Genomic DNA, 57,671 nt, shown 5'->3' on the forward strand with positions numbered 1-57,671 from the left:
ATCTCTTAGTTCAATTAATTGAGGATTAGAAGGTAACTTAAGTATTCTCACACTTAAGTTACCTTCTTCTATAGTCTTAGCTACATTTAATGCTTCACTTACAGCTTCACTGTCTTTGGATAAAGAGAGTTGTATATTAGTAATATTAGAGTTTATTACATTAGCCATAGTTTTAAATTCATCTTTAGACCTTATAACTAAAGCTTTTGGTGCTTTGGCCTTATGATCTAAGAAGGAGAAAAATGCAACCAAATGACGCTCTATAGCCTTCAAAGGTTTAAGTTGATAGCGCATAGCAAAAAGCATAACCAAGCTACCTATGATAACTATCAAAACGCCAACTATCACAAGTAGCCATATAGAAAACATAAGAGTGCCTTGATACTCAGCTGGATCTGTGGTGATACATATCTTGTAATAGTTTGTAAGACTACAAAGCCCTAAAAATTCTTTACCTTGCCATTTAAAGTTGAAAGGATCGGAGCCAACTTTATAAAACCCTGCTTCTAATTCTTTGATTAGCTCCTTTGCTTTAGCATTTTCAAGGCCAATAAGACTTTTATCATTAGCATAGATCATATTAGCAGTATCAGGATTATAGATAAAAATCCTACTAAAATCTGAGATATTATAGTCATCTAGGCTTTTAGCCACAGAAGAAATAGGCATATCATGACCAACTATAGCTATAACTTTTCCATTCCTAACTACAGCTTTAGCAAAAGATATATTAAGAGCTCCATCATAGTCACGATAAAGATCTGTTTTTACAACATCTTTTGGATCTTTAAGTGCTCTTTTGTAGTACTGTCTTTCTTTTGGGTTGTACTCTTTTTCTTGCAAGATAGTTGTTTGCTTTCCATTTATAGCTACACCTATGCTTAAATCGCTCATTCTTAAAATCCAAGCATTATCAACTGCAGAAAAACGCACAACATTATCAAGATAAGTTTTTAGATCTTCATCATTAGCTATATCGCTAGCTGTAACATCTTCGCTTAACCTAGATAAGAACTCAGTTGTGACATTAGTCTGCTTATCAAAATACAAAGCAGCAGGACCTATCATCTCTTCCTTGCCACTATTTAAAAAGCTAAGTATGTTAGAGCGAAAGTTCACAACAGCAACCACCATATATATAATAACACCCACTATCAGTATGATAGAAGCCAGTAGCGAGACTTTAGCAGATAGACTTTTCATTATGAAACCCCTTTTATTTAATTAAATATTGAGTTTAGATATATTATCACTTATATCGCCCTTCCATATAGAAGAGATACAAGCTATCAAATCCATATCTTTTAGCAAGGCTATATTTGTTTGATTAATACCACCTATGACACAAACTGGCACTTTTAAAATCTCTTTTGCCTTAAAAGGTACTTCAAGTGAACAAGGTTTAGCTAGTGGCTTAGTGGGCGAGCTAAACATAGCCCCAAATGCCACATAATCTGCCCCTAAAGATTCCATCTTTTTAGCTAGCTCTAAACTATCATAGCAACTAACCCCTATGATGCCTTTATAAGCCTTTCTTAAAGCTTCAAACTCATCTGCTTTATAGTCATCTTTTCCAATATGTAAGCCATGAACTATATCTTTGCCTAAGCTTAAAGCAAGATCTACTCTATCATTAAGTATAAAAGTAGCCCCATACTTTTTACAAAGCTTGCTAAGCTCTATAACTAAGGCTTCTAAGTCAGAATCTAAACTTTCTTTATCCCTAAGCTGAAAGACATTTATGCCAGCTTTAAGTGCTACTTCAAGCATAAAAGGCAGCCTTTCTTTAGGAGTAAGCAAGGCATCACTTATGGCATAAAGCCCTTTTAGTGTTTTAGTCGTTTTAGATTCCATCTTTTAACTACAAACTATTAAGCACGTCTTTTGCGCTTTCATACTTTAGATTAAAAGCCTCACTGACGCCTTTATAAGTGCATTTCCCAGCTACAGTATTAACTCCTTCAAGTATGGCGTTATCACTAAGGGCTGCTTGTTTTGGCCCAAGATTTGCTATCTTTAGGCCATAGCTAAGTGTTGAGTTATTTAAGGCTACTGTTGCAGTTTTAGCTACAGCCCCTGGCATATTAGCCACGCAGTAATGTAAGATCCCATCTATCTCAAATATAGGGTCATCATGCGTTGTTGCCTTTGAAGTTTCAAAACAGCCCCCTTGATCTATAGCAACATCTACTATGATAGAGCCTTTTTTCATAAGCTTTAAATCTTCTCTTTTTAGAATCTTAGGTGCCTTAGCTCCAGGTATAAGCACTGCACCTATAACTACATCTGTATCTTTTATGGCGTGAAGGATATTTGCACGGGTGCTATAAAGTGTAGTTATCTTCATGTCAAAAAGTCTATCAACCTCAGCTAATCTTTCAGTGTTTATATCAAGTAAAGTTACTTCAGCACCTATACCAACAGCAATCTGTGCAGCGCCCAAACCAACTACTCCACCTCCAACTATAACTACTTTTCCTTTTGGAGTTCCAGGTACTCCACTTAACAAGGTTCCATTACCACCATAAGTTTTTTGTATAAACTTAGCTGCTTCTAGTACTGAAAGCCTGCCAGCTATAGCACTCATAGGTGCTAGGCACGGAAGTGCATTACCCACTTTTATAGTTTCATAAGCTATGGAAAATATCTTTTTTTGTAAAAGCATTTCAGTTAAAGGTTTATCAGCAGCTAAGTGTAAGTAGGTATATAAAGTCTGTCCTTCTTTAAAGTAGCCATATTCAGAATCTATAGGCTCTTTTACTTTTACTATCATGCTAGCTTTTTCAAAAAGTGTCTTTTTATCTACTATCTTAGCTCCAGCTTCTTCATAGTCTTTATCGCTAAAACCTATGGCACTTCCTGCGTCTTTTTCTATTAAGACTTCATGGCCAGCTTCTACATAAGCGTGCGCACTTGCTGGAGTAAGCCCTACTCTATACTCTCTTACTTTTATCTCTTTTGGACATCCAACTACTATCTTTTGCATACTTTTCCCTTCTGACGGTTTACTTTCATTTTACTTTCAAAATAAGTCTTTTATCGCAAAGATAAATCTGAGCGATATTATAGCTAGGATTGCATTTCTAACTTTTTAAACTAATATCAAAATGCATCCTTGCCTTGTATAAAGTTTACAACAAAGTTTTCTAAGTTACATCAAGGCATTTAGCTAAAATGTTTCCTTTTAGACCTATAAAAAAGCTAGCAAGTCTCCTATAAACTTATATATAGAATCTAAAACTAAGCTTCTTTGACCTCTTTAAAAGTGCAGCAGTGGGGAAGATTCTAAAATGCTTGACTTGCTATGCAAGTTGCGCCAAGCCTAAAAAATTAGCATCTTATAATCTTAAAAAGCTTTGAAGAAAATGTAACTTTTTGTAAACTTTTAAGGCCTTAGGAGGATTAGATAAGTAAAGATTAGAAACATTTTTATAAATCACAAAAGATAACTACCCTAAATAAAATTCTAAAGTGCATTTAAATGTAGGATAATTTCACTAAAAGCTATTAATATTTAAAGGCTTTTATTTGCTAGATATTTTTCTAGGTTACTTTTACATATATCTACCATGCAAAAACTTCCCATGCTTATGTTTTAGGGCTAAAGATAGGTTAGCTTTGCCTTTAACCTATCTTTTTAATCTTAAAGCTTTTTAAAACAAGTCTTTTATACCAAAGATAAATATAACTAGTATGATGATAGGGATTATAAACTTTACATAGTGATACCATATACTAACTACCCAGCCATATCTACCTTTTAAGCCACTTGCAAGTTCTTCTTTCGCAGTTTTTTTCATAACCCAACCTACAAAGATTGCACTTCCAAAAGCAGTGATGACAAAAAAGATATTCCCACTTATATAATCAAATGCATCAAAGATATTAAAACCTAAGATTCTAACACTAGCCCATGGCCCATAAGCCATGATGCAAGGGATGTTCCCAAGCACAAAAAGCACACTTAAAACTATAGTTGAAGATCGCTTTCTAGTCATCTTAAACTTCTCACACACAACAGTTACTAAGACTTCATAAAGAGTTATAGAAGTAGTAAGGGCAGCAACTATTAAAAGAAGGAAGAAAAATATCGCTATAACGCTTCCAAAATGCATATGTGAAAAAACTATAGGTAGTACTTCAAAAACTAACTTAGGACCAGAATCTGGGGCTAAACCAAAGCTAAAAAGCGAAGGAAAGATCATAAATCCTGCAAGCAAGGCAACTACAGTGTTTATGATGCCTGTTATAAGAGAAGTTTTTAGTAAGTTTTCACTCTTACTTAGATAGGATGAAAGAGTTATCATAACGCCAAAACCTAAAGATAGCGCAAAAAATACCTGTCCTAAAACAGCTATAAATAAAGCCGGTGTTATCTTGCTAAAGTCTGGTTTAAGATAAAACTTTATACCCTCCCCTGCCCCTGGCAAAGTTACATTTCTTATAACTATGGCAATTAGACAGATAAAAAGCAAAGGCATCAAAAACTTCATAGCCCTTTCAACCCCATCACTTAGCCCCTTAGCTAGTATAAACCAATTTATCAAGATAAATACAATAGTATAAAGGCTTATCATCCAAGGGGAGTGCTCTATATTTATATTATAAAAACTGTTAGTTAGCTCTTTTGTTATAGGGGCTGAGAGATTAAGCGCTCCTGTAAAAATGTTTACTATATAAGTTATAACCCAACCACCTAAGACCATGTAGTAACCTATGATTCCAAAGCAACCTATAAGACCTAATACACCTACTATCTTCCACCACTTAGAACCATAGCCATCATAAGCATCAAGTGAGTTTTTATGTGCGCGCCTTCCTATGACGTTTTCTACTAAAATCATAGGTATGCCAACTATAAGCATGGCTATGATAAAAGTTACAACATAGGCCCCTCCGCCATTTTGACCCACTAGATAGGGAAACCTCCAAGTAGCCCCAAAGCCAATAGTCGCTCCAGCTGTTGTTAAGATATAGGTTAAGCTACTAGACCAAACGTGTCTTTTTTGCATAATCACCCCTTTGAAAAGTTTTGCAGTATGGATTTAGTATATATATTTTTATAAGAAAGTTAAATGCTTTTTAAAAAGTTTACCTTTTGAAGCAGATAATGTTACTATTAAGTAACGTTAGGAAACCTTTTCTTTTAAGTTATCCTACAACATGGGTAGTATTACTTTTTTTTATAACCTTTGCAATCTGACATTGCAAAGGGTGTGTAAAACACCCTATGGCAAGTCTAGTGCCAGTTAAGCACTTAAGTTTTTATTACAGAATCTACTTTTAAAAAACCTTTATCCTTTAGCAAGAGGGGAGAGGGGGCGCTATATTGGACAAGGCGGTCCCCTTTTATCCCCTTAGTTTTTATTTTATAAAATATTGCCCCCTAGTCCCCTGCACGCTTGTTTTTGCTAAAACAAAAACGAAAGGCAAAAAGACTTAAATGCTTCATACTTTTTTAAATTGTGTGTTATTTGGCGAAGCGCTACTCGAGCCCGTTTCGTGGTGCAAAAAAATGGAAACAAGTAAGCAGAAATGCGAACGCCATTTTTTTGCTAGAAACGGAATTAGCGAGGCTCTCCCCTTGATTGCCGAAAAAGTACCTTTTTCGGGGCTAAGGGGAGCGGGGAGGGGTTAAACCCCTTTTTGGTTAGAAAAAAACACACAAATAATAAATAATATGAAAAAGAAAATGTTGAAATAAGGAGCTAGTCAACCTCGTAAGAAGAGTAATACTGACCATACTATATAATCATATTTACTAGGCTAAGTGAAATAATAAAGATTATAAGTAACTAAGTTTGTAATATACCTCTTAAAAGATATAGCAAGCCTTTTATTGTTTTAAAGAGATTCTAGAAATATATAAGAGTTTTCAATATTACCACGCTTTTAAGACTACGTTTTTCACTTTTTATATGTGATGATATAAACTAGAAGTTGTAATTAGCCCATTTAGTAGTTTAAGTATGAAAGATGGAATCTGTAAAGATTCCATAAACTTAAAAGTTTTTTAGCTTTCTAGATACTTAGTGTCTATCCTGCTATGTTTAAAGTCTGCATTATCCATCATCTTAATGTGAAAAGGAATGATAGTTTTTATACCTGTGATACTAAACTCTTTTAAACACCTTCTCATCCTTGCTATAGCACTTTGTCTATCTTTACCCCAAACTATAAGCTTTCCTATCATGGAATCATAAAACATAGGTACATCATAGCCTGCATAAACGTGAGTATCTAGTCTTACATTCATCCCACCTGGTGCTATAAAACCTTCAATTTTCCCAGGACTTGGGTAAAACTTCTCAGGGTCTTCAGCTGTTATCCTACACTCTATGCTATGGCCTTTAAGATTGATACTTTCTTGACTTGGAAGCTCTTCTCCTTCAGCTATACGTATCATCCACTCTACTAGATCAAGCCCACTTACCATCTCACTAACTGTATGTTCAACTTGAAGACGTGTGTTCATCTCCATAAAGTAAAAATCTTTATTATTAGAATCTAATAAAAACTCAAAAGTCCCCGCACCTACATAGTTTATGTACTTAGCGGCATTTACTGCAGTTTTTAGTAGCTTTTCTCTAACTTCTTCACTTAAAACTACAGCTGGAGTTTCTTCGATTAGCTTTTGTTGACGCCTTTGTAAAGAGCAGTCTCTTTCACCTACATGTATAACGTTACCATGCTTATCAGCCATGATTTGCACTTCTATGTGCTTAGGACGGTTTATAAACTTTTCCATATAAATTGAGCCATCGCCAAAGGCACTTAGTGCTTCAGATTCAGCAGCCAAGTAGAGGTTTTTAAGCAAGCTTTTATCTTCAACCACACGCATACCACGTCCACCACCACCAGCTGCTGCTTTGATGATAACTGGATAGCCTATCTTATCGGCTACTATTTGAGCTTCTTCGTAGTTTTTAAGCTTACCTTCACTTCCTTCTATAACAGGAACGCCTGCTTTTTTCATGCACTCTTTAGCTTTAGATTTATCGCTCATTAACTCCATAACTTCTTTGCTAGGACCTATAAACTCAACTCCATGATGAGAGCAAATCTCTACAAACTTTTGATTCTCACTTAAAAAACCATAACCTGGGAATATAGCATCAGCGTCAAATAAATCAACAGCACTCATAATCGCAGATATATTTAGATAACTCTCACTTGACTTTGCCCCACCAACACACACTTTAGCATCGGCTACATCAAGATAATGCAAGTTACTATCAGCACTTGAGTGTATGGCTATGGCTTGCTTACCCATCTCTTGTATGGTACGTATAGCACGTAAAGCTATCTCACCTCTATTAGCGATTAGGATTCTTTGGAGGTGTTTTTTTTCTACTTTAGGACGATTCTCATTATGTGCTTTTGTTTCATTCTTATCATTTATAGTTTTTTTACTCATACTTTCTCCACCATAACTAGCTTTGAGCCATACTCAACTGGCTGGGCATCATTAACTTCTATGCTTACTACCTTGCAGTCAAAGTCCGCCTCTATCTCATTCATAATCTTCATAGCTTCAACTATACCTATAACTGTCCCTTTTTTAATGATATCTCCTACACTTATGTAAGGATCAGCTCCAGGGCTTGGAGACTTGTAAAATGTACCAACCATAGGCGAAGTTATATAGTCCGCACTTACTGCTTTAACTTGTGGCATCTGAGAGACTTCAAGAGATGTTGGTGTAGTTAGTTTAGGTGCTTCAGTTTGTAATACAACTTCATTAGATACAGCACTGCTAGAAACTCTTGGAGCTTTATCTTTAGTGCCTTTTTGTAGTGTCAAAGAAAAGCCCTCATCTTTAATCTTTAGCGAGCTTGCTTCAGAGCTACTGAAAAGCTCCATGATTTCTTTTATGTCTTCTACATTCATAGTGGTTGTCCTTTTATGTTTTAGGATGATTATGTTTTGTGTTATGATAATAGCATATTTATAAAAGGGCGTGACAAGTGGGATTAAAAAGTGATGGCTGGATAAAACAAATGTGTAAAGACTTAGACATGATAACTCCTTTTGTAGAACAAACTTCAAAAGGAGTTATAAGCTATGGACTAAGCAGCTATGGCTATGATGTAAGAGTAGGAAGTGACTTTAAGGTCTTTACTAATCTAAACCATGCACTTATAGACCCTAAAGATTTCTCTCAAACCTCAGTTATTGACATAAAAGCAGAAAATGGCTACTGCATCATACCTCCTAACTCTTTTGCGCTAGCTAGCACTATAGAAGTTTTTAAAGTTCCTAGAGATGTGCTTTGTATATGTCTAGGAAAAAGCACTTATGCAAGATGTGGAATCATAGTTAATGTAACTCCTTTTGAACCAGAGTTTGTAGGTAATATAACCATAGAGATAAGTAATACAACACCTTGTCCAGCTAAGATTTATGCTAACGAAGGTATAGCTCAAGTACTCTTTTTTCAAGGGGATGAAGTATGCCTTCAAAGCTATAAAGATAAACTTGGCAAGTATCAAAATCAAAGTGGCATAACACTACCAAAGATCATCAAAAAAAGTTAGTATAAAAAATCTTATGGATTTGTTGTAAGTTTATATAGTAGTGAGTTATAAGTTTTTTTAATCTCTAATAACTTTAAGGCTAAACTAAATAGGAAAGCTTAAGCTAGGGGCTAAAGCCCCTACTATCTTATAAAAAACGTTATAAACTAGAATCTAGATTCTATGCTCTAGCTTTTTTAACCGCTTCTATCATATTTACAAGGCTTGGTTTTACCTCTTCCCATTTTCTAGTTTTTAGACCACAGTCTGGGTTTATCCAAAGTTGCTCTTTTGGCAAGACTTCAAGTAGGGCTAAGATTTGCTTATACATCTCATCCACACTTGGAATCCTAGGGCTATGTATATCATAAACTCCTGGACCTACTTCGTTTGCATAGCCACTAGATTTAAAGATTTTTAAAAGTTCATTACCACTTCTAGCTGTTTCTATACTTATAACATCAGCATCCATCGCCTCTATAGTTTTTATGATGTCATTAAACTCGCTATAGCACATATGAGTGTGGATTTGTGTTTCAAGTCTTGCAACTGAAGTTGATATCTTAAAGCACTCTAACGCCCAAGTTTCATACTCTTTTATATTCTCAGCTCTCAAAGGATAGCCTTCTTTAAAGGCTGCTTCATCAACTTGTATGATTTTAATGCCTGCTTTTTGTAAGTCATCTATCTCATCTGCTATACATAAAGAAAGCTGCTTACACACGCTTTTACGCGCTAAATCATCTCTCACAAAGCTCCAGTTTAGTATAGTCACAGGTCCAGTTAACATACCTTTTACTATCTTTTTGCTTAGGCTTTGAGCAAACTTTGCCCACTCAACCGTCATAGCTTTAGGACGACTTACATCGCCATAGATTATAGGAGGCTTAACGCATCTGCTTCCATAGCTTTGAACCCAGCCATTTTGTGAAAACACAAAGCCTTTCATCTGCTCACCAAAGTACTCTACCATGTCATTTCTTTCAGGCTCACCATGGACTAATACATCAAGTCCTATGTCTTCTTGAAACTTAACACAGTCTTTTATGTAGTCTTTTAAGCCTGTTTCATAAGTTATAGAATCAATTTGTCCTTTTTTGTAATCAAGTCTAAGTTTTCTAAGCTCAGGAGTTTGAGGGAAGCTTCCTATAGTAGTAGTTGCTAGATCAGGATAACCAAGCTCTTTTCTTTGAATCTTAATCCTTTCTTTAAAAGTGCCTTCTCTTTCTTTAACTTTTAAAGATGCTAGTCTTTCTTGCACTGCCTTATCATGGATCTTACTAGAGTTTCTTCTATCTAGGTTAAGCGCCCTATTTTGCTCTAAGGCTTTAAGTATCTTTTTATCGCTACTATCTCTAAAGGCTTCTTCTAATAGTTTTAGCTCATCAATTTTTTCTCTTGCAAAGCTTAGCCAGCTTAAGATCTCTTTATCCATCTTAACTTCTTGCTCCTTGCTAAAAGGCACGTGTAAAAGGCTGCAGCTTGTACTTAAAGTGATATTACCTTTAGGAACTATAGAAGAGATGTGTTTTAGCAACTTTAGTTTAGTATCTATGTCTGCTGCCCAAATATTTCTTCCATCTATAACGCCAGCATAAAGCCTTTTGCCACTTTTGGCAATCGCCTCTAAAGATTCTAAGTTTTTAGGCCCATAAAGAAAGTCTAAGCCTAGCCCTTCTATCTTAGTATCTACTAGGATAGAAGTTGCTTCAGTGCTATGTTCAAAGTAAGTAGTTACTATAGCTTTTACGCCAAGATCTGCTATCTCATCATAAACTTCTTTTATATGCACATAAAGATCACTTTTGCCTTTTACAAATATAGGCTCATTAAACTCTATAACTACTTTGGAATCTAGTTTTGCTAGCTCGCTTACAAGCTTAATATAGGCTTTTTTTACATTTTCATAAACACAAGTACAACCTTCTATCTTAGAAAGTCCTATAAAAGTAAAAAGCCCTATTAAACTAATCTTAGGCTTATAGCCTAAACTTAAAGCTTCTTTATACTCAGCTGCTATCTTGCTAATATCTACTTTATAAGAATCTTTGCTGCTTAGCTCAGGTACTACGTAGTGATAGTTAGTGTTAAACCACTTAGTCATCTCACAAGCTGTAGCATCTTTAGTACCTCTAGCCATGCCAAAGTAAAGATCTAGTCCATCTAGCCCTTTAAAGCGCTCTGGCACAGCACCTAGCATATAGGCAAGATCTAACATGTTGTCATATAAACTAAAGTCATTAACACTTACGTAATCTAAGTTTTTTTGATAGTTCCAGTGTTTTGCTCTTAGCTCTTTTGCAACACTTAATAATTCTTCTTTTGTACTCTTGCTAGCCCAGTAAGATTCTAGGGCTTTTTTTAGCTCTCTATTTTCGCCGATTCGTGGAAAACCTACTATTATCATTATATGTGCATCCTTAATTTTAGATTACATATTTTAACATTTACATATTGTGTTTGTCAATTATGGCAGGATTAAAGTTAAACTCTTTTTATGCAAGCTTTTAGTTTTATCATATAAAGCAAGCATCAAAAATATGTACTAAGTACTTTTTGCCGATCAAAGCCTACTAAAACTAGTATATTTTAAGCTCTTTTATAAAGTAACATTAAAGGGTAAAAGTGGGTGGGGTAAAATAAGAGAGATTATTAAAAACTTTAAAAGCTAGGCTTTATGTAGCTAAGCCTAGCTTTTAGACTTAGTTAACCTTCCATAGCTCTTTAACTTTTTCATGATCTTTTAAAGGCTTAGAATCTTTTAGGTGGCTTAAGGCTGTATCTAAGTCTATAATATGAGTTTGTTCTATCTCTAGTATGGATTTATCTAGCTCAGTTGGTTTAAAGTTAGATTTTGTAAATGACTTGATATTTTTAGAACGAAGCACAGTTTTTATCTTAAAAAGTAGGCGTGCAAGCGGTGGCAAGTAGTGGTAGATATAACCTCTTAGTCCACCTTCTACCCTTTTAAGCCTACAAACATCAAAACCTATCCTAATAAAAACTCTTAGCTTACTCCATAGTTTAGGAAAGCGATGGCCTAAGTGGTAAGCAAGAAAGTCAAAACTATCTATAGCTATACTTTGCCTAGTTCCTATCTTTTTAAACTCTTCTTTTATCCCTTTAAGTTTAAAGTACTCATGCAAGGTTTTAGATAACTTTAAGATTTCTAAAGGATCTTTAGTTTTTTCTACTTTTATAAACTTTTTATACATTACTATTCTTGCATAGTAGTAGACACTTTTTAAAAGCTTAAGCTCTAAGTCTCTATCTTTATAGTCTTTTTCATCTTCTACCATAGCTTTCATCCTTGCTTGATTGATGATGCTAACTAAAGCTATAAGTCCCATAGAGTAGTAGTATCTATAAAATCTCACATCAAAGTAGTTTTTATAAGCAGTAGTTAAAAACGCAAGGTGAGGTATCTTAGTCATAAGCTCTGAAGAAGTAGCAGCGTAAGTTACAGTAGAGTTTGGTCTAAGTCTATAGACATAGCAGCAGTACTCACTTAGTGCTACATGCCTAGCATCCATCATCATGCACATGCTAAAAAGCTGATCTTCATACTCTAGACCATCTATAAATCTAAGATTACTCTTATTTAACAAGTCTGTTCTTATAGGGCCAAGCACTAGCATGCTTACGATGTCATTTATATCTAAAAAAGTAGAAAGTACTTCTCTTCCATCCACATTAAAGTGTCTATGATCTCTAAAAAACTTATGTAGATAAAAATCAGAGTAAGCGCCATGCCCCTTATCTGGCTTTATACCCCCATAAAACTCATACCTACAAGAGTTCCATACAAACTCTGTTCTTACATCTCGCCTTAAAAGCTTTACGCTATGTTCTAACATATCTATGTGTATATAGTCATCTGGATCTACAAACTGCACAAACTGATTAGGTGGAAGTTTTGAAACTAGCTCTCTAGCTATCCTATCTTCATCTATAACTACATGTTGGGGTGAGATGATAGTTATCTTATCTTTTAAGCTTTGACTTAGAGATGTATCATAGTTTTCAGAATCAAATGTCAAAAGATTAGGATAAGTTTTATAAAAGTCCTTAAAGCCTCCTTCCATCTTAAGATGGTTTGCAAAGATAGAAAGAGGAGGCTTGCTAAAAAGCTCTAAAGTGCTTTTAGAAAACTTTGGCTTTCTTGCATTAGGTGCTAGATAGGAGTTAAGGCTAAGAGTTGCATTAGCCCTGGTGTTATAGCCTTTGTAATCAAAGTCTGGCTTTAAGTTCTTAGAATCTTTACTCATAGAATCTATATAGTTTCTTAAAAGGGAGTTTTTAACTAGCTCTATACCCATATTTCTAGCAGTGCTTTGACCACCATTAATCTTTTGTACTACAAAAACTCTTTTATCAACCTCAGCAAACTTTAAAGCTATATCTATACAACTATCATTACTGCCATCATCTACTACTATAACTTCAAGATTCTTATAACTTTGAGTTAGAAGGCTTATTAAGCATTCGCTTAAATAGTGCTCTACTCTAAAAACTGGGACTATTATAGAAATGAGTGGAGTAAAACTAGCATCCACTTTACTTACTTGTTTCAACAAACTACCTTTATGATAAAAATTTTCATTCTGCTTATATTAACCGTTTTTTTTTTTTTTTTGAATATCTTCATAGCCAAAAATTGACATTTTAAGGTTAGATGTATGCTGCTTTGGCTATAAACCTTTAACTCTACAATACTATAAATATAAAACCTAGATGATATTTTTCTAAAGCAAGAGATAAGAATGTATTTTAAACCCTAAATGCCATTAAGTTAGCATTTAAGAGATTAAAAGCTTAAAGATTTTTAAGCTTTTAAATTTATATAGACTAATGTCTAATTTTAAGATTATTTACCCATAAACTTTGGTTTAGGTTGCATGTGTATATAAGTTGCTACATCTAAGGCTTCTTGCTCAGTTAAAGTTGCATTACCTTTAGGCATGTTAAGTTTTATAAACTTAGCTAACTTATCAAGGTGCTGCATACCTGCTCCTGAGTTATAAGCATCTTTACCCCAAAGTGCTGGGTAGATAAAGTAGTTACCACTTTTCTTATCTGGGTTCCTTGTACCTTCTCCATTTATACCATGGCAAGCTGCGCATTTATCAGCAAAGATTAGTTTACCTTTTTTTGCATCGCCTGGCTTGCTAACATCTACTTTTGTCTGACTGTAATCAGTTAGCACAGTAGTTCCAACTGGTACTCCTTTACTTAAAAAGTACAAGTAAGCTACCATAGCCTTCATCTCTTTACTTTCTACAGGTAGTGGTTTACCGTTTTCACTTCTAACCATACAAGCATTAATTCTATCTTCTATATTTAAGATTCCAGGTCCTCTATAGTTGCTTTCTGGATAGTGAGCAAAAGCTCCTACTAAACTAAGTGTATTTTTAGAAGCTCCTCCTAGTCCATGACAGCTTGCACAAGAAAGTTTACTTTTTGCCATGCCTTTGCCTTCACCATGTGCTCCATCGCCTATAGTTCCATAAGTCTCATTAAATATCTTTTGGCCATACTTCAAGCCCTCTTTATAAGCTCCATCTGGAATCTTAGAAAAGTCTATATTGCCATCTTTATCCATATTAGGCGGTAGTCTCCACTCCATAGTATCACCATGGGCTTTTACCTTAGTCATAATCTTTCCATCATTTTCTTTTTTATCACCATTATGCATACCACTAGCAAAAGCAACAGTAGTACTAAGCATAAGTGCCGCAACACTTGAAGCCACTATAGTAGTTAATAATTTTTTCTTCATAATCTTCCTTTTAATATTTAATATGAAAATATTTTTCATAATAGCATTTTTTATTTTAAAAGATTAGAAACTTAGAGTTTTATAGAAAGGGATTAAAAAGAGGATGTTTAAGATTTAAGCTAAGTTATAAAGAAGGGCTTTACCTTCTTTATATATAGTTAAACGTGAAAAAACTTTTTATAAAAAGTCGTTTTTAAAGTTTACATAGTCTAGGGCACTTTGTTTTAAAGCAGCTACTTCTTCATCATTTAGCTCTCTTACAAACTTAGCAGGATTACCCATGATTAAAGAACGTGGAGGAAAATGCTTATTTTTTGTAACTAAAGCACCAGCCCCTACTATACTATCATCACCTATTACTGCCCCATCCATAACTATAGCGCCCATGCCTATAAGGCATCTATTACCTATAGTGCAACCATGTATGATGCAGCTATGGCCTATAGTTACTTCTTCGCCTATGGTAGTTGGAGATCCTCCCTCACCACTAGCACAGCGTCTACAAACATGAACACAGGTTAAATCTTGTATATTAGTCCTAGCGCCAACTTTTATAGAGTTTACATCTGCACGCAAAACACAGTTATACCAAACACTTACATCATCACCTAAAGTTACTTCACCTATAACCTTAGCACCTTCAGATATTAATACATCTTTACCAAGTGTAGGCGCAATCTTTTCATTTGAAGTGCTTAAAGCTCCTATAAATGGTATCAACATTAATTAGCCTTTATCTCTCTGTTGTTAGTTTTTTGTAAAGGCCTTGCATTATGCCCCATAACTTTACTTAGTGCTTCAATTTGAGACTTAGAAGCGCTAATTGGCTCTTTTAACACTATCCACTCTATGCCTTGTGTGCAAGGAGGAGTAGTAAGTGAACCACTAAACTGATAAGATTCTAGGCTTTTTGGTAAAAGCTCATTAATTTTTACATGATGAACATGGTGAGTAGAGTTTGCGTGAGTTGGCATAGTGTGGATTACTTGCTGCAAGGCTCCATTAATCCTGCCTTCTTTAAACAAAACTCCTATAACTGCATACTTACCCTTAGAATCTTTTCCAACAAAGTGAACTTCAAGTGGGGCTATTTTGCCATCTATAGCATTTTCCCCTGGAGTATGAAAGTGAAACTGCAAAAGCTCATACTTATCACCATCTATAATGGCATAGTTACCCTTAGGATAGTTAATTTGTACTGTATGGCCATTATTTTCTATAGTTGCATTCTCACTTTTATACTCTAAAGTAATGTTTTTAGCACCAGTTTGTGCCATAGAAGAGACGATATTAATTGGCGATTGCGTATTACCAACCTTGCAGGTTATAAAGTCATCCCCCCAGTGTTCAGGTCCATGCTTACCACTATAACTCCAACCATGGCTAGCTGCTAGCAATACACTTAAGCTTAAGCCTAGACCTAATACAAACTTTAATTTATTCATTAACTCTCCTCGTATTTTTTTAGCTTTAAGTATAGATTATATTACTTTTTATTCCTAGCTTTTTTAAAAATTTTAGACTTTATATAGTAAAAAAGTACTATAAGTACAACTATGGCTACTACAACTATAGGTATAACATAAGGCTTATTAATCATAAATCTTATAAGTTCTAAAAGCTTTCCACTTGCAAAAAAGCCTAGTACTCCAAGCACTACTCCCCAGATGATAGTTGCTATAAGATTTACTAGCACAAAACGGTAAAGGCTATATTTACTCATACCTATAGCTATAGGCACTATAGTTCTTATACCATGAAGATATTTACAAATAAATATCATCCAGATTCCAAACTTTTTTATCCAGATATTTGCTAAGGCAACCTTACGCCTATGCTTCCTAAGATACTTTGTAAGCTCTTTTTTCTGATATCTAAAAAATATCGCATAAAAGCTAGAGGCTATAACATTCCCACAAATAGCAACTAATATGCTAAGACTTAAGTCAAGCTTCCCAACTGCACTTAATGCCCCCGCGGCTAATATGCCTATATATCCCCCACCCATAGAGTATAAAAATAATAAAGCATAGCCCAAGTTTTCATAGCCACTAAATACAGAATCCATCCATCTACCTTTTGTTTTTAAGAATCTTTTACGTAATAATACGCAATACATTTTTTACTAAATACGTTTTTCTCCAATTAAAAGGAATTATATGAATCTAATCCCATTGCAGGCCATAGAGCTAGCTAAAAAACGGCTAGAAAACATTATATATCACAATCCTTTATCATACGCGCCAAAACTCTCTCAGATTTCTAAAGCACAAGTGTTTTTAAAAAAAGAAAACTTACAGCTAACAGGATCTTTTAAGATAAGAGGAGCTTTCAATAAACTAGCCTCTTTGCATGAAGAAAAAAAGTTAGATGGTGGTGTAATAGCTGCAAGTGCGGGTAATCACGCTCAAGGTGTAGCTTATAGTGCTAGCCACTTTAAGGTTAAGTCAGTTGTAGTTATGCCAGAAGCTACTCCTCTTTTAAAAGTGCAGTCTACTAGAAACCTAGGGGCTGAAGTGATGTTAAAAGGTACAAACTATGATGAAGCCTATGCCTATGCTTTAAAACTAGCAAAAGAGCAAAACTATACTTTTATCCATCCTTTTGCAGATAAAGAAGTAGCAGCCGGTCAAGGCACTATAGCCTTAGAGATGATGGGTGAGCAAGACTTAGACATCATCTTAGTGCCAGTTGGTGGTGGTGGGCTTATAAGTGGCATAGCTAGCGCTTATAGACTTTTAAAGCCTGATGTTAAAATCATAGGAGTAAGCGCCAAAGGTGCTAGGGCTATGTTTGAAAGCTTCCATGCTAAAAGAATTATAAAAACTGAAGCAGTTAAAACCATAGCTGATGGAATCGCAGTAAGAGATGTGAATGAAGGCATATTTGAGTGCATAAAACAAGGCGTTGATGATATGGTAGAAGTTGATGATGAAGAAATAGCAAGTGCCATCCTCTATCTTATAGAATCTCAAAAGCTAGTAGTAGAAGGTGCTGGGGCTGTAGGGATAGCTGCTTTGCTTCATAACAAGCTAGACTTACACCCTCACCAAAAAGTAGGTGTAGTAGTAAGTGGTGGTAACATAGATGTAACCATGCTTAATCTAATCATAGAAAAAGGGCTTATAAAAACTAATCGCAAAACTAAGTTTAGGATGACTTTAATAGATAAGCCAGGCTCTCTTATGAAACTAACTGACTTGCTAACTAAGATGGATGCAAACATAGTCCATGTAAGCTATGATAGGATAAGTACTAAACTTGAATACGGCGATGCTTATATATCTATAACTCTTGAGACTAAGGGTTTAGAGCATAAAGAACAGATTTGCAAAACCTTACTTGAACACGGATATAAATTTAGCGAAATAGTATGAAAAGACTTTATAGCCTAGCCTTACTTATACTTCCTTTCTTTCTAGTAGCTTGTGGCTATCAGCCTATAGCCTACTATGCTAAAAATGTACTTGGCAATAACGTCTTTGTAGAGTTAAGTCCAAATATGGAAAACCCTGAAGATTCAGTAAAGATAAAAGATGCTGTTAATGAAGCCATAGCTTCAAGACTTCATCTAAACCTAAGCAGTAAAGAAAATGCCGACACTATCTTAAAAGTAGATATTGGGTCTATAACTAATAGTATAGTAAGTAGTGACACCCAAGGCTTTGCGACCTTTTATAGAGTCTATGTAAACATCACTTTTTCTTTTAAAAATAGAAACAAAGATGTAACTTTTACTAATGGTGGATATTACGACTACGCAGCATCTTTAAACAATCCTATAGTAACAGATAACAACAGATCAAATGCCATCACACAAGCAGCTAAACAAAGTATAGATAAGTTTATATCCCAGCTTGGCTATCAAAACTTAAGATTGCAGTATGAAAATGCAGATGGAAGTAACTAAGAAAGGGAAGTAACTAAGGTCTTAATCTAGCTCTTAGTTTTTAAGCTTATCTTCACGTGCAAGCCATCTTTTTTTTAAAGCCTTTAGGCCTAAACCTCTATAGATAAACCTAGCCACATAGTAAAGCACTCTTTTAATCTTTCTTACTACCCTATAAAAAAATGTAATGATGCCCTTGTAGCGAAAGTAGTTCTTTTTGCCAAACTTAAAAGCTAGCTTTACATCAGGATCTAAATCTTCATATTGTTTTAAAAAGTCTAGATAATCTATGATAGTTGCTATATGTAAGGCATCCTCGCCTTTATTTTCATAAACTAAAGCAGGCCATGTGCGCCAACTTAAGATATCTATCATCTGCTTTTTCAAAGCTCTTAAAGCCTCTGGTTTTAAGCTAGATGATTTATAAAGCATCAAGTAAGTATCAAAAATAGCAAAGAAATGACAAAAGATATTAAAGTAAGTTCTTATGTGAGATTCTTTTTTAAAGTGAGTGCTTAGATACTTAAGCGAGGCAGGTACAGTTATATCTTTAGCATCTAGGTAGTTAGATATAGAATCTTTTCTTAAACGATAAGCTATAAGAGGTTTAAAAAGTACTTTTATAAACCTAGCCTTAGCAAACAGTATCATCCCAAAGTTAAGATCTTCCATATCAAGAAATGAAGTAAATCTAAGCCTAATCTTATTTAGATAGCTATTACTTATAAGGCCATGCCAGCCAAAGTTTGCATTACACTTTTTTAAACAACAAAAAAGTGCACTCCCTTCAAAGCTCTTCTCTCCAAACTCCATAGCAAGCTGTTCTACAAAGTGAGGAGGAAACTTTAACTTATGCCATGCAGGCACACCATCCCAAAAGATCGAGTAGTGGTGTATTAAGACCTCAGTATCTTTTTCTAGGGCATCCATGCAAGATGACACACAAGCTTTTTGCATAAAGTCATCGCTATCAAAGTAGTGTATAAACTGCTTACTTGGTAAGTCTTGACATAAAAGAGGTGTTATATCTTGCTCATGGAATCTAAAAAAACCTCCTTCTTCATACGTAAAACTATATAAAAGCCTTTTACTAGGAAGTTTTGGGGTTAGATTTAAAAAATGATTAAGACTAGGTCTTTTAAAGATAGTATTTAGTTTGTTAAAGTCTCTAAGCTCTTCTTTGCTAAAACTACCATTAAAGATAGGGCTATCTCCAAAAGGCTTAGATGCAAAAGCATGGATGATATTTACAAAGTAGTTTTTAGATGTAAAAAAGGCTAAGTTTTTTCTTTTATAAAACTCTAAACTATAAGGCTTACTACAAAAGAACTCTTTTTTGCTTTGTAGTTTTATATCTAAGTTTTCTTTTAGCTCTTTAGTTTTATATAAAGTTTTAGAATCTAAGGCTTGCTTTTTTTTAGATTCTAAAGCCTCTCTTAAGTGAGTGTTTTTAACTAGCTCAGTGCCAAGATTCCTAGCTGTGCTTAGTCCTCCATTAAGCTTGCTAACTACAAATATCCTCTTATCTTTTTTAGCATACTCTAAGGCTATATCTAAGCTTTTATCAGTGCTTCCATCATCTACTAAGATAATATCTAGCTTTTTATAAGTTTGAGATAAGACTGAATCTAGTGCATATACTAGATACTTTTCTACATTATAAACGGGGATAATTATACTTACTAAGCCCACTTCTTCACTAGGAGTTTTAAGTTCCTTTTTAGAATCTAAGTCTTCACTCATATAAGTTATCTTTTTTAAACACTTTTAATGCCTCTTCTAAGTCTTCTTTTGTATCTATGCCAAAGCTTTTAGATTCTACGATGTCTAATGCTATCTCACGACCATGATAAAGCACACGTAGTTGTTCAAGCTTTTCTATGTTTTCTAATGCACACTCTTTAAAGCTTGCATACTCTTTTAAAACTTCTATATTTAAAAAGCCATACATCCCTAAGTGTCCAAGATAGTTAACTGCTACATCTTTATCTCTATTAAAAGGTATAAGTGATCTTGAAAAGTAAAGGGCACATTTTTTATCATTTAGTACCACTTTTACTAGATTTGGACTTAGGGCTTCTTCTAGGCTTACAGTTTTAGCAAGAGTGGCCATAAAGCTTGAAGTCTTAGTTAAATCTAATAGCTTTTTAATGTTTTCTACTTCTAAAAAAGGCTCATCAGCTTGCAAATTTATAATAACTTCACTTTTTGGCAAGTCTAAAAGTATGCAGGCTTCTAGCACGCGTAAAGTGCCATTAGGATGTTTAGGATCAGTCATAACTGCCCTCACATCATGTTTAAGTGCAAGTTCATAAACGCTAAAATCATCAACTGCTAAAATAGTATCATCTACCTTAGAAGCATTTTTTGCTACTCTTATGCACATAGGCAAGCCGTAAATATCACTTAAGATTTTATTAGGAAAGCGAGTTGATCTTAGTCTAGCTGGTATTATTATCATGAACCTAATCCTTAAATTTAACTCTAACCTAACATGGGAGTAGGAAGGCCTAGCTTTTTAGCCCTCATCCCAGCACGCATCTCTTCACAAACCCACATCCATAAAACATGATCTATTAGCTCATTTAGGTTAGTCACCCAGTTTAAATGCCAAGGGGCAGTTTTCCACACATCAGGCCCAAAAAGGCTAGGCATAGCCCCCATTGCAGGCACCATTATATAATGCAATAAGAAAGTTAAAAAGACCCCCATAGCAATACCATGCCAAAGAGTTAATCTAGGGAATCTCTCTACTAAATAGATATATACAAAGATAACAACAAAAGATAAAAACACGTGTAAAAGCCAGCCAGCAGGCATAGCATTACCACCATTTACCCTCCACAAAGGAGCGCTAAACCCCCAATAGTCCATAACCAAAAATGGAGGTGGCGCTATAACATCAGGCCCCCAAGGTGGAAAAACACTCTCTGTACCACTTTTTATAATAGGGCTAATTAATGCGATAAATACTGCCATCCAAAAAATGGCCTTATAGTTACGCTCACTTTTAAGAGAGGAGCGAAAAAGATTATACATATTTTCTCCTTGCGCTTAGCTTGTTTTGTATGATTGAAAAACAAAATTATAGCCATCTCAAGATTCTAAAAGCTCATATTCTGCCATATGCTAAAAGTGGACTTTAAGCCTACTACGTGGCAATCTTGTAGATTATGCTTAATGGCTTTTAGAGAAACTTTTACAATTGATAAGAGAATGATCTTTGTAGAGATCAAGGATCTTAGTGTCTTTAAGATTGCCAGGGGCTTATTGCATAAGCCTAGCATATGACATAGTTACTTTGTGGCCATGAAGCTTGCCATGTCGTGGCTTTCAGTCACTCCTAGCATCAAGATAAAATATATTGCTTTTTAAGGCATTAAAAAGCATAAAGCTATCCCAAGGGCACAAGCTTTATTAAAAGACTAAAAAGGCTTGAAAACTATAAATTAGCTTCTAGATAGCTTTTAGCTGCTTTTAAAACTAACTCTATAGTTTTAGATTCTAGGCCCTTATCACCTTCACTTCTTAAGCCAGCTTGTAAAAAGTCTTTTCTTCCCCCACCTTTTACACCAAGCTCACTCATAGACTTAAGCCAAAGATTACAATCTAAATCTATGCCCTTACTTCCTAACACAAGGCTGGCCTTATCCTCGCTTGCTTGAAGTAAAAATATGGCACATTTTGCATGTGAGTTTTTAAAAGTATCAACTTGGGCTTTTAAGTTCCCACTTGCTAGGCTTATAACGCAAGGAATGTTATTAATATTTTCTACTTTAAAACTTGCTTCTTGAAGGTTAGAATCTTGCTTTAGTGAGGTTTTTAACTTAGCCACAAGCCCTAAGATATCTTTAGTTTTTAGCGTGCTTTCTAATGTTTTTAGCTCTTTTATATTGCCTCTTGCATACTCAAACGCACTTAGCCCACACACTGCTTCTATGCGCCTTACGCCACTAGAAACACTACTTTCTTTGGTTATATAAAAGCTATTAATCTCTGAAGTGTTATTAACATGCAGCCCTCCACAAAGCTCTACACTCTCACTCCCAAAGCTTAAAACCCTAACCACATCGCCATATTTTTCATTAAAAAGTGCCTTTGCGCCTTTGGCTAGGGCATCTTTTTTAGATAAGAACTCAATTTCTGCTGGCAGGGCCTTTGCTATTAACTCATTAACTTTAGATTCTATGAGTTCTAGATTTAAAGCATCTAGTGCCTTATGATAAGTAAAATCAAACCTTAATCTATCTTTAAGTACTAATGAACCAGCCTGGGCGACACTAGGGCCAAGTACTTCTTGAAGCACAGCGTGGAGTAAGTGGGTAGCTGAGTGGTGTTTTTTTATCTCAAATCTATCAGGAGAGACTTTTATAAGTAGCTCTTCATCCACACTCAAACTAGCTTTAGCTAAGATTTTTGAAAAGATTAAATCATAATACTTTTTAGTATCACAAACTTCTGCTACTTCTTTTTCCCCCTTATAAAGACTTCCGCCCTCGCCTAGTGGTCCCCCACCTTGTGGGTAAAGTGGCGTTTTAGCAAAAAGCACATAGCCTTCTTCTCCTTCTTTTAAAGAGGCTACTTCTTTAAACTCACTATCAAGCAAACTTAGAACCTTAGCACTTAGCTCGCTAAACTCATAGCCCACAAAGTCATTCTTGCCAAACTTGTTTAAAAGCTCTTGAGTTAGGACCTTGAAGTTTTCATTTACCCCCTCATCACCACTACCCTTCCAAGTGTTTGAAGATCTAGCCTTTTGTGCTTCCATACAAACTTCAAAGGCCTTTATATCTAAGCTTAGATTAGTATCTTTTAACATATCAAGTGTTAGATCTAGTGGGAATCCAAAAGTATCATAAAGTTTAAAAGCTACCTCTCCGCTAAAGACTTTTTCTCCCCTAGCTTCACAAGTCTCTAGCTCTTCTTTAAAAAGCTTCATACCAGATTCCAAAGTATCTAAAAATCGCAGTTCTTCAAGCTTACAAAGTTCTAAAATGTTTTCTCTTTTTTCTTTTAAGTAAGAGTAGTGATAACTTAACTCATCTATAACTTTATCAACGACTTTATAAAGAAAAGCTCCTTTAATGCCTAGCAAGTAGCCATGCCTTAAAGCCCTTCTTAGAATCCGTCTTAAAACATAACCCCTACCCTCTTTATCAAAAGTAACGCCTTGGGCTAGCAAAAAGCAAACTGCACGTGCGTGATCTGCTATAACTCTATAGCTTGCCCCTGTTTCATAGGCATAAGGCTTACCGCATAGTTTTTCTACTTCAGTTATAAGTGGCGTAAAGATAGATGAGCCAAAGTTAGAAGTTTTACCTTCCATTATGGCTTGAACCCTCTCTAACCCCATACCAGTATCAATGCTTGGTTTTGGTAAAGGCTTAAGATTACCTTCCTTATCTCTTTCATACTGCATAAAAACTAGATTCCATATCTCTAAGAATCTATCTCCATCCCCTCCAAAATAATCTTCTTCTCCATTAAAGTTTTCTTCACCTTGATCGATAAATATCTCGCTACAAGGTCCACAAGGCCCCGTATCGCCCATCTGCCAAAAGTTATCTTTATCACCAAGGCGTTTTATATGACTAACTGGCACTATCTCTTTCCACAAATCATAAGCCTCATCATCACTAGTATGAACTGTCACATAAAGCTTTTCTTTTGGAAGCTTTAAAACTTCAGTCACAAACTCCCACGCGTACTTAATAGCATCTTTTTTAAAGTAGTCCCCAAAAGAAAAGTTTCCTAGCATCTCAAACATAGTGTGATGGCGTGCTGTGTAGCCTACGTTTTCTAAGTCATTATGCTTGCCACCTGCCCTTAGGCAAACTTGAGAAGAAGTAGCCCTTAAGCCTTTTGGCGGCGGAAGTGTGCCAGTAAAGATATCTTTAAACTGCACCATGCCTGCGTTTGTAAAAAGTAAGGTTGGATCATTAGGCACTAAGGGCATACTTTCATAGATAGTGTGTCCTTTGTTTTGAAAAAACTCTAAAAATGCTCCTCTTATATCAAGTTTCTTTTCCATATGCTCCCCTTTTAATTTTTATCTATTTTAAAATTTATTTGCTTTTTTTAAACTTTGAAATGATGCTATAAACTATACCTATAACGATAACTGCGGCAATTATAACAAGCATGATATTTTTTACTTGAGATTTTATATCAAGTTGTAAGGAATCTTTACTAGACCCCATAAAAGCCCCTGCTATCTCATTAATGCTTTGTGTATCTCCAAGGCTTGAGCCAAGATAGAATCCAAAGTAGCTAAGCACTGCTACCCAAACTAAAGCACCTAGTAACGTATAAAGACAAAACTTCCATAAACTCATCCTCGCTAAGCCTGCAGGCAAGGAGATATAGTGGCGTATAAGTGGTAAAAGACGGCCTATAAAAGTACTTATGGGACCGTGTTTTTTAAAAAAGTTTTCAGTTTTTAAAAGTGTGCTTTCTTTCATCAAAAAGTATTTGCCATATTTTAAGACTATAAGACGCCCAAACTTTAAGGCTATGTAGTAGTTTATTAGCGCTCCTGCAAGGGAGCCTAAAGTACCTGCTAGTATAACTAGGCTCATATCCATCCTGCCTTGATAGACTAGATAGCCTGCTGGGATCATAACTACTTCGCTAGGAAGTGGGATAAAACTAGATTCTATAGCCATTAAGATAAAGATGCCTATGTAGCCTAAGGTGTCTATGGTGTTTACTATGAAGTGTAATATGGAAGCTATCATGTTTTAAATTAGGTCCTTAAGAAAGCCTCATATGGCTTTTAAGTTTATACTTAGTTAAGCCTTAAGTATAACAAAAGCTAGGGCTTAATGACTTTTGATGCTTGTCAAAGGCATGATAAAGGCTAGTTTTTAGATTCTAACTTTTTAGTCTTTTTATATTTTATGATTAAAGTAGTAACTATACCCACTATTATAATAATAGCTATTACTCCATAGATTACTAGGCTAGCTTTTTGTTTTATACTAGATTGCAAGCTATCTTTACTAGAGCCTACAAAAGCACCTGCTATCTCATTAACACTATGAATATTTCCTAGGCTATGGCCAAGATAGTAGCCAAAGTAACTAAGCACACACACCCATAAAAAAGCTCCAAAAAAAGTAAAAAAACAAAACTTCCATAAACTCATCCTCGCTAAGCCTGCTGGCAGTGAGATATAGTGGCGCAAAACTGGTAAAAAACGTGCTACAAAGATACTAACTGAACCATACTTTTGAAAAAAGACTTCAGTCTTTATAAGCGTGCTTTCTTTTATAAGAACATACTTTCCATACTTTAGTACTAAAAAGCGCCCAAACTTAAAGGCTATATAATAATTTATTAGCGCACCAAAAAGAGAGCCTAAAGCACCTACTATCAATAATATAGGCATAGACATCTCCCCTTGATAGGCTAGATAGCCTGCTGGGATCATAACTACTTCGCTAGGAAGTGGGATAAAACTAGATTCTATAGCCATTAAGATAAAGATGCCTATGTAGCCTAGATGATCTATGATATGGATGATGAAATGCAGCACACTAGCCACCATGACAAGAAACCTTAAGTCAAATATTAAAGGCGTTTTATAACGTAGTATAACTAAGCTATAATAAAAAGTAATGACTTTGCTTTTTTATAAGCCTAAGCCCCTAGGCTAGGCGCTTAACTCACGCATTTTGCCTTTAAGGCCTACTCTTAAGTGTAGTAAAAAAACTATAATAAAGAATTGTAATGGAGGTGACAGGGATGGAATCTGTATTTGATGGTGTGATGAAGTTTTATGAAGAAGACTACAACAAACATAAAAGCTTTTATGAAGGGCTAAGGGAAAACAAACCCCATATACTTTTTATCTCTTGCGTTGATGCAAGGGTTGATCCTAACCGCCTTGTACAAGCAAAGCCTGGAGAACTTTATGCTATAAGGAATCTTGGCAATATAATCCCCCCTTATGATGATCCTAAATCTAGTGGTAGCATAGGAACTACTTCAGCTATAGAATATGCAGTATGTGTTTTAAATATCAAAACTATCATCATCTGCGGGCATAATAACTGTGGGGCTTGTAGATCTATATATAGAAGTGAAGAAGAGCTAGCTTCCTTGCCTCATGTTAAAAAGTGGCTAGAGTTTATGCACCCTGTAAGAGATAAGGTTTTAGCGCTAAATCCAGATTCTATAACTAAAAGACAGTGGATAACTGAACTTTTAAATGTGCAGTATCAAATGCAAAACCTCCTAACCTACCCTTTTATAAGTGAACGTTTTGATAGGGGGGCTTTACAACTTTTTGGATGGTATTACACAATAGATAGCGGAGAGATACTAAACTATAATCCTATAACTAGAGAGTTTAAACCTATAACTCCAACTAGTTTGGATATGTGAAAATTTAAAATAAAGGATAGGCAATGATACTTATGAGCGGACCTTGCGTCATAGAAAGCCTAGATCAGCTAAGAAAGATAGCTGAAGGTTTAAGGCCTGTTGCAGAAAATGAAAACATAGACTTTTACTTTAAAGCAAGCTTTGATAAGGCTAATAGAACTAGTTTAGAAGCCTACCGTGGGCTAGGTATAGATGAGGGCTTAAAGATGCTTTCAACTATAAAAAAAGAGTTTGGTTATAAGATAATAACTGATATACATGAAAGAGAGCAGGCTAAGGCTTTAAGTGAAGTAGTAGACATCATACAAATACCAGCTTTTTTATGCCGCCAAACTGACTTGATAGTTGAAGTAGCTAAGACAAAATGTATAGTTAATATTAAAAAGGGACAGTTTATGAACCCTGTTGATATGAAGTATGGCGTCTTAAAAGCACTTAAAACTAGAGATCCTAAGATAACAGAGGCTAACTTTGAAGATAGCAAAAAACATGGAATCTGGCTTACTGAAAGAGGTAACTCCTTTGGCTATGGAGCTTTGGTAGTAGATATGAGATCTCTTATCATCATGCGAGATTTTGCACCAACTATCTTTGATGCAACCCATAGTGTGCAAGCTCCAGGTGCACTAGGCGGTAAAAGTGGAGGAGATAGCAAGTTTGCGCCCATCCTAGCGCGTGGGGCTGCTGCTGTTGGGGTTGATGGCTTTTTTATGGAAACCCACTATGACCCAGAGCATGCACTAAGTGATGGACCAAACATGATCCCAACTAAAGATATGGAATCTTTAATCCTAACTTTGATTAGAATACAAAATCAAATCCCGCATGCCTTTAGAAGCAGGCTTTAATACTAAAAACTAAAAGGAAACGTATGTTAATACAAGGAAAACTTCATCTAAAAGAAAGTGACAAGATAGCAATAATAGCTTCAAGGTTTAACTCCCTAGTCACAGATAAGCTTATAGAAGGCGCAAAAGATAGTTTTTTACGTCACGGTGGCACTGAGGCCAATCTTGATACTATCTTAGTGCCAGGTGCTTTTGAGTTGCCATTTTTACTTGATAGAGTACTAAGTAGTGGTAACTATGATGGGATATGCGTACTAGGGGCTATTATTAGAGGGGGCACTCCTCACTTTGACTATGTAAGCGCTGAAGCTACAAAAGGCGTGGCAAATGTAACTTTAAAGTACGGTGGTGCAGTAAGTTTTGGAATCTTAACTACAGATAACATAGATCAAGCACTAGATCGTGCTGGTCTTAAAGCTGGCAATAAAGGCTTTGAAGCAATGAGTGCTTTAATAGAGCTACTTGATCTTTATAAAAAACTGGATATATAAGTATGGCCACGCGCTTTCATGCAAGAGTATGTGTAGTCCAACTTCTCTACGCCCAAGAGCTGGAAAGTCTAGAGTTTGTAGAAAAGGCTGAAGACTACTTTGATAATCAAGGGATTAAAAATAAGCAAAGGGAGTTTGCAAACTCCCTTTTAAAAGGCATACTCTCCTCTCAAAGCGAGATAGACTTGCTAATAAGACACTTTTTAAAAGACTGGGACTTAGATAGGCTAGGTGTCTTAGAAAAGGCTATCTTAAGACTAGGGATTTATGAAGTGATTTTTACACAAACAGATAATGCAGTAGTGATTAATGAATCTTTACAGCTTGTGCGTGAGTTTTATGATGATGAAGAAAAAACAAAAAATCTAATAAATGCCATCTTAGATTCTATATCTAATGCTAACAAAGAAGACTTAGAAGGATTTAAAGCTACTCAGCTAGAGCTTTTAACTCAAAAAGAAAAAGAAGAAAGGTTAAAACTTCAAGCCTTAGAAAAAGAGTTACTTGCCAAAGAAGCTATAAAAAAAGATAGGGTTAGACGCAGACAAGATTCTAAACCTAGAGAGTTTAAAGATAGAGAGTTTAGAACACGAGATTCTAAGACGCGAGAGTTTAAGGATAGAGATTTTAAAACACGAGATTCTAAGACGCGAGAGTTTAAGGATAGAGATTTTAAAACACGAGATTCTAGAAAAGAAAGTTTTAAAGAAGGTGGATTTAAAAATAAAAAAGACTTTAGGGAAAATGATAACTCTAAGTTTAAAAAAGATGAAGATAAAAGGCCTAGAAGGGATTTTTCTCAAAGTAAAGAAGGATCTAAAGACAGACAAGATAAAAGAAGTTTTGGAGACTTCAAAGATAGAAGCTTTAAAAAAGAAGGTAATTTTAAAGACAAAAGAGACTTCAAAGATAAAGATAGCTTTAAAGATAAAAAAGATTTTGGGGATAGAGGCTTTAAAAAAGATAATACTGAAGGCTTTAAAAGAAGCTTTAAAAAAGAAGGTGATTTTAGAGGCAAAAAAGACTTTGGAGATAGAAAAGACCTTAAAGATAAAAGAGATTTCAAAGATAAAGATTATAAAAAAGATACCTCTCAGTCTAGAGTTTTTAGGGCTAAAGGCTTTTCTAGTCTCTCTACAAAAACTACTACTTTTAAAGAATCTAATTTAAAAGAGACAAAAGATCACGCTAAATCTACAAACTTTAAAAAAGGAAGTACTAAAACTGATGAGAACAAAACTGTGCGTAGCCCTAGACCTACCAACCAAGGAAGAAAACCTAGCCCTAGCAAAAAGCCTTAAGCCCCTAGAAGGTATCACCTTAAAAGTAGGTTTAAGAAGTTTTATAAGGGATGGCAAGGACTTTGTTAAAGCCTTAAAAGACCTAGGATTTAGTATATTTTTAGATTTAAAACTTTATGACATACCTAATACTATGAATGATGCTTTAAAAGAGTGTATAAAGCTAGACATAGACTTTTTAAGCGTGCATGCAAGCAGTGGTAAAGTTGCGCTAAATCTACTAACTAACACTATTAAAGAGCAAAAAAGTAAGCTTAGTCTAGTATCTATTAGCATACTTACTAGCTTTGATGAAAGAGGTTGCTTTGAGATTTACAATAAAGATATAAAGCAAAGTGTTAGCACTCTTGCCTTGCTTACTAAAGAGTGTGATGTACCAGCTATTGTATGTTCACCTCATGAGATAGAGTTAGTTAAAGAGAGGGCCTCTGGGCTTTTTATCATAACTCCAGGCATAAGACTCCAAAACTCTAGTGAGACTAAAGATGATCAAAAAAGAGTACTAACTCCTTTAAACGCAAAAAGACTAGGCAGTGATATGATAGTAGTTGGAAGACCTATATATAAAGCAAAACATCCTATAGAAGTAGCAAGCCAGATATTAAAAGATCTAAGTTTATAAAGATCTAAAGTTATATTACTTGTATCATAAAGGCTTTTAGTGCCTTATAAGACCTTACTTACATTACTTTCTTAGTGCATATTATTTTCTTGCTTGAAACACTAAAAACACTAAGCAAGAAAGCTTATCTCCTTCTTAAATATATAACAAAACCACAAAGCAAAAAAAGCCTACAAAAAAGACTTTTAAAATAGTATGATAGTGGCTAACACATCAAAAAGGTTTAATAATGAGTTTCACATTTACCATACAAAACAAAAAGTCCATGAAAGAAAACTCTATGACACTAGAAGATGTCTTGCTACTAGTTGATGATATACAAGCCTTTAATCTAGAGGTTCAAGATGATGAAGATGAAGATGATGAAGAAGATAGATTATTTGAGCCTTTAAGCAACTTTGAGTTTTTACTTGTAGGAAGGGAAGGAGAAAGCGCTAGAGGCTTTGAAGTCTCTTTTGAAAAAGAACTTAGAGCTTATGTAGTTAGATTTATGAGTCCTTGTAGCTTAAAAGACTGGGAGCTAGGCTTAGAGTTTATAAAACAACTCGCCATAGAATGTGACTCAAGAGTAAAAGATGCACAAGGTAATATCTACCTTGCTTCAAACATAGACTATGACTATAAGGAGAATATAGAATCTGGCATAAAAGCTATGGCAGAGCAAGCTAAAAATCATACCTGCACAATATATGGCATACATCATCCTATGAGTTTTAATAAGGCTATGTTTGAAGACTTATTATCTTCTATAGACATGGCTGAAGCTTTTAGCACTCTAATAACTAATCATCAAAATATAGATGCCTACTTTGCTAAACAACAATTTTTTAGCATCAAAAGATCTGAAGAAGATGAAGATAGGCTTAAAGAAGATGATGAGATACTTGGAGTTTACACCCTAACTCAAAGTTTACCCACCATACTACCTTACACTCCAAAAGTAGAGTATGAAGAATCCTTATTTGTCGAACAAGATAATATCAGCAAGTGGGAGATAGGGCTAGTAGTTTGCAATGGAGATGAAGATGACTATGAAAGTTATGAGACCTTAGAGTACTTACCCTATCCTACTTTTATAGAAAAACTTCCTAAAGAAAAGTATCACTTTATAGATGCTAGCTATATACTAGTTAAAGCCATGAGTAGAAGTGATTTAGAAGATTTGCTGACAAAGTAGTGAAAAAATATAGAATCTAAAAAAGCTAGATTCTATAAAAGCTATCGTATTTAATATGCAGTTATTTATAGAGGCAACAAAGTTTCTAATAATCATAGTTTTTTAAGCTGATGGCATTCTTATTTTGTTTCGTGCTGATAAAAATCACAAAAAAACTAAGCAGTAGTGCTTACGCGTGATTCTTACTAGAAACGAAAATGTGCCAAGGCCCTCCCCCCCCCCCCCTTGGCTCACGCCAAAAAAGGCTTTCTTTAAAAGAAAACCCTAGTTGCTTATAACAACTAGTACTAGTTTCAAGGAAACTTACGTTTTCAAGGAAGCTTCGCTTTGGTTATAAAGAAAATATATAAATCATAAACAGTGCGAAAAAGAAAGTGTTGTAATAGATATCTAATCAAGATTACAAAAAAAAGTAATACTGCCTATGCTATAACGATCTAAAAAGCTTTTAAGGCTCTAAGATCAGCTAGTCTTTGCAATCTTGCAGGTTCTTTTGCCTTATAAAGTGTTGCACACTCTTTTGCTAACTCGCGTATACGCAAGATAAACTCTTGTCTTTGAGCTATAGAGATAGCCTTTCTTGCATCAAGTATGTTAAAGATGTGAGAACTTAAAACTGTGTAGTCATAAGCTGGCAGAGGCAGCTCATGCTTTAAGCAGTTTCTAGCCTCTCCATGAAGACCATCTAAAGTGGTAAACAAAAACTTAGTATCAGCTATCTCAAAGTTATAAACTGACTGTTCATACTCATTTTGCAAGTGCACATCTGCGTAAGTAAACTTTTCATTCCACTTTATATCAAAGATAGATTCCACACCTTGTATATACATAGCAAGGCGCTCTATGCCATAGGTTAACTCAACACTTACACTCTCACAAGCAAGCCCTCCAACTTGCTGAAAGTAAGTAAACTGCGTTACTTCCATGCCATCTAACCACACTTCCCAGCCTAGTCCCCACGCTCCTAAGGTTGGGCTTTCCCAGTTGTCTTCAACAAAACGTATATCATGGCGTGCTACATCAAGCCCTAAAGCTTTTAAGCTATCAAGATAGATCTCTTGTATATTTTCCGGACTTGGCTTTATTAAAGCTTGAAACTGATAGTAGCTTCCTAGGCGGTTTGGATTTTGCCCATAGCGTCCATCACTTGGACGACGAGAAGGCGCTACATAGGCTACACTCCATGGGTCTTTATCAAGACTTCTTAAAAGCGTTGCTGGATGAAAAGTGCCCGCTCCTGCTGGCATATCATAAGGCTGAAGGATAACGCAACCGTTTTTTGCATAAAAGCTTTGTAAAGTAAGTATGATTTCAGAAAATGTAAGCATGACTTAAGGACCTTGTAAAAAGATAAAAAATATTTAAAAATATTTTACAATATATTTAATAAGTGCTATAAAGTATTAACTTATAAAAAACAAAGTAATAGGAAAAACAACATGTTAAAAATAGCAGATAAAAAATTTCAATCAAGACTAATAGTAGGCAGTGGTAAATATAAAGACTTTAATACAACCCTAGAAGCAACCCTTGCTAGTGAAGCAGAGATGATAACAGTAGCAGTTAGACGCATAAATATTTTAAATACTAATGAACCTAATTTAATGGAGTGCTTTAGAGGAACAAATATAACCTTTCTTCCAAACTCAGCAGGTTGCGTTACTGCTAAAGAGGCCATTAGCCTTTTTAGATTAGTGCGTGAAGGTATAGGGCTAGATTTTATAAAGCTTGAAGTTATAGGCGATACACATAAAACACTTTATCCAGACGTTATAGAAACACTAGAGGCTGCAAAAGTTTTAGCAAAAGATGGCTTTAAGATTCTATGTTATACAAATGATGACCCCATAATGGCAAAAAAGCTTGAAGATGCTGGGGTTGCTGCAGTTATGCCTTTAGCTGCGCCTATTGGCTCAGGGCTTGGAATCCAAAACATTTATAACATCCACTTTATAAAAGAAGCAGTAAAAGTGCCTGTCATTGTAGATGCGGGCATTGGCTGTGCTAGTGATGCAAGCCGTGCTATGGAGTTAGGTGCTGATGGCGTGCTATCTAACTCTGCTATCGCCCTAGCTAAAGACCCTATACAAATGGCAGAGGCTTTAAAGCTAGCAGTGCGTGCTGGAAGACTAAGTTATGAGGCTGGTAGGATGGAGAAAAAAGCCTATGCAAGTGCTTCAAGCCCGCTAAATTTCATGCCTAATCTTGGTTAAGTGAGATGAACTATCCCCTAGACTTTAGTGATGACTTCTCTTGCTCTCTCCGCTTTTGGATAGAGCGCTTTTTATACTACAAGCTAACTAGTCTAGCAAGTTATAAAGTTAAAGATAATGACTTATTTTTGCAAGCCTTACAAGGCATACAAAGTGGTGGCAAAAACAGCATAGAAAGGATAGTTGATATATGCCGTGAAGCTAGACTTGCTGGACTTTTAGGCATAACAACTTACATGGTGCCACTAAAAAAATTTTATGACTATTGCAAAAAACTAAAACTTACGTCTATGGAAGATATAAATGAAGACTTAAGCCGTGAGTTTATGAGTATAACTGTAAGTAGGCTAAAACTAGCTAGTCAAAAAAACTACAGAACTGTGCTTTTAAACTTTCTTAAGTTTATAGAAGAAAACAATTATATAGATAAAGAAGCTAGTAAATTTCATCTTTTCCGCATAAAGCTAGATTCATCTCTTAAAAAATATCATGATGCCTTACCTGATCATTTAGATGATGTAGAGATAAGACGCTTTTTAGAATCTCTAGAAACCTATCAAAACAAGATAGAAAAAAATGTGACAAGAGATAAACTTTTAGTTAAGATAATAATTTATAGTGGTGCTAGGATAAGTGAAGTTTTAGGTTTAAAGATAAATGACATCTTTGAAGAAGGAGAATACTTTAGATTAAACATCATAGGCAAGGGTAATAAAAATCGCATAGTCTACATGCAGTCCATACATATAAAAGAGCTACTTCACAGGTGGCTAGAACTTAGGGCTAATATACCTAATAACAAAAAGTCCAAGCTTTTATTTATAACTGGTAGCACAAAGAATCTAAATGCAACCTATGCTTATAGAGTGGTTCAAAGTATACTCATTAATGCTGGCATAAGAAAACTTAAAAATGGCCCTCATATGCTGCGCCATAGCTTTGCTACACTGCTATATAAAAAAAGTAAGGATTTAATCTTAGTGCAAGAAACACTAGGACATTCAAGTGTAGAGACAAGTAGAATCTACACACATTTTGATAGAGATAATCTAAAGTATGGAGCAGATCTTATAAACCCAAAGTCCAAAAGACCTAAGAAGGATGTGAAAAATGATTAAGATACTTGAAAGTAAGGAAGCTTCCTTTGAAGCTAACTTTAAAGAGATACTAAATAGAGCTAGCATGGATATGTATAACATCATCCCTAGCGTGCTTAAAACTTTGCAAGATATAAAAACTGCTAAGGATGAAAGTGTAGTTTTAAAACTAGTTAGTAGTTATGATTCTTGGAATCCAAAAAGTCTAGATGAACTAACTATTAGTCCTAATGATATGAAAGAAGCTTACAATAAACTAGATTCTAAAACTAAAAAGTCTTTAAAAGTAGCCTTTGATAGAATCTATAAATTCCACTCCATGCAAGTGCAAAATGGCTTTATCCACTATGAAGATAATGGCAACTTACTAGGGCAAAATATCAGAGCTGTTAAAAGAGCTGGGCTTTATATACCTGGTGGCAAGGCGGCTTATCCTAGCTCACTTTTAATGAACGCAGTGCCAGCTATAGTTGCAGGTGTAAAAGAGTTAGTAGTAACCTCCCCTGCGCCTGGTGGAGAGTTAAACCACACTCTTTTAGCTAGCATGCATATGTGTGATATAAAAGAGGCTTTTAAGATTGGTGGTGTTGGCGCTATAGGCTTGATGGCTTATGGTACAAAGTCAAGCTCACTTGATATAAAAAGAGTAGATGTTATAACAGGTCCGGGTAATATCTATGTAGCTACAGCTAAAAAGCTAGTATATGGCGATGTAAACATAGATATGATAGCAGGCCCTAGTGAGATAGGCATCATCGCAGATGAGAGTGCTAATCCTAAAATCCTAGCTACTGACTTACTTTCTCAAGCTGAACATGATGAGTTAGCTAGCTCTTTTCTTATAACCCCAAGCCTAAATTTAGCAAAGGATACTCAAAAAGAAATAGATGAGATTTTAAAAACGCTTCCTAGAAAGCCTATAGCTTCAAAAAGTATAGATTTAAGAGGGGCTATCATAGTTACAAAAGACATAAAAGAGTGCATAGCTTTAATGGATGAGATAGCACCAGAGCACTTAGAAGTTTGTGTAAATGACCCTATGAGCTTGCTACCTTTTATACAAAATGCTGGGGCTATATTTATAGGGCATAATACAAGTGAAGCCATAGGCGACTACTTAGCCGGGCCTAATCACACTTTGCCAACAGGAGGCAGTGCGCGCTTTTTCTCACCTCTTAGCGTAGAAAACTTTTATAAGAAAACTTCTCTTATATCTTTTAGTAAAGAAGGTTTAAAAGAAGTAGGACAAGACTGTATAGTATTAGCACAAAATGAAGGTTTAGAGGCACATGCCTTAAGTGTAAGTGAACGCTTAAGACTTATGAAGTAAACTAACATTAACTAAATATATTCAAGGAGACAAATATGTGGGAAAACAAAGAAGATGAACTAGATATGTTTTATGGAAGCCCAACAGATAAGTGGAAAGATGTTATCTTTAATGCCTCTAGGACATTAGCCTCAAAAGAGCTAGATAGACTTTTAGAAGAGTTAGCCTTGTATGAGCTTTTATTTGAAGAAATAGAGTGCAATGTAGACTTGCGCGAGTTTTACTACAAGGTTAAAAATGAATCTAGCGAGTTAAAAAAACGCCTTGAAGAAAACAAACAAAGCATAGCCTTAGAATCTACTTCAAAAATCCTAAGCGAAAACGAATAGATGAACTTTAAGTTAGCATCCATACTAGCCTTCTTGCTAGCTTTGATGCTAACAGCTTTTAGCACAACTTTAAATGCCAAGCCTCTAACTCCAACCTTTAGCACTAACTTAGTTTTAAAAAAAGATGAAGTTTATAGTGCTAGCATAGATGCTAAAAAGTTTGCCAAACAAAGTAGTGTAAGTCCAAAAAATCTTACTTTAAGATGGACTTTATTTAAAAATAAAGGCTTAGTAGTTTTACTAAAGTATGATAACTTTCCTTATCAGTTTATACTTTATAAAGATGGCTATAAGGCCTTAAAATTTAATAGCTTTACTTTAAATTTACTAGATCCAAATGCAATAGCATCAAGTCCAAATCAGCCAAATCTTAAGCTTTACTTTAAAGATATAAAAGATGGAAGTAGCGATTTAAAAGCTAGGGTTACTTTTAAGCTAGACCTATATGGAGATGTAAGCTTAAAAACTAAGAGATAATGATAAACAACAAGCTAGGAAGGTTTTAAAACAATGAGTGAAAAAATATTGCAAGATATAAACAATATAAGCAAGCATCTAATACATAAAACAAACAACAACTTTATCATCAGTATGTTTAACCTAATAAAGTCAGGAAAGATGCTTAGATCTAAGCTCATACTAAGCATAGCCACTCCAAATGAAGAGACCTTAAAACTTTGTTCTATTATAGAGCTTATACAGTCAGCTAGTTTGCTTCATGATGATGTTATAGATGAAAGCACTCTAAGAAGAAACGCCCCAAGCATTAATGCCCTCTTTGATAATAAAGCCTCTATCATGCTAGGAGATGTACTCTACTCTAGTGCTTTTTATGAGTTAACTTCCCTGCCAGAAGCAGTAGCTAAGTCAGTTAGTAAAAGCGTTATCTCTTTAAGTAGTGGAGAGATACTAGATGTAGAGCTTGCTAAAAGTTTAAATAGCAACTTAGAATCCTACCTAAAGATGATAGAACTAAAATCAGCCAGCCTTATAGCTGCAAGCAGTGAAAGTGCAGCACTTTTAGAAGGACTAGATCATAAAGCCCACTATGAGTATGGATTAAACCTAGGCATAGCCTTTCAGATCATAGATGACATACTTGATATCACTCAAGATGAAAAAACACTAGGAAAACCTAGTATGAATGACTTTACGCAAGGAAAAACCACACTTCCTTACATATACTTCTATCATGAAAGTGAAGCTAACGCTAAGCTTTTGGAATCTCTTTTTGCTAAGAAACTTGATAGTTTACAAAAAGAGATGCTTAAAAAGAGTATGGAAAAAAGTTTGCTAAAAGCAAAGAATCTAGCCCTAGAGTATGCAAACAAAGCTACTAACTTAGCACGAAAACTAAATAATGAAAAGCTAGATTCCATAGTTAAGGCTATGATAGAAAGGGATTTTTAAGATGTATAGTGTAGTTAGTTTTTCACATAAAAATACAAGCATAGAGTTGCGTGAGCTTTTAAGTATGAATGAAGATGAACAAAGTCTACTTTTAAATAGGCTTTATAACATCGAAGGCATAAAAGAAGTAGTAGTACTTTCAACTTGCAATAGACTTGAAGTTTACATCTGTGCTGATACAGAAGGGTCTGTGCTTTGTGATGAGATCTTACTTGAGATAGCAAATATAAAACATGTTGATATAAACATGCTTAAGTCTATAGTTAATCTTTTCACTAAACTTGATGCAGTACACCATACTTTTTGTGTAGCTAGCTCGCTTGATAGCTTAGTGCTTGGTGAAACCCAAATTAGCGGGCAGTTAAAAAGTGCTTATAAACTAGCTTATGATAGAGGATTTTGTGCTAAAGAGATAACTAGACTTATGCACTTTGCTTTTAGATGCGCGGCTAATGTTAGAAACTCAACTCAAATCTCTAAAAATCCAGTCTCCATAGCATCAATTGCCGTAAGTAGCGCACTAGATTCTTTAAAAGATGGCTCTTTAGGTGGAAGTAAAGTTTTAGTCTTAGGCATAGGTGAGATGGGGACTTTAAGTATAAAGCATCTTAGCCGCCATGACTTTGATATAACCCTAACTAACCGCACTAAGTCTAAAGCCCTAGACTTTATAGCCAACTTTAATAGAAATATAAGATTCCTAGACTTTGAAGATGCAATCAAAAGTATAAATAACTACGATGTGATATTTAGCGCCCTTGCTGGCGGACAGTTTATAACTTGTAAAAACATCATCAAAAAAGACACCAAACGCATATGGTATGACCTCTCACTCCCTAGAAATATAGAAGAGTGCACTACAGATCCTAACTTAGAAATAGTCTCCATTGATGACTTAAGTCAAAAGGCTAAAGATCATATCTTGGGACGTCAAAATAACGCGCGCGCTGGCATGGCCATAGTTGGTCAAAGTGTTTTAGAGTTCTCTCAGTGGGTAGAAAGACTAGATATTGAACCTTTAATAAAAGTCATGCGCGAAAAAGCAAAAGCCAGCATACATAACAAACTTACTAAGGCTATCAAAAAAGGCTACATCCCTAGTGAGCTAACATCAAATGTAGAAAAACTCTTAGAAAGCGTTATGAATGAGTTCTTACACCTTCCAACTATTAGACTAAAACAACTTGCTAATACTGAGCAAGCAGATTCTGTATTAGAATCTATAGGCAACATCTTTGCTAATACTGAAAACTTTATGCTCAATCGTTATAAGTGTGAGTACGATACAACAGAGGCCAAAGGCTAAACATACAAAGGATAGAAAATGCACTTTAATGAAATCTTTGCTTTTACCACTAAAGAAGTTCCAAAAGACGCCACGCTTTTAAGCCAACAGTATTTACTAAGGGCTTGCTTTGTACAACAAATAGGCAGTGGAATCTATAACTTTTTACCACTAGGAAAAAGAGTGGTTGATAAGATAGAAGCCATAGTAAAAGAAGAAATGGATAAAGCTGGGGCCCTAGAAGTAAGTATGGGCTTTTTAACTCCAGCTACTTTATGGCAAGAAAGCGGAAGGTATGATTTTTACGGGGAAGAGTTAGCTGTCTTTAAAGATAGAAAAGATTCTGAATACGTACTAGGGCCTACTTTTGAAGAGTGCGTTACAAGCATCGCTAAGGCTTATATAAGAAGCTATAAACAACTTCCACTAAACCTTTATCAAATCAATCTTAAGTTTAGAGATGAACTTCGTCCTCGTTTTGGCTTGCTTAGGGCGCGCGAGTTTATCATGAAAGATGCCTATAGTTTTCATAGCAACAAAGAAGACTTAGGACGAGAGTTTTTAAACATGCAAGAAGCTTATAGGAGAATCTTCACTAGACTTGGGCTTGATTTTAGGATAGTTGATGCTGATAGTGGGGCAATAGGCGGCAGTGGAAGTAAAGAGTTTATGGCACTAGCTAACTCAGGAGAAGATACTGTAGTAGTTTGTGATAACTGTGATTACGCAAGTAATATAGAAGCAGCAAGGCGTGCCTTTAAAGAAGCCCCAAGTGTGCCACCTCATGCTAGCAGCTATCACAAGTTTCACACGCCTAATACTAACACCATACAAGCAGTAGCAGACTTTTTTAAGATAGACCCCTACTTTTGCATAAAAGCTTTAATCTATAAGGTTAATCTAAATGATGGAAGCAGCGATATAGCTATCTTTTTCATGCGCGGGCTTGATAACCTAGAAGAAACTAAAGCCCTTAATGCCTTAAGAAGATTAGATTCTAGAGTGCTAAGTATAGAAGTAGCAAGCTTAAAGTTTTTAGAAAGCTATAACCTAGTGGCTGGCTTTTGTGGGCCTATATCTATAAAGCATCTTACTAATTCAAACTTTATAGTATTTGATGCTGAGTTAGAAAACGCAAGTGACTTAGTCGCTGGAGCTAATGAAAAAGATCACCACTATGTTGGAATCGATTTAAGCGAGTTTAGCGGGGTTACCTATGATGACTTAGTGCTAGTTCAAGCTGGCGATAAGTGTCCAAAGTGTGGTGGAACTTTAGAGTATAAAAAAGGCATAGAAGTAGGTCATATCTTTAAGCTTGGCAGCAAATACTCAGCCCCACTAAATGCTAACTTTTTAGATGAAAATGGCAAAAGTGCAATCTTAGAGATGGGCTGTTATGGTATAGGCGTTACAAGATTGCTAAGTGTTATCTTAGAGCAAAAAGGCGATGATAAAGGCTGTGTGTGGGGCAACTTAGCACCTTTTAAGCTTGATATCATCATCTCTAATATTAAAAATGAAGAAGAACTTCAAAGAGGCATAGAGATTTACTCTATGGCAAAGTCTTTAGGCATAGAAACAGTACTAGATAATAGAAATGAAAGATATGGCGTTAAGATTAGCGACTTTGAACTTATAGGCTTTACTTACGCCCTTGTTGTAGGTAAAAACTTAGCTGAAAACAAAGTAGAGCTTATAACAAGAGAAGGTTTGATAAAAGAGCTTTTAGACTTAGATGAAGTTGAAAGCTTCTTAAAAAGGATAGTTTGATGAAACTAAAACTTGGCACAAGAGATAGCATCCTAGCCCTTTGGCAGGCTAACTTCATAAAAGATATTTTAGAATCCAAAAATATAGAAGTAGAGCTAAAGCCTATAAAAACTAAGGGCGATAAGATATTAGATACACCCTTGCATAAAATCGGCGGTAAGGGTCTTTTTACTAAAGAGCTTGAAAATGCACTTTTAAGTGGAGAGATAGACTTTGCTGTGCACTCTTTAAAAGATGTGCCAGTTGAGATTCCAAGTGGACTAAGCCTAGTTGCTATCACTAAGAGGGAAGATGATAGCGATAGTCTTTTAAGCTTTAAGTATAAAGATATAGCCTCTTTACCTCAAAATGCCAAAGTTGGCACGACATCTTTAAGACGCACGACCCAGTTAAAACTAATGCGCAAAGATATAGATTCTATCTCTCTTAGAGGCAACGTGCAAACACGCTTAAGAAAGCTTGAAAGTGGCGAGTTTGACGCCATAATCCTTGCAAGTGCCGCGCTTAATAGACTTGAACTTAGAGAAAAGATACCTTTTATCACTAGACTTGATTTTATCCCAGCGATGGGACAAGGCGCACTAGGGATTGAGTGTAGGAGTGAAGATTCTAAGATTAAGCCTATAGATTCTAAGATCTATGAAGTCTTACAAAGCTTAGAAGATATAGATACTGCCCTTTGTTGCTCTTTAGAAAGAAGCTTTATAAAAGGGCTAAATGGCGGCTGCCAAGTGCCTATAGGTGTTCATGTAAGCTTGCATAATCCTAGCAATCTACTTCATTTTAAAGCTATCATGAGTGACTTAGAGTGTAAAAAAGTTATCAAAAAAGAACTTAGTTTTGAAAGAAAAGATAGTTTAAAAAGTATAGATTCCATAGTTAACTACTTTATAGAAAATGGCGCTAAAGAGATTTTAGAAGCTATAGCTAAAAGTTTAGATTAAAACTCTTTTTTATATATAAAATCTCTTGTTATGTGCTAGTTCTAACACATAACAAAAGATAAAAAGCTAAAAGCTTAGAGTTTAAAACCTTCTTAATAAAAAAACGTGCCTACCACACATAGGTATAACCAGCTGTATAAGATACAGTAGAACGAACTATAGTTCCAGTAATATAATAAACTGGGATCTTCACTCCTAGACTAATAATGCTATGTCCAAAGTCGTATTGAAAGCCTAAATTAAAAGGGATATAAACGTTAGCAGTAATACTAGATGAAGTGCTAGATGAAGGAGTAGATGAATTATCGCTTACTTCAGTTTGAGTGCTAGATGTATTTTCAGGCATAAAAGCTGCCACACGGTTCATTTGATCCTTTATTTGTTTATCTTGTTCTTTAAGAGATTGCAAAGTAGTTTCATCTCTATTTGATGGATTAGATTCTATATCTCTTATTTTATCTTCTATCTCTCCTTCCTTAGCACCTAGTTCTTGAAGTTTAGTTGTTGTCTCATACACTTGTTGACTACTAACATAATTAGGACCAGGACTAAAACTACTACTACTAAAACTATGACTAATGCTTCCACTACTAGTGCCTTGTCCACCAAAAACTGCTTCTACAGCTACACCACTTCCTACATAAAATCCTAAGCCTCTAAAAAAGTTATAGTAGTAGTCTATATTAAAAGCAAGTAAGTTATCTAAAATACCACTTGAATAAAAAAAGTTATAACTAGCGTAGAATCTAAGTCCCATATCATACCTAAAAGCCTTTTGATAGCCTAAACGCAAACCTCCACCAGGACCACCACCACTAATACCTAAATTAATCCCAAGCAAAAAGCCACTGTTCCCCTTTTTCTTAGCCTTACTAGTATTAGTATCATTTGTATCATCTCCACTAGGGCCAACTCTTTCTACTACATTTGCTACCCTAGCTCCTTGTGCTTGATGACATATAAGCTCTCCTGATCCATCACTAGTAGGTTTACATATTAAGTTACCAGTTGTTGTTTCATCAGCATTTGCTATATTGCTAGCTCCAAGTATTGCAATTAATGCTATTACACTTGCTACTACACCTTTTTTCATCATTTTTCCTTGATAGTTTTTTGTTTTTATAAAAAGTTAATGTAAGGACAACATTATGTCTTTTTTTTTTTTTTGTAAATAAGATTAGGCTGTTTCCGTGCTAAGGCGTTGCAAAATCTAAGTGTTTAGATTCCATAAAGAAAAAAAATTATTACTTTTTTAAATGGTAGCTATCTATGTACAATGAAGTTTTTAATAATTATATTTTTTTAAGGCCTGTGGCATTCTCGCTTTGTTTCGTGCTGCAAAAATCGTGAGAAAAGGAAGCTAGACAGTGCGAGCGCACGATTTTTCAAGGAAACTTCGTTTTCAAGGAAGCTTCATTTTCGAGGAAACTTTGTTTTCAGGGAAGCTTACGCTTTGCTAGAAACAGAAATAAGCCAAGGCTCTCCCCTTATTTGCCGAAAAAGGCTTTCTTAAAAGAAAGTCCTAGTTGCTTATAGCACCTAGGACTAGTTTCAAAGAAGCTTACGCCTTCGCAGGTTTTGTGGGAGTTAAGGAGGGGTGAAACCCCTTTTTTTTTGTTAGAAAAACATATACATAAGAAAAAGTAGAAAAAGAAAGTGTTGGAATGAATAGCCAGTCAATAGTGTAAAGAGAATGTAACTGCCTATATAAAACTATGGCTATATGTAAAGATTACTCAACTTTTAGTAGTGAGAATCTAAAAAATCCTACTAAAAAGCTTTTATGAGAGAAAAAGGCTATATAAATAAACTTATACTTTACTTTTTAAGCAAATGTAACTTAAAGTGAGAATCTAATCTATTCATAATTAGCATAATAATAAAGCTATAGTTCCCATTTTTAATGATATTTAAGAAGTTAAAATTTAAATACAAAAGAAGATAAATATTTAATAAATACCATTGACTTCAAAGAAAGTTAGTACTAGAATACCTCCGATTACTAAGAATGATTATCAAAAATAATATTAGAAGGAGTCACATGAAAACAGTCGCCTTTATAAAAGGTTCGGTGCTATCTTTAGCACTTTTTAGTACCCTAGCCTACTGTGCAGATGCCAGCACCACAAGCCAAGCAACCACCATAAAGCGTCCCATGGTTATGCTAGATGGCTATGTTGGCACCTTCTCAAAGTTTGGTTTTAACAACCAATCAGTTAATGACGCAACCGGACAATACCCTACAGAATCTTATACATCTTTGATAACTCAACTTGACTTAAACATAGATCCAAGCGATAAGCTAGGACTACATGACTCCTCTTTAGTTTTTGATATAGGGGCCACTTTAGGTGGACTGGCTTATGACTCAACAAAAACAGCTACTGATTCTGGGTTAGTTTTTGGTGAGATAGGTATATGGCCTGGTTTTGATGGAACAGGCGTTGCCACTGGTAATAACACAAGAAACTTTTTAATCCATAATGCCTATGTAGCATTTACTAGTAAGTACTTTGACTTTCAAGGTGGGCGTTATGAATCTAGTACAGATTACCTAAGTGGATATACTCAAGGCTTTGATACTAACGTGCACTATAACTTTGGGAAAAATCAAGCAAGCCAAATAAAAGCTTGGGTGCAAGCCTCATGGGCACGTGCACAAGCTTATAGTAACGGGCTTAATGACTACTTCTCAGCAACTGGTGGTTGGCAGCGCTTTTCTCCAACTAGCAGGGTTGCAAGAAGTAGAGTTTTAAACCCAGATGGTAGTGGCTATAACTTACTAGGCTACTATCAAGCAGGGCTTGATGTGCTTTTATCAAGTGCAGATGGAAACAACAGCATAATGTTTCGTCCTTTCACAGTCTTTACTCCTTTAGACTTTACAGCAGTAGGTGGGAAGATAGTAGGAACTTATGCCTGGGGTGATTTTACATCTAATACTACTCTTGAAGGTTATGGGGTTCATATAGATGATGAAGAGTGGAACTCAGCAGGTGAGGATGAAAACTTAGAGCTAATAAATGGTACGCGCTATAACCTAGGGCAAGCTGTAAAACAAAACACTTACAATCTTTCTTTAATCCAAACTTTTACTTATAAAAACTATGACTTTGGTCTTGGGCTTTATAAAAACTTCGGCCATGCTAACGCCTTTGTAGGAACTATAGGTAATAGCACTATAAACTCTATCATAGACGTTTATCCAAGCACTATATATGAAGTAGGACCTTCACAGTCTGCCATACTTGGAAGTAACGCCTTTACTAGTTATATATGGGTTGGTAGCGATGAAGATGTAGGTATAGGAACGTTTACTTGGCACTTATTAGGAAGATATACAAACTCAACTAAAAGTAATGAAAACGCTATAGCCTTAGAGTTATATCAACAGTTTAAAACCTTTGGTGTAGGTTTTACAGCACAGTGGTTGCAAGTACATACTAATCAAGGCTTTAAAGTAGGTCAAGTTTCTAGGGCAGATGTAGCAGATAACTTTGCTGCTAGGACTGATGATAGAAGCCATATATACTTCTATATAGACTATAAGTTCTCAACTGGTATAGTTAACTTCTCTACTAAATCTTATAAAAAACTATAGTTTTAAACTTTCAAACAAAAGCTTACAAGGCTAAATCTTAGCTAGTAAGCCTTTCATCTAGCAATAAAGGTAGTCTTTCAAAAGGAAGGGCTAAAATATTAACCCCTTTTAACTCATAAGACATAGTAATAGCTACTGCAACTTTTGAGTTAAGTAGGCTTATCTTTTTTAGCCTTTTTTCTAAGATGTCTCCACTAGCAAAAGGAAGGCATAAAAAGCAAAACTTAGTACTTTCAAAAGTGCCTTGTTTTGAAGCTACTAGCTCAAAACCAAGTGCTATAAGCTCTAAAAAAACCATGTTTTCAAAAGACTGCATAAAAGTTGAAAGCCCTAAAGACACACCTAAACTAAAGTCGTAAAAATAAAGCCTATTAGTCTTTGTAAAGATGATGCTGTGGCTTTCTAGTTTATGGAGTAAAAGATAGATTCTATCTTTTGATATCTTCATGCTAAGGCGTAACTTTTTATATAAAAAGTTAAAGCTTACCTTGCAAGACTGCCACTCTAAAAGATGTAAAAATATATCTAAGTCTTCACCCAAGGCTAGTTTTAAACTTTGTAACTTTAGATTTAAGCGCTTAGATTCACTAACGTCATAAAGGCTAGGGTTGTTGCCATGTTTGATGAAGTTTGGGAGATTACAGTCATGTTTTGCTTTTAAAGTAGCGTAGTCAAAACTAAAAGTTTTTATAGCTTTATAGTCTTTTAACTCTATAAACTCTTTTGTTATCACAATTGCATTTTTTAAACCAGCTAGCAAAAAAAACTCATCTTTAAAGTTATCAAATATATAAATATCATAGCTATCAATAAAGTCTTTATCTAAAGAAGTAGTTTTTTCTACCTGTACTTCTACACTTCTTCCTTGCTTTAAATCTTTTTTAGTTTTTGAAGTTTTAGTTTGCGAGCTTTTGTATTCATTCTTATCTAAAGCATCATAAAGGAGTTTTTCTTGCTTTGAAGTTTTTATAAAGCTAAGGTCTACATAAAAACTGCTTTTATATCTTGAAGCTAACTCTCTAGCAAGTGTAGTTTTAGCACTTAAGGGTGGCCCATAGATAAGAACTAACATTAAGGAGAGCTAAATAAGGCCTTAGCTAGTAACTCCAAAGGATGGGCAAACTTAGTTTTTATGTCATTTCTATATAGTGCATTATCTATCTGCATCCTGCACGCACTACACTCTGCACTTACGTAATCAGCATTAGTAGCTTTTATAAGCTTAGCTTTATTATCCCCAACCTTTATAGCTAAACCATACTTTTCACTCTGCAAAGTAACCCCGCCAAAACCACAACAAGTATCACTTCCTTCCATCTCTACTACTGGATAGTTTTGAAGCAAGTTTCTAGGCTCTTTATAAACTTTTAGTACTTTTTTAGCATGGCATGGGTCATGGTAGGTTACTGTAGTGTTAGATATCTTTTTAGTTTTAAGTATGGAATCTAAGTTAGTAAAGTCATGAAGCCACTTTGAAGCAAGGTAAGTTTTAGATGTTATCTTTTTTAAAGATTCTATAAGGGCTTTGTTATCAGTGCCATTTACTTCAGTATCAAGATTTAAAGCATGCTCCCAGTCTGTTATCACTTGGGCTGCACAAGTGGCTTCTGGGATTAAAAAAGCATCTACTTTATCTACAAACTCACCTAAATACTTAACATTAAACCTTATAGACTTAACAGTAGTTTTTAAGTCTCCACTAAAGTAAGCTGGCGCGCTACAACAAGCTTGCTTCTTAGGTATGGCAACATCTATACCCAAAAACTGCAGTATATCAACTAGGCTTTTACCAACTCCTGTGTAGTTGTAGTTTGCAAGACAGCCTATAAATATGGCAACTTTGTTGTGTTTTAAAGTAGTATGTTTAAAATCTGTAGTAGTCTTTGCTTTTATCTCAGCTGGATAGCTTTGTAAAAAACTTTTTTTGTTTAGAGGAAACATAACTCTATCTTTAAAGCCTTTAAATGAGAATCTTAAAATAGACTTATCGCCATCTTTTTTAAAAGCACAAAAGCTAAAACTAGCCCCTAGTGAAAACACTATATTTAGGATAGGTCTTTTTGAAAGCAAGAAAAAAGCTGCCCTCTTATAAAAAGGTATGCCATAAATCTTAGCTATATCAACCCTAGCCTTAGTTATAACTACATCCACTGGTAGGCTCATAGGACACACACTCACACAAGTAGTGCATAAAAAGCAAGATTCAACAGCATTTTTAAGATTTAAGTCCATAGCAAGTTTTCCATCAGCATAGGCTCTAACTAAGTCAAGATAGCCTCTAGGGCTTGTAGTCTCATCTTGATTTATAGAGTGGATAGTACAAGTTGGCACGCACTTTCCGCACTTAACACAAGAGTTGCTTGTTTTTGTAAGTATGCTTTCTATCTTACTATGCTCATGACTGCTCATATCGTTTTACTAAACTTCCTTTCTATGTTTTTAACTAAAAAAGTATCAAAAACCATGGCTATATTTCTTATCAAAAAACCACCTGTTGGACTAACTACTATCTTAGAATCTTCTATCTTTAAAAGGTCATCTTTTTCATAATCTTCTAAGGCTTTAAGTTCACTTGCAAAATGGCTTTTAAAGTCTATACCAAACTCTTTATTTACTACTTCAAAGTCTACTACTAAGTTGTTCATTAAAGACATAATAACTGCTTTTCTAAGCATATCTTCTTCACTTAGTAAAATTCCTATGCTTACTGGTAACACTCCTTTATCTATAGCCTCTTCATAACTTTTCATATCTTTATAGTTTTGAGTATAGTAGTCAGCACCCTCACCTATAGAAGTTATCCCTATGCCTATAGTTTGACTAAAGCCCTTAGTTGTATAGCCTTGAAAGTTGCGCCTTAACTCACCTTTTTCTTTAGCAAGATAAAGCTCATCACTTTTTTTAGCAAAGTGATCCATCCCTATCATCTCATAGCCACTATTTTCTAGTAAGTTAATGCACTCTTTTAATATCTCTAGCTTTACACTAGGCAAAGGTAAAGCGCTCTCATCTATCTTTCTCATACTTTTTTTAACCCATGGAACATGGGCGTAGTTAAAAATAGCTAGTCTATCTGGACTTAAGCTAAGTACTTTTTGTAAGGTTTCTTGAAAGCTTCTTAGGCTTTGAAAAGGAAGACCATAGATAAGATCAAAGTTTATGGAGTTTATGCCGTACTTTCTGGCTAGATTCATACTATCTTTTACTAGTTCTAAACTTTGGATTCTATTAACTGCGGTTTGTACTGCGCTATCAAAGTCTTGAACACCAAAAGAGATTCTATTAAACCCCCCTTCTTTTAAAACCCTCATCTGCTTTTCATCAAAGTGCCTTGGATCTATCTCACAACTTATCTCTGCCTTGGAAGAAAAGTTAGTAAAAGTGCCTTTAATTAGATCTATAACTTCTTTTAGCTGGTCTGCATTAAAAAACGTAGGTGTGCCACCACCAAAGTGAAACTGCACTACCTCACGGCTTGTATCAAGCTTAGGTTTTAATAAGTCTAGCTCTTTTTTTAGGTAGCTTATATATCTATCTTTTTTATCTTCTTTACTAGTATAAATTACATTACACCCACAAAAGTAGCATGCTGACTTACAAAATGGTAGATGCACATAGATAGAAAGCGGTAGTGTAGGCTTAGCAAGGTCTGAGCGCTTTAAGCAGTCTTCAAGCGTGCTTGCATTAAAGCTGGCATTAAACTCATTAGCAGTTGGATAGCTTGTGTATCTAGGTCCTGGCTTAGAATGCGTAGCAAGCTTACTAAAGTCTATTTTGTCTAAAGATTTACTCATTATTAATCACCCTCTTTTATAAAATTTTTCACTTATAAAATCTTACTTACATCAAAAAATAAGTTAGGATAGTTAGTCTTTATCCGCTTTGCTATATGTTCAGTGTTTATGTTTCTTAAAGTCTCATCTTGAGAGCGTAACTTTTCTAGCTCCTCTAAACCAACAGCCAAAGCATCTTCTAAATCAAGTGGCATAAGATTTAAGATATCTTTTTGAAGCATTAACACAAGTTTTTCTTCATGCTGAGACTTTAAAGATTCTAAAAGTGTATTTAAAGCTGTTTCTGGTAGCACTACAAACTCACTAGGAGCTGTATTTTTACTAGCCTGGTTCATCTTTATAAACCAAGCCTCTTCTTCTTGAAAGCTTCCTTGCTTAAACTCTAAGTTTATATGAGTGTCATCTACGCGAGTAGCTATAGCTATATTACTTGCATCTTGAAGGCTTCTTATTAATTCTTTTTTTGCGGACGATTTAGCCATGCCATGACTCCTTTTTGGACATGCAAGCGGTTATGCGCTTCATCTATGATTTTAGACTTAGGGCCATCTATAACATTAGTAGAAACTTCTAACTCTCTATAAGCTGGTAAACAGTGAAGAAAGATAGAATCTTTATCAGAAAGTGCCATTAAAGCCTCATCTACCATGTAGCCTTTAAAAGCTTTTAGTCTTTCTTCTTTTTCAGCTTCTTGTCCCATGGACACCCAAGAATCTGTAGTTACTACATTAGCATCTTTTATGGCTTCTTTTGGATCTTCCATTATGTTTATAATGGCTCCTGAACTTTTAGCATTTTCTAAGGCGATATTTACAAACTTTTCTTGAGGTTTATAGCCCTTAGGCGAAGCGATATTTAGCCTTAAGCCAAGCTTTGAAGCAAGCATAAGCCAAGAGTTTGCCATATTGTTCCCATCGCCTATATAAGCAACTAGTGGATTAGCACACTTACTTTCCATGTTTAATATAGGGTGAGGTTTAAAGATACCATTTTCCATCATAGTTAGATAGTCAGCTAAAACTTGCATAGGATGGTAGTCTTGAGAGAGACCATTTATAACGCTTACGCTTGAGTACTTTGCAAACTCTTCTAAGCGAGTGTGCTCGTGTGTTCTTATAACTATCATATCAACCATAGAACTTATAACCGCTGAGCTATCTTTTATGATCTCTCCACGTCCAAGCTGTAAGTCAGAGTTAGACAAAAAGATGCCAAGGCCTCCTAATTGATAGATTCCTGATTGAAAACTAACACGCGTTCTAGTTGAGCTTTTTTCAAAGATCATAGCTAGAATCTTTCCTTGAAGCTCAGGAGTAGCTATACCTTCAGCTTGCTTAGCTTTTAGATCTAGGGCATATTTTAAGATATCTAATATCTCATCTTGACTATAGTCATTAATGGTCAGGAAATGTCGCATTACACACCTTGTATGTGGTTTAATAAAATGGTCTATTGTAGCGAAAATGAAAACTTGTGATGTTTACAAGAAACATTTTAAAAAGATTTTTATATAAGTTGGGGGCAGACTAAGAACTTTTAGCACACAAACTAAGTCTTACTAGCTAGTCTTCTAAAAGCCACTTAGCAACATTGTTACTACTTCCTTCTTTTAGATAGTCTTTTAAAAGTCTAACTCCATTAAAATATCTTTCATAGTTAAAATCTTCTATCTTTTTTAAGATATTAGGTGCATTAAAACCAAACTGCACTATCTCATCATGCAAAGTGCTTACTCCACGTCCTGGCTTTTCACCTAAAAGTGCTTGATAGAAGATATTAGCAAGCCCAGCATATTTAATATTAACCAAGCTTCTAATGATGAAGTAATCAAGCCACTTAGTCTTGTAAACTAGTAAAAATGGAATCTGCATAAGCGCACACTCTAAAGTTGCCGTACCAGAGCAAACTACACAAAAACTTGCCTCTTTTAAAGCCTCTTGTGTGTTATAAAAAAGATTAAAACTAGAGATGTCTCCATAAATAGATTCTAAGTTAGTGTCTTTAAACTTAGAAGGCAAAACTAAACGAAGTGATGTTTTAGAATCTTTTTTTACCAAAGCACTAGCTACTTCTCTAAAAACTCCCATATGGGCTTTTATCTCTGACTTTCTAGAACCTGGCATGAAAACTATTACTTTAGATTCTAAGTTAGCAAAGCTTGTCTTTGAGTTGTACTCTTTTATATCAAGTAAAGGATGCCCTACAAAACGTGCCTTTGGTGAGTAGTCATAAAAGCTGCCTTCAAAAGGCAAGATGTAAGCTAGCTTAGTGAAGTTAGACAAAAGCTCTTTAGATCTCCAAGGCTTCCACGCCCAAAGTTGTGGGAGGATGTAGTACATGATGTTTGCGTTAGGGTTAAAGCTTAGGATCTTTTTTGCTAGTCGCATGTGAAAAGATGAGCTATCAAGCATTAGGATTTTGTCGCATTTTAAAGCTTCCTTTGCTAGTACATTCATAGCGTGCTTTAAAAACTTTAAGCGCTTAAAAACATCGCTAAAGCCCATGATAGAAAACTCACTTACTTTGAAAAGACTAGTACCTAGGTCACTATCACAAACTCCTATAAACTCTACACTACTATCTAGCTTTAAAAGTTCTGATTTTAGATTCCTTAGATGCAAGTTAGAACTTGGCTCTAAAGCACTTACAAAAATCTTCACTTTTTACTCTCCCTTGCCTTTTTTATCTTATAAATCTAAAGCCTACACCTACTCTGTTAACTATGAAGTTATACTCATATAAACTATCCATATAACCATAGTAGTACTGGAAGTATAGCCCTACTCTATCATTAAGCTTAAAAGTATAGGCAAGTTGGAAAGAGCCTATATAGTTTGCCTTTTTTGCGCCTAGCCCTATGATGCTTGCTTCAAAGATATTGCGATTATTCCTATAAGCTATATCTAAGCGTCCATAACCTAAGTAGTCATAAAGATCTGGGTTAGTGCGTCTTTGCATAAGTGGCGCCCACCCTTTTAGCTGCACTCTTAAGTTGTCATTATGCCAAACTGCGTGAAAGACTGCCCTATTAGAACTTTTTGAAGCTGAACCTATAACATCTGGACCTGTTGGAGGAGGATCCCTAAAGGGTCTATTAAAGTCTATAACCTCACCACCTTGAGTTCTATAACCTTTTCCTTCGCCATTAGATAAGTGGGTGAGTGAAACACCAACATCTGATAAGGCCCCACCTAAAAACTTTACATCAAGAGGATAGTTATACATAAGCTCTGGCTGAAAGTCTATATCTCTAATAGGCGCGCTATACTGGAAGTTGTAAAACTGGAAGAAGAACTTTTGAGTGTAGTTAAAGTATAAGGCCCCACCTGTCCATAAAAAGTTTCTAACAAGAGCTACTTTAAAGCTTAGTTGAATCTTAGCTTCATTTTGTTGTAAGTACCTAGCATACTGAGGTAAAAAGTTATAGTAAAAAGGCATGATATAGTTACCATTTAGCTCTTCTATAGAGATAGATCCTATAGTAAAGATGGTATGTTTTTCCTTGCTGTTTACATACTCTCTATACTTGCTTGGCACCTTAGAATCTTTTACATCTTTACTTTGAGATTTTAAAACTTCACTAGGTGCGCTTAAGTTAGGAGAATCTAAAGCAGGAGTAGCTATAGACTGGTTAAGTAAGGCAGGATTAGCTAGGGTTGGGATTAGAGTTGGAGTAGATTCTATGTTGGGGCTTTGAATGTTGTTTGTGGCTTTATCTATAGGAGTGCTTTCTTTAGAAGGAGCATTGTTCTGCCGGAAAATTGAGCTAGGGTCTTTAAAAAACTGCCTAAGTTTGGAAGGTTTTTTAACTTCTTCTTTGCTAGAAGCACTACTAGATTTAGCAGTAACTTCTGCTTTATAATTTTTCATATCTTCTAATGCTTGATTATCAAAAGAATCCGCCGCCAGAAACGTGCATAAACTTAAACAAAGCACAGCTGCCTTATACATTTAGTCCCTTTTTCTAAAAGTAGTAAACAATATAATCTAAAAGCAAAAATAATTAGTGTCTCTAAGTGCAAAGTTAAGACAAACGTAACCATAAAGCTTAACCAAAACCTAATCTTAGTATATAAATAATCACACTTCTTTCATTTAGTTGTATTTTCCTTTATTTTCTTAGTAAAATAAGGGCTAACAAAACCAAAGACTTAAACACCATATCAACAAATATCAAGGAAATATAATGACCACCAAAATGAAACTAGTTGTACTAATTATAGTATACATACTGGGCATAGTACTCGTCTCTTTTTTCAGCATGAAAGCCCTAAGAGACATAAATATAAGAGCTAATCTTGCCTATACAGATCAAGTAGTTCCTTATCTTCACTTGCAAAAAGTAAGTGAGACTTACTCTGTTGCTATCATAGATACTATAGTAAAAGGAACCATAGGTCTTATAGATCCAACCCAAACTTCTAACACTGTAAACAATCTTGAAAGCTCCATAAACAAAGACTGGAATAGCTACTATGTAACCATAAGCAATACAGAAGAAAAAAGCCTAGCTGATAAGATAACTAAAGATATCAGAGATGCTAACTTACAAATAAACACCATGCTAACTAACAAACTAGACTTAAAAAACAACATCTCTAAACTTGATACTAGTGATATAGCTGAACTTTATGAGATAACAGAAACTATAAATCAAGACTTTAAAAACCTACTAAGCAAAAAAGTGACTGAGTATGTTGCCTACACAAATCAAAATAACGCACAATATGAGTTTAGTTTTATAGCTAATATCATCTTTGCCATCATAGTTATAATCATCCTTATAGTTATACTCTTATTTATGTTTAGAAGCATAGTTGTAAAGATCGCACAAATCCAAGAAGGAATCGTAAACTTTTTTAAATTCATCAACTTTGAAATTAAAGATCATAAAGCTATAAACATAAAGTCAAAAGATGAGTTTGGCAACATGGCAAGGCTTATAAATAGTAATATAGAGCGAACTGCTAAAGCCTTAGAAGATGATAGGTTACTAGTTGAAGAAGGGCTTGATGTAGTTAAATACACTGCTGAAGTTAAAAAAGCTGATAGAACCATACAAAGATCTTCAAACAATCCTCAGCTAATGAAGCTAAAAGAGGCGATTAATGATCTAATCATCATACTAAGAAATGGTGTTGGTAATGACTTAAACCAACTCTTAGGTGTATTTGATGCTTATAAAAATCTAGACTTTAGTAAAAGGGTGCCTAACGCAACTGGTGCTGTAGAAACTTATACTAATGGTGTAGGTGATGAGATAGCTAATATGCTAAAAACTCAGCTCCAAGTGGCTAATAATCTTTTCAAAGAATGTGAGTCACTTCAAACTTCTATTACTAACTTATCTCAAAGTTCTAATGCACAAGCTAGCTCTTTAGAACAATCTGCTACTGCTATAGAAGAAATAACTCAGTCTATGCAAAATGTATCTAATAAGACTAATGAAGTAATATCTCAATCTGAAGATATTAAAAGTGTTACTGTTATTATTAAAGACATAGCAGATCAAATAAATCTCTTAGCTCTTAATGCAGCTATAGAAGCAGCACGTGCAGGAGAACATGGAAGAGGCTTTGCAGTAGTAGCAGATGAAGTAAGAAAACTAGCAGAAAGAACTCAAAAGTCTTTAGGAGAAATAGAATCTAATACTAATATCTTAGTTCAATCAATTAATGATATGGCTGAATCTATAAAAGAACAAGCTAATGGTATAACTCAAATAAATGATGCTATATCTTTATTAGAACAATCTACTCAAGGTAATGTAAATATAGCTGATGATGCTACTAAGATATCTAGTAATGTAACTCATATAGCTCAAGATATCTTAGATAACGTGCATAAGAAAAAATTCTAAGTCTTTATAAGCAAAAAGATAACAGTGGCAAGAAAGGTGAAAAAAGATAGCTTTAGTAAATTAGTAGCTATAGCTATCTTTACTCCTAGCCTACTTTTTAGTGCTAGTGAGTCTAGAGACTTAAAGCCTCTAGACTTTGAGGCTTTATTCCAATCTAGCTCATCAAAAGATTTCTATGCAGAAAAGCTAAATAAGACTAATTTACAAGCTACAACTCAGCCTACTTCCCCTAACCTCCAAGACTTAAAAGATGAAAGTAAAAATTTAACTCTTAATAAAACTGCTTTTAGACTACCGCTAATACAAAGCATAGTGGATAAAAAAGTAAAGATTGAAGGTAGGTGGTATGGGATAGATTCTAATCTTGTAAGTAAAACTCATCCTTATAAGATAGATTCCATAAATAAAAACTCTATAGTTATATCTTACATAGACCCTTTAACTAACAAACCTCTAACATCAAGCATATCTATCTACACACAAAGGAAGGACTTTGAGTAATCTAAGTGATGAAGTATACATGCAACTAGCTTTAAATAAGGCTTGGGAGTATCAAACACTAACACTACCTAATCCAAGTGTGGGCGCTTTAGTACTAAAAGATGGCGAGATATTAAGCATAGAAGCCCATAAAAAAGCAAACTTCCCCCACGCTGAAGTTAACGCCCTAAAAACTGCTTACTTTAAACTTACAAAAGATGAAAGTATCCTAAAACTTAGCTCCTCTCAAAGCATACATGAGTTTTTACTTAGTCATCATAAAGGTGTTTTTAAAGATGCTAGCATCTATGTTACCTTAGAGCCTTGTAATCACTATGGCAAAACTCCACCTTGTGCTAACTTGCTAAATGCTCTAGGCCTTAAAAAAGTAGTCATAGGCACTAAAGATACTAATAAGATAGCAAGTGGAGGCATGGATACTTTACAAAACATAGAAGTTAAAACTGGCATCTTAGAATCTAAGTGCTTAGATCTAATAAAACCCTTTTTAACTTTGAAAAATACCGAAAAGTTCACCCTTTTTAAGCTAGCAAGCCGCATGGATGGAAGCTATAAAGATGGCAGAGTTAGTAACGTCTACACTCACAGTTTTACTCACAATCAAAGAAGCATAGCAAAAAGCATCATCATCTCAGGAGAAACTCTAAGAAAAGATAAGCCTAGCCTTGATACTAGAAAGGCAGATAGTTTTTATAAAAGCACCCTTCCTAAAATCCAGATTCTAAGCACCAAGCCAGATACACTTAATCTAACCCCTTATAAGGATAGAGAGATAAAAGTAGTAGATGAAGTACAAAAACTAGACCTAGTAGGTTTTAATGTCATAGAAGGTGGCTACCATCTACTAGATACTCTAAAAGATAGAATCGATATGCTGTTAGTTTTTATAGACCCAAGCTTTCAAACTAAAAGCATGAGTGAGTACAAACATCTAAATGCAAACTTTACTATCTTGCACTCAAATCTAACTGATAATAATCTAATAACCTGGCTAGTATAAAATGCAACTTTATCAAGCAAGTGAAGGCTACTGTTATAATAGCGATACGTTATTTCTTTGGGACTTTGCAAAAGACTTTTTAAAAAAAGATATGCAAGTTTTAGATATAGGCAGTGGAGTTGGGACGCTAGGCTTGCTTTTAGCAAAGGAAAAAAGTATAAGGCTAACCCAAGTTGAAAAACTTGTACTTTACGCTAAGTTAAATATAAAAAATGCTGAGGTAAACAACATAGAATCAAGTATTATCAATAAAGACTTTTTAGACTATGAAACTACACTAAAGTTTGACTTAATAGTCTCAAACCCACCCTTTTATCATCCAAACGCCATAGAATCTAAAAACGACTTATTAAAACACGCAAGGCATGCAAGCTCACTTCCATTAGATAAGCTTTTTACTAAGGCTAAAAGGCTACTAAAGCCTAGTGGTTTTTTCTTACTAAGCTATGGGAGTAATCAACTAAGTGAAGTCTTAAAACAAGCCTTTGCTAATAAACTAAATGTAGAAAAGCTAAGATTTATCCACCCTCGCTTAAACGCAGAATCTAAAACATTTCTCTGTGCTTTAAGGCTAAACTCAAAAAGCAGCCTAAGCGTACTAAGCCCGCTAATAACTCATATAGGAAAAAACCAGCTAGAAAACTCACAAGAAGTAAGTACTATATATAAAAATGCCAACACCTATAGCATTAAAGTAAGCCAAAGAGATATAGACCTATGAAACTTAAAAACATCCTTTTTTCAACCAAACTACACGTCATTATTATCTTTATACTAATAGTAGTCTTACTCTACTTTTTGCAGATAAAAATCATAGGTCTTGAAAACGAAAAGATAAGATTCCAAAACTTAAGCATAGTAAGCGCCCTTCAGTATGAAACTAAGCAAACAGATTCTTTAAGTCTTAAAAAGATATGGGAGCTTAAAAAAACTCTTAACAAAGATGAGATAAACACTCTAACTCAAGGCTTAAAAGCTAAAGGCTTTAGTATCTTAGATAAGATTCCAACTGATGCACTAATCCTTAAAGGCACACAAAATACAGTAGTGCAAGTTTATAAGACACAAAACACTCAAGGCGTTGTGATTAATAATCAAATAGTAGCAAGCAAGCCTTTAAGCTTAATGGGAGATAGGATTAATCTAGCCTTAATTGGGATTATAGCCCTCTCTTTAATCTTACTCTTTATCGTCTTTAACACCTTTAAGTCCTTAAAAGATTTAGTAAGCATAGGAGAAAGGATAGCAAATGGTGAAAACTATAAAAACACGCACAAAAACGAACTAAAAGGTGTAATAGATTCTATAAGCACTGCTTATGCACAAGCCCTAACTAAACTCAAATGGAAAGAATTACTACTTAGAAACATAGGTCATGAGATAAGAGCGCCCATGACTAAGATGAAACTACTAGTTGCCCTAGAGTGGGATAAAAGCACACTAGCCAAACTGCAAATCTACATTAAGCAAATGCAACATATCTTAGAAAACACCCTAGAGTTTGAAAGGCTAAGCTATAAAAAGCC

General features: G+C 35.0%; 51 protein-coding genes (1 of these 51 running past the window's edge). 24 read left to right on the forward strand and 27 right to left on the reverse strand.

Annotated elements, in window-relative coordinates:
* The 6 genes from BKH43_RS05970 to accB form a co-directional block, all read right to left on the reverse strand.
* The coding region (locus BKH43_RS05970) for a cache domain-containing protein (protein WP_143429041.1) at positions 1–1,203 on the reverse strand (1,203 nt) is incomplete at its 3' end.
* A gap of 21 nt (positions 1,204–1,224) precedes the next feature.
* A complete protein-coding gene (locus BKH43_RS05975; RefSeq protein ID WP_095229618.1) occupies positions 1,225–1,854 on the reverse strand; it encodes a thiamine phosphate synthase in 630 nt (209 codons plus the stop codon).
* Positions 1,855–1,861: 7 nt separating this feature from the next.
* Complete coding sequence (gene ald / locus BKH43_RS05980) at positions 1,862–2,986, reverse strand: alanine dehydrogenase (RefSeq protein ID WP_253248062.1); 1,125 nt, start codon at positions 2,984–2,986, stop codon at positions 1,862–1,864.
* 667 nt (positions 2,987–3,653) lie between these two features.
* On the reverse strand, positions 3,654–5,012 hold the full coding sequence (locus tag BKH43_RS05985; protein WP_095229620.1) for a sodium-dependent transporter: 1,359 nt from the start codon (positions 5,010–5,012) through the stop codon (positions 3,654–3,656).
* Between the two features lie 1,001 nt (positions 5,013–6,013).
* Positions 6,014–7,417, reverse strand: coding sequence for an acetyl-CoA carboxylase biotin carboxylase subunit (locus BKH43_RS05995; protein ID WP_095229624.1), 1,404 nt, complete (start codon positions 7,415–7,417; stop codon positions 6,014–6,016).
* A complete protein-coding gene (gene accB, locus BKH43_RS06000; RefSeq protein WP_095229626.1) occupies positions 7,414–7,890 on the reverse strand; it encodes an acetyl-CoA carboxylase biotin carboxyl carrier protein in 477 nt (158 codons plus the stop codon). The genes BKH43_RS05995 and accB overlap by 4 nt, the downstream gene beginning before the upstream one ends.
* Positions 7,891–7,967: 77 nt before the next feature.
* Here accB and dcd point away from each other — a divergent pair, with 77 nt between their 5' ends.
* The gene (gene dcd / locus BKH43_RS06005) at positions 7,968–8,537 is read left to right on the forward strand and encodes a dCTP deaminase (protein ID WP_095229628.1); all 570 of its coding nucleotides are present in this window, start codon (positions 7,968–7,970) and stop codon (positions 8,535–8,537) included.
* A gap of 160 nt (positions 8,538–8,697) precedes the next feature.
* Here the strand turns inward: dcd and metE are convergent, their stop codons facing one another.
* From metE to BKH43_RS06035, 6 genes are all read right to left on the reverse strand, one after another.
* Positions 8,698–10,926, reverse strand: a complete 2,229-nt coding sequence (metE, locus tag BKH43_RS06010; protein WP_095229630.1) for a 5-methyltetrahydropteroyltriglutamate--homocysteine S-methyltransferase — start codon at positions 10,924–10,926, stop codon at positions 8,698–8,700.
* A gap of 292 nt (positions 10,927–11,218) precedes the next feature.
* Positions 11,219–13,090 (reverse strand): glycosyltransferase family A protein, encoded by a 1,872-nt coding sequence (locus BKH43_RS06015; protein ID WP_172402332.1) that lies wholly within the window; start codon positions 13,088–13,090, stop codon positions 11,219–11,221.
* A gap of 293 nt (positions 13,091–13,383) precedes the next feature.
* Positions 13,384–14,295, reverse strand: coding sequence for a c-type cytochrome (locus BKH43_RS06020; RefSeq protein WP_172402333.1), 912 nt, complete (start codon positions 14,293–14,295; stop codon positions 13,384–13,386).
* Between the two features lie 177 nt (positions 14,296–14,472).
* Positions 14,473–15,018: a gamma carbonic anhydrase family protein gene (locus BKH43_RS06025; RefSeq protein WP_095229636.1), complete on the reverse strand. Its 546-nt coding sequence runs from the start codon at positions 15,016–15,018 to the stop codon at positions 14,473–14,475.
* Positions 15,018–15,740 carry a carbonic anhydrase family protein gene (locus tag BKH43_RS06030; protein ID WP_095229638.1) on the reverse strand — a complete coding sequence of 241 codons (723 nt, stop codon included), beginning with the start codon at positions 15,738–15,740 and terminating at the stop codon, positions 15,018–15,020. The genes BKH43_RS06025 and BKH43_RS06030 overlap by 1 nt, the downstream gene beginning before the upstream one ends.
* A 41-nt stretch (positions 15,741–15,781) precedes the next feature.
* Positions 15,782–16,363 carry a DedA family protein gene (locus tag BKH43_RS06035; RefSeq protein ID WP_095229640.1) on the reverse strand — a complete coding sequence of 194 codons (582 nt, stop codon included), beginning with the start codon at positions 16,361–16,363 and terminating at the stop codon, positions 15,782–15,784.
* A 91-nt stretch (positions 16,364–16,454) separates the two neighbouring features.
* Here BKH43_RS06035 and ilvA point away from each other — a divergent pair, with 91 nt between their 5' ends.
* The gene (gene ilvA / locus BKH43_RS06040; protein WP_095229643.1) at positions 16,455–17,672 is read left to right on the forward strand and encodes a threonine ammonia-lyase; all 1,218 of its coding nucleotides are present in this window, start codon (positions 16,455–16,457) and stop codon (positions 17,670–17,672) included.
* Entirely contained in the window at positions 17,669–18,205 is a 537-nt protein-coding gene (gene lptE / locus BKH43_RS06045; RefSeq protein ID WP_095229645.1) for an LPS assembly lipoprotein LptE, read from the forward strand. Before ilvA ends, lptE begins: the two co-directional genes overlap by 4 nt.
* A gap of 33 nt (positions 18,206–18,238) precedes the next feature.
* Here the strand turns inward: lptE and BKH43_RS06050 are convergent, their stop codons facing one another.
* The 6 genes from BKH43_RS06050 to BKH43_RS06075 all read right to left on the reverse strand — a co-directional run bounded on the left by BKH43_RS06050 (position 18,239) and on the right by BKH43_RS06075 (position 25,733).
* Positions 18,239–19,927 carry a glycosyltransferase family A protein gene (locus BKH43_RS06050; RefSeq protein WP_172402334.1) on the reverse strand — a complete coding sequence of 563 codons (1,689 nt, stop codon included), beginning with the start codon at positions 19,925–19,927 and terminating at the stop codon, positions 18,239–18,241.
* Positions 19,920–20,645: a 3-deoxy-manno-octulosonate cytidylyltransferase gene (kdsB, locus tag BKH43_RS06055; protein ID WP_095229647.1), complete on the reverse strand. Its 726-nt coding sequence runs from the start codon at positions 20,643–20,645 to the stop codon at positions 19,920–19,922. Before kdsB ends, BKH43_RS06050 begins: the two co-directional genes overlap by 8 nt.
* Before the next feature lie 23 nt (positions 20,646–20,668).
* Positions 20,669–21,223, reverse strand: coding sequence for a DUF1440 domain-containing protein (locus BKH43_RS06060; protein WP_095229649.1), 555 nt, complete (start codon positions 21,221–21,223; stop codon positions 20,669–20,671).
* Positions 21,224–21,626: 403 nt separating this feature from the next.
* Complete coding sequence (gene alaS, locus BKH43_RS06065) at positions 21,627–24,215, reverse strand: alanine--tRNA ligase (RefSeq protein WP_095229651.1); 2,589 nt, start codon at positions 24,213–24,215, stop codon at positions 21,627–21,629.
* Positions 24,216–24,249: 34 nt separating this feature from the next.
* Positions 24,250–24,918 carry a DedA family protein gene (locus tag BKH43_RS06070; protein WP_172402336.1) on the reverse strand — a complete coding sequence of 223 codons (669 nt, stop codon included), beginning with the start codon at positions 24,916–24,918 and terminating at the stop codon, positions 24,250–24,252.
* Positions 24,919–25,043: 125 nt separating this feature from the next.
* Complete coding sequence (locus BKH43_RS06075) at positions 25,044–25,733, reverse strand: DedA family protein (protein WP_095229655.1); 690 nt, start codon at positions 25,731–25,733, stop codon at positions 25,044–25,046.
* A 182-nt stretch (positions 25,734–25,915) separates the two neighbouring features.
* Between BKH43_RS06075 and BKH43_RS06080 the strand changes: the two genes are divergently transcribed.
* The 6 genes from BKH43_RS06080 to BKH43_RS06105 all read left to right on the forward strand — a co-directional run bounded on the left by BKH43_RS06080 (position 25,916) and on the right by BKH43_RS06105 (position 31,011).
* Positions 25,916–26,572, forward strand: coding sequence for a carbonic anhydrase (locus BKH43_RS06080; RefSeq protein WP_253248063.1), 657 nt, complete (start codon positions 25,916–25,918; stop codon positions 26,570–26,572).
* A gap of 23 nt (positions 26,573–26,595) precedes the next feature.
* On the forward strand, positions 26,596–27,420 hold the full coding sequence (kdsA, locus tag BKH43_RS06085) for a 3-deoxy-8-phosphooctulonate synthase (RefSeq protein ID WP_095229657.1): 825 nt from the start codon (positions 26,596–26,598) through the stop codon (positions 27,418–27,420).
* Between the two features lie 23 nt (positions 27,421–27,443).
* Positions 27,444–27,911 (forward strand): 6,7-dimethyl-8-ribityllumazine synthase, encoded by a 468-nt coding sequence (gene ribH / locus BKH43_RS06090; protein WP_095229659.1) that lies wholly within the window; start codon positions 27,444–27,446, stop codon positions 27,909–27,911.
* 2 nt (positions 27,912–27,913) lie between these two features.
* The gene (nusB, locus tag BKH43_RS06095; protein ID WP_095229661.1) at positions 27,914–29,212 is read left to right on the forward strand and encodes a transcription antitermination factor NusB; all 1,299 of its coding nucleotides are present in this window, start codon (positions 27,914–27,916) and stop codon (positions 29,210–29,212) included.
* The gene (pyrF, locus tag BKH43_RS06100; RefSeq protein ID WP_095229663.1) at positions 29,139–29,834 is read left to right on the forward strand and encodes an orotidine-5'-phosphate decarboxylase; all 696 of its coding nucleotides are present in this window, start codon (positions 29,139–29,141) and stop codon (positions 29,832–29,834) included. The genes nusB and pyrF overlap by 74 nt, the downstream gene beginning before the upstream one ends.
* Before the next feature lie 229 nt (positions 29,835–30,063).
* Positions 30,064–31,011, forward strand: a complete 948-nt coding sequence (locus tag BKH43_RS06105; protein WP_095229665.1) for a DUF4299 family protein — start codon at positions 30,064–30,066, stop codon at positions 31,009–31,011.
* Positions 31,012–31,448: 437 nt separating this feature from the next.
* Here the strand turns inward: BKH43_RS06105 and glyQ are convergent, their stop codons facing one another.
* Positions 31,449–32,339 carry a glycine--tRNA ligase subunit alpha gene (gene glyQ, locus BKH43_RS06110; protein ID WP_095229667.1) on the reverse strand — a complete coding sequence of 297 codons (891 nt, stop codon included), beginning with the start codon at positions 32,337–32,339 and terminating at the stop codon, positions 31,449–31,451.
* A 111-nt stretch (positions 32,340–32,450) separates the two neighbouring features.
* Here glyQ and BKH43_RS06115 point away from each other — a divergent pair, with 111 nt between their 5' ends.
* From BKH43_RS06115 to hemC, 9 genes are read left to right on the forward strand one after another with little or no spacing between them, the layout of a single operon-like run.
* Positions 32,451–33,224, forward strand: a complete 774-nt coding sequence (locus tag BKH43_RS06115; protein WP_095229669.1) for a thiazole synthase — start codon at positions 32,451–32,453, stop codon at positions 33,222–33,224.
* A gap of 5 nt (positions 33,225–33,229) precedes the next feature.
* Positions 33,230–34,342, forward strand: coding sequence for a tyrosine-type recombinase/integrase (locus BKH43_RS06120; RefSeq protein WP_095229671.1), 1,113 nt, complete (start codon positions 33,230–33,232; stop codon positions 34,340–34,342).
* On the forward strand, positions 34,335–35,651 hold the full coding sequence (gene hisD / locus BKH43_RS06125; protein ID WP_095229673.1) for a histidinol dehydrogenase: 1,317 nt from the start codon (positions 34,335–34,337) through the stop codon (positions 35,649–35,651). Before BKH43_RS06120 ends, hisD begins: the two co-directional genes overlap by 8 nt.
* 35 nt (positions 35,652–35,686) lie before the next feature.
* On the forward strand, positions 35,687–35,980 hold the full coding sequence (locus tag BKH43_RS06130) for a DUF2018 family protein (protein WP_095229675.1): 294 nt from the start codon (positions 35,687–35,689) through the stop codon (positions 35,978–35,980).
* Positions 35,981–36,457, forward strand: a complete 477-nt coding sequence (locus BKH43_RS06135) for a hypothetical protein (protein ID WP_095229677.1) — start codon at positions 35,981–35,983, stop codon at positions 36,455–36,457. It abuts the gene before it with no gap.
* 48 nt (positions 36,458–36,505) lie between these two features.
* Positions 36,506–37,390 (forward strand): polyprenyl synthetase family protein, encoded by an 885-nt coding sequence (locus BKH43_RS06140; protein ID WP_275542200.1) that lies wholly within the window; start codon positions 36,506–36,508, stop codon positions 37,388–37,390.
* A 1-nt stretch (position 37,391) separates the two neighbouring features.
* A complete protein-coding gene (gene hemA, locus BKH43_RS06145; RefSeq protein ID WP_095229679.1) occupies positions 37,392–38,696 on the forward strand; it encodes a glutamyl-tRNA reductase in 1,305 nt (434 codons plus the stop codon).
* A gap of 18 nt (positions 38,697–38,714) precedes the next feature.
* The gene (locus tag BKH43_RS06150; protein ID WP_095229680.1) at positions 38,715–40,445 is read left to right on the forward strand and encodes a proline--tRNA ligase; all 1,731 of its coding nucleotides are present in this window, start codon (positions 38,715–38,717) and stop codon (positions 40,443–40,445) included.
* The gene (hemC, locus tag BKH43_RS06155) at positions 40,442–41,389 is read left to right on the forward strand and encodes a hydroxymethylbilane synthase (protein WP_095229682.1); all 948 of its coding nucleotides are present in this window, start codon (positions 40,442–40,444) and stop codon (positions 41,387–41,389) included. The genes BKH43_RS06150 and hemC overlap by 4 nt, the downstream gene beginning before the upstream one ends.
* Positions 41,390–41,498: 109 nt before the next feature.
* Here hemC and BKH43_RS06160 read toward each other — a convergent pair whose 3' ends face one another.
* Entirely contained in the window at positions 41,499–42,482 is a 984-nt protein-coding gene (locus tag BKH43_RS06160) for a YdcH family protein (protein ID WP_095229684.1), read from the reverse strand.
* Between the two features lie 948 nt (positions 42,483–43,430).
* Here BKH43_RS06160 and BKH43_RS06165 point away from each other — a divergent pair.
* Positions 43,431–44,990 carry an outer membrane family protein gene (locus BKH43_RS06165; protein WP_172402335.1) on the forward strand — a complete coding sequence of 520 codons (1,560 nt, stop codon included), beginning with the start codon at positions 43,431–43,433 and terminating at the stop codon, positions 44,988–44,990.
* 37 nt (positions 44,991–45,027) lie between these two features.
* On the opposite strand, the gene BKH43_RS06170 is transcribed toward BKH43_RS06165, so the two are convergent.
* From BKH43_RS06170 to BKH43_RS06200, 7 genes are all read right to left on the reverse strand, one after another.
* Positions 45,028–46,062, reverse strand: coding sequence for a hypothetical protein (locus tag BKH43_RS06170; protein ID WP_095229688.1), 1,035 nt, complete (start codon positions 46,060–46,062; stop codon positions 45,028–45,030).
* Positions 46,062–47,399: a (Fe-S)-binding protein gene (locus BKH43_RS06175; RefSeq protein WP_095229690.1), complete on the reverse strand. Its 1,338-nt coding sequence runs from the start codon at positions 47,397–47,399 to the stop codon at positions 46,062–46,064. The genes BKH43_RS06170 and BKH43_RS06175 overlap by 1 nt, the downstream gene beginning before the upstream one ends.
* The gene (gene hemN / locus BKH43_RS06180) at positions 47,396–48,784 is read right to left on the reverse strand and encodes an oxygen-independent coproporphyrinogen III oxidase (protein ID WP_095229692.1); all 1,389 of its coding nucleotides are present in this window, start codon (positions 48,782–48,784) and stop codon (positions 47,396–47,398) included. The genes BKH43_RS06175 and hemN overlap by 4 nt, the downstream gene beginning before the upstream one ends.
* A gap of 32 nt (positions 48,785–48,816) precedes the next feature.
* Positions 48,817–49,266, reverse strand: coding sequence for a DUF2603 domain-containing protein (locus BKH43_RS06185; RefSeq protein ID WP_095229696.1), 450 nt, complete (start codon positions 49,264–49,266; stop codon positions 48,817–48,819).
* On the reverse strand, positions 49,236–50,201 hold the full coding sequence (gene argF / locus BKH43_RS06190) for an ornithine carbamoyltransferase (protein ID WP_095229698.1): 966 nt from the start codon (positions 50,199–50,201) through the stop codon (positions 49,236–49,238). Before argF ends, BKH43_RS06185 begins: the two co-directional genes overlap by 31 nt.
* Before the next feature lie 145 nt (positions 50,202–50,346).
* Entirely contained in the window at positions 50,347–51,444 is a 1,098-nt protein-coding gene (gene lpxB, locus BKH43_RS06195; protein WP_095229700.1) for a lipid-A-disaccharide synthase, read from the reverse strand.
* A gap of 22 nt (positions 51,445–51,466) precedes the next feature.
* On the reverse strand, positions 51,467–52,735 hold the full coding sequence (locus BKH43_RS06200; RefSeq protein ID WP_095229702.1) for a phospholipase A: 1,269 nt from the start codon (positions 52,733–52,735) through the stop codon (positions 51,467–51,469).
* A 235-nt stretch (positions 52,736–52,970) separates the two neighbouring features.
* On the opposite strand from BKH43_RS06200, the gene BKH43_RS06205 reads away from it, so the two are divergent.
* The 5 genes in view from BKH43_RS06205 to BKH43_RS06225 are tightly spaced (at most 24 nt apart) and all read left to right on the forward strand, a layout consistent with a single transcriptional unit that may run on beyond the window.
* Positions 52,971–54,644 carry a methyl-accepting chemotaxis protein gene (locus tag BKH43_RS06205; protein ID WP_095229704.1) on the forward strand — a complete coding sequence of 558 codons (1,674 nt, stop codon included), beginning with the start codon at positions 52,971–52,973 and terminating at the stop codon, positions 54,642–54,644.
* 24 nt (positions 54,645–54,668) lie between these two features.
* On the forward strand, positions 54,669–55,145 hold the full coding sequence (locus tag BKH43_RS06210; protein WP_095229706.1) for a hypothetical protein: 477 nt from the start codon (positions 54,669–54,671) through the stop codon (positions 55,143–55,145).
* On the forward strand, positions 55,138–56,145 hold the full coding sequence (gene ribD / locus BKH43_RS06215) for a bifunctional diaminohydroxyphosphoribosylaminopyrimidine deaminase/5-amino-6-(5-phosphoribosylamino)uracil reductase RibD (RefSeq protein WP_095229708.1): 1,008 nt from the start codon (positions 55,138–55,140) through the stop codon (positions 56,143–56,145). The genes BKH43_RS06210 and ribD overlap by 8 nt, the downstream gene beginning before the upstream one ends.
* Position 56,146: 1 nt before the next feature.
* Positions 56,147–56,866, forward strand: coding sequence for a methyltransferase (locus BKH43_RS06220; RefSeq protein WP_095229710.1), 720 nt, complete (start codon positions 56,147–56,149; stop codon positions 56,864–56,866).
* Positions 56,863–57,671: the 5' portion of a HAMP domain-containing sensor histidine kinase gene (locus tag BKH43_RS06225; protein WP_095229712.1), read on the forward strand. Its footprint extends 439 nt past the window's final position; only the first 809 of its 1,248 coding nucleotides appear in the window; its start codon is at positions 56,863–56,865; its stop codon lies beyond the right edge, outside the window. Before BKH43_RS06220 ends, BKH43_RS06225 begins: the two co-directional genes overlap by 4 nt.

This window comes from Helicobacter sp. 13S00401-1 (assembly GCF_002272925.1).
GTDB lineage: Bacteria > Campylobacterota > Campylobacteria > Campylobacterales > Helicobacteraceae > Helicobacter_I.

Bases quoted from the DNA above. Each gene is read 5' to 3' on its own strand.
- BKH43_RS05975 (WP_095229618.1), bottom strand. From the start codon at position 1,854: ATGGAATCTAAAACGACTAAAACACTAAAAGGGCTTTATGCCATAAGT.
- ald (WP_253248062.1), bottom strand. From the start codon at position 2,986: ATGCAAAAGATAGTAGTTGGATGTCCAAAAGAGATAAAAGTAAGAGAG.
- BKH43_RS05985 (WP_095229620.1), bottom strand. From the start codon at position 5,012: ATGCAAAAAAGACACGTTTGGTCTAGTAGCTTAACCTATATCTTAACA.
- BKH43_RS05995 (WP_095229624.1), bottom strand. From the start codon at position 7,417: ATGAGTAAAAAAACTATAAATGATAAGAATGAAACAAAAGCACATAAT.
- accB (WP_095229626.1), bottom strand. From the start codon at position 7,890: ATGAATGTAGAAGACATAAAAGAAATCATGGAGCTTTTCAGTAGCTCT.
- BKH43_RS06020 (WP_172402333.1), bottom strand. From the start codon at position 14,295: ATGAAGAAAAAATTATTAACTACTATAGTGGCTTCAAGTGTTGCGGCA.
- BKH43_RS06025 (WP_095229636.1), bottom strand. From the start codon at position 15,018: ATGTTGATACCATTTATAGGAGCTTTAAGCACTTCAAATGAAAAGATT.
- BKH43_RS06030 (WP_095229638.1), bottom strand. From the start codon at position 15,740: ATGAATAAATTAAAGTTTGTATTAGGTCTAGGCTTAAGCTTAAGTGTA.
- BKH43_RS06035 (WP_095229640.1), bottom strand. From the start codon at position 16,363: ATGGATTCTGTATTTAGTGGCTATGAAAACTTGGGCTATGCTTTATTA.
- ilvA (WP_095229643.1), top strand. From the start codon at position 16,455: ATGAATCTAATCCCATTGCAGGCCATAGAGCTAGCTAAAAAACGGCTA.
- lptE (WP_095229645.1), top strand. From the start codon at position 17,669: ATGAAAAGACTTTATAGCCTAGCCTTACTTATACTTCCTTTCTTTCTA.
- BKH43_RS06050 (WP_172402334.1), bottom strand. From the start codon at position 19,927: ATGAGTGAAGACTTAGATTCTAAAAAGGAACTTAAAACTCCTAGTGAA.
- kdsB (WP_095229647.1), bottom strand. From the start codon at position 20,645: ATGATAATAATACCAGCTAGACTAAGATCAACTCGCTTTCCTAATAAA.
- BKH43_RS06060 (WP_095229649.1), bottom strand. From the start codon at position 21,223: ATGTATAATCTTTTTCGCTCCTCTCTTAAAAGTGAGCGTAACTATAAG.
- alaS (WP_095229651.1), bottom strand. From the start codon at position 24,215: ATGGAAAAGAAACTTGATATAAGAGGAGCATTTTTAGAGTTTTTTCAA.
- BKH43_RS06075 (WP_095229655.1), bottom strand. From the start codon at position 25,733: ATGGTGGCTAGTGTGCTGCATTTCATCATCCATATCATAGATCATCTA.
- BKH43_RS06080 (WP_253248063.1), top strand. From the start codon at position 25,916: ATGGAGGTGACAGGGATGGAATCTGTATTTGATGGTGTGATGAAGTTT.
- kdsA (WP_095229657.1), top strand. From the start codon at position 26,596: ATGATACTTATGAGCGGACCTTGCGTCATAGAAAGCCTAGATCAGCTA.
- ribH (WP_095229659.1), top strand. From the start codon at position 27,444: ATGTTAATACAAGGAAAACTTCATCTAAAAGAAAGTGACAAGATAGCA.
- nusB (WP_095229661.1), top strand. From the start codon at position 27,914: ATGGCCACGCGCTTTCATGCAAGAGTATGTGTAGTCCAACTTCTCTAC.
- pyrF (WP_095229663.1), top strand. From the start codon at position 29,139: ATGAGAACAAAACTGTGCGTAGCCCTAGACCTACCAACCAAGGAAGAA.
- BKH43_RS06105 (WP_095229665.1), top strand. From the start codon at position 30,064: ATGAGTTTCACATTTACCATACAAAACAAAAAGTCCATGAAAGAAAAC.
- glyQ (WP_095229667.1), bottom strand. From the start codon at position 32,339: ATGCTTACATTTTCTGAAATCATACTTACTTTACAAAGCTTTTATGCA.
- BKH43_RS06115 (WP_095229669.1), top strand. From the start codon at position 32,451: ATGTTAAAAATAGCAGATAAAAAATTTCAATCAAGACTAATAGTAGGC.
- BKH43_RS06120 (WP_095229671.1), top strand. From the start codon at position 33,230: ATGAACTATCCCCTAGACTTTAGTGATGACTTCTCTTGCTCTCTCCGC.
- hisD (WP_095229673.1), top strand. From the start codon at position 34,335: ATGATTAAGATACTTGAAAGTAAGGAAGCTTCCTTTGAAGCTAACTTT.
- BKH43_RS06130 (WP_095229675.1), top strand. From the start codon at position 35,687: ATGTGGGAAAACAAAGAAGATGAACTAGATATGTTTTATGGAAGCCCA.
- BKH43_RS06135 (WP_095229677.1), top strand. From the start codon at position 35,981: ATGAACTTTAAGTTAGCATCCATACTAGCCTTCTTGCTAGCTTTGATG.
- hemA (WP_095229679.1), top strand. From the start codon at position 37,392: ATGTATAGTGTAGTTAGTTTTTCACATAAAAATACAAGCATAGAGTTG.
- BKH43_RS06150 (WP_095229680.1), top strand. From the start codon at position 38,715: ATGCACTTTAATGAAATCTTTGCTTTTACCACTAAAGAAGTTCCAAAA.
- BKH43_RS06160 (WP_095229684.1), bottom strand. From the start codon at position 42,482: ATGAAAAAAGGTGTAGTAGCAAGTGTAATAGCATTAATTGCAATACTT.
- BKH43_RS06165 (WP_172402335.1), top strand. From the start codon at position 43,431: ATGAAAACAGTCGCCTTTATAAAAGGTTCGGTGCTATCTTTAGCACTT.
- BKH43_RS06170 (WP_095229688.1), bottom strand. From the start codon at position 46,062: ATGTTAGTTCTTATCTATGGGCCACCCTTAAGTGCTAAAACTACACTT.
- BKH43_RS06175 (WP_095229690.1), bottom strand. From the start codon at position 47,399: ATGAGCAGTCATGAGCATAGTAAGATAGAAAGCATACTTACAAAAACA.
- hemN (WP_095229692.1), bottom strand. From the start codon at position 48,784: ATGAGTAAATCTTTAGACAAAATAGACTTTAGTAAGCTTGCTACGCAT.
- BKH43_RS06185 (WP_095229696.1), bottom strand. From the start codon at position 49,266: ATGGCTAAATCGTCCGCAAAAAAAGAATTAATAAGAAGCCTTCAAGAT.
- argF (WP_095229698.1), bottom strand. From the start codon at position 50,201: ATGCGACATTTCCTGACCATTAATGACTATAGTCAAGATGAGATATTA.
- BKH43_RS06200 (WP_095229702.1), bottom strand. From the start codon at position 52,735: ATGTATAAGGCAGCTGTGCTTTGTTTAAGTTTATGCACGTTTCTGGCG.
- BKH43_RS06205 (WP_095229704.1), top strand. From the start codon at position 52,971: ATGACCACCAAAATGAAACTAGTTGTACTAATTATAGTATACATACTG.
- BKH43_RS06220 (WP_095229710.1), top strand. From the start codon at position 56,147: ATGCAACTTTATCAAGCAAGTGAAGGCTACTGTTATAATAGCGATACG.